Here is a 48,100-nt window from a genome sequence, read left to right as displayed (position 1 = left end):
AGCCGCCTGCTGCTTCGCAGCTGGAGCCGCCCAACGCGCCGCAATCGCCAGTCGAGGGGCAGTCGGTGCCGCCCAATGCGCCGCCGCCCGGCGGCGCGCAGTCGGTGCCGCCGATGGCTTCGCATCCGCAGCCGACGCAGGCCAACGCTTCGCAGCCGCCCGGTGTGCCGCAGCCGCTTGCCGAGTTGCCGCCGATGCCGCCCGTCGCTCCGCAGTCGCAGCAGTCCGCTCCGGCCAATCCCCAGCCGCCGTGGGGCCCCCCGGCTTCCAACACCGGCCAGGCTCCCGCAGCCAGCTCGGGCCCGCCGGCACCCAACTCCGGCCAGGCCTTGGCTCCCAACACGAGCCCGGCGCCCGGCTCCGGTCCTGCTCCAGCGCCTAGCTTGGGCCCGGCCTCGGCACCCCACACCGGCCCGACTCCGGCCCTCGGCTCAGGTTCGGCACCCGGCTCCGACCTGGCTCCGGCGCCCAATGCTGGCCAGGCCCCCGCAGCTAGCTCGGGCCTGGCTCCAGCACCCAATGCCGGCCAGGCCCCCGGGCCCAACGCGGCCCCGGCACCCGGCTCCGCTCCAGCACCGAGCTCCGGCCCGGGTCCGGCATCCAACGCCGCCCCGAATCCGGCGCCCAGCTTTGGCCAGGCCCCAGCGAGCCAAGCCTCAGCGAGCCAGGCCCCGGCACCCCACACCGGCCCGGTCCCAGCACCCGGCCCAGGCCCAGCCGCGAACCCCACCGCCAGGCCACCCAAGCCGGTCTTCCCCGGCCCCGAGTCGAACCCCCAGCCCCTCCCGGCCCGCCACGCCGCCCCAGCGCGTCCGGTCTTCCCCGGCCCCGGAACGATGCCCCCCGTCCCGCCCACCGGCGCCAACGCACGACCGCCCGTCTTCCCCGGCCGGGACACCCCGCTGCCGCAACCCTCGCGCCAAGAACCCGAGACCCCGCCCCGCGGCAACCCCCGCGGGTGGTTCGACGAGTTCACCGATCAGCCGGCCGAGCCCGAGGAAACCCCGGACTTCGGCCCGACCGGGCAGCCGACGGAAATCCCCTACCGCTACAAGCGGTGACTCACGCTGACAGGCGGGCCGTCAGCTGCCAGGCTTGAGCCATGTCCAAAGATCCGAACCCGGACCAGGGGTGGTACTACAACACCCGCACCCACCAGGTCGAGCACCTCGAACGCAGCCGCGGTGTCGACCTGCTCGGCCCGTACCCGGACGAGGCCACCGCCCGGCGGGCCCTCGACATCGCCCGGGAACGGACCCGGCAAGCCGACGCCCAGGACGCCGACGACTAGACCGGCAGCCGCGGGCCCAGCACGAACTCCGGGTCGACCTGGGCCGCCAGGTCGGCGCCGGCCCACGCCGTTGCGTTGCGCAGGTGGAACTCCACGGCTTGACGCTGGTAGCGCGTCCAGTCGCGCTGCTCCGCGTCGACCGCCGCGTGCATCGCGCTCAGCGTCGCCAGGTTGCGCGGCTCGAGCTCGGCGATCGGCCGGGCCGTGCCGCGCTCCGCGGCGCGGACGTGGCGCGAGGCCGACATCCAGCCCAGCAGCGCCTCGCCGACCTGCTCCTGCAGGAACTCGACGTCTTCGGTGTCGGTGACCTTGTTGCCCACCACCACGAGCCGCACGCCGAAGTCGCGGGCGTAGTCCGCGTACTGGCGGTACACGCCGACGCTGCGCACCGTCGGCTCGCACACCAGGAACGTCACGTCGAACCGCGTGAACAGCCCCGAAGCGAACGCGTCGGCGCCCGCGGTCATGTCCATCACGACGTACTCGCCGTCGACGTCGACCATGTGGTTCAGCAGCAGCTCCGCCGCGCCGACCTTCGAGTGGTAACACTTGACGCCGAGGTCGTCCTCGTCGAACTGGCCGGTGACGCCGAGCCGCACCCCGCCCAGCTGCCGGAAACAGGCGGAAAAGACCGGGTTGTCCTCGAACGGCCGCACCAGCCGTGAGCCGCGCCCGGGCGGGGTTGTCTTGATCATCGACGCGGCGTCGGCGATCCGCGGGTTGTCGCCGCGCAGGTAGTCCTTGATCAGGGCCATGTTGTCGCCGAGCGTCGGCCAGGCCAGTGCTTCCTCTTCGGTTGCGCCGAGCGCCACCGCGAGGTGCTGGTTGATGTCGGCGTCGATCGCCAGCACCGGCCGGCCGGCGTCGGCGAGGTACGCGACGAACAGCGATGACAACGTGGTCTTGCCGCTGCCGCCCTTGCCGACGAACGCGATCTTCACGGTCGAACCCTTTCTGGAAATGAAGACGGTTTTCATTATTGTGGAAGTCAACGTACACCCGACCGGCCCACGCCCGATCGGGCGATCATCGGGCTCGCCGGGGTTAGGGTTGGGGGGTGCCTCCCCTCGTGATCAGGACACACTCGGCGGGCGGGGACTTCGGCCCCCTGCGTGCCGAGTTTCTGCTGCCGGAGTCCTTCGGGCCCGAGGTGCTGGCCGAGGCGGAGGCGGCGGTGCTCGACCCGCTCGCGAGCGCCGGCCCCCGCGAGGACGCGACCGACCTGCCCTTCGTCACCATCGACCCGCCCGGCTCCAAGGACCTCGACCAGGCGATGGTCGTCGAGCGGACCGCGCAGGGCTTCCGGGTGCACTACGCGATCGCCGACCTGGCCGCCTTCGTGCCGCCCGGTGGCGCGCTGGACCAGGAGGCACGTCGGCGCGGGCAGACGCTCTACCTGCCGGACGGGAACGTCCCGCTGCACCCGCCGGTGCTGTCCGAAGGCGCGGCGAGCCTGCTGCCCGGCGAGATCCGGCCCGCGGTGCTCTGGACCATCGAGACCGACGAGGCGGGGGAGCCGACGGTGACCCGCGTGCGGCGCGCGCTGGTCCGGTCCACCGAGCAGTTCGACTACGAGACGGTGCAGGCCGCGCTCGACGCCGGAAACCCGCACCCGTCGGTGGCCGCGCTGCCCGAGCTGGGGCGGCGACGGCGCGAGCTGGCCGTCCGGCGTGGCGCCGTCGAGCTGCAGCTGCCGGAACAGGAGATCAGCGGCGACCCGGACGGCGGCTGGGTGCTCGCCCGACGCCCGCGCACCGCCGTCGACGCCTGGAACGCCGAGATTTCGCTGCTCACCGGGATGGCCGCGGCGCAGATCATGATCGACGCGAAGGTGGGCGTCCTGCGCACGCTGCCCGACCCGGAGCCCGAGGCCGTCGACTGGCTGCGCCGCTCCGCCGAAGCGGTCGGCATCGCCTGGCCGGCGGCCGACACCGTCTCGGAGTTCCTGTCCCGGCTGGATCCCCGGCAGCCGGCGTCGATGGCGATCTACGCCGACACGACGCGGCTGCTGCGCGGCGCGGGCTACACCGCGTTCGACGGCGAGCTGCCCGCGTTGACGACGCACGCGGGCATCGGCGGCGCGTACGCCCACGTCACGGCGCCGATCCGGCGGCTGGTCGACCGGTTCGCCACCGAGATCTGCCTCGCCGTTTCGGCCGGGCGTGAGGTCCCGGAGTGGGTGCGGGCGGCGCTGGCGGACGTCCCGGAGCGGATGAGCGCGTCCGACACCCTGGCCGCGAAGGTCGAACGGGCGTGCATCGACCAGGTCGAGGCGTGGGTGCTGGCCGAGCACGTCGGCGGCGAGTTCAGCGCGGTGGTGCTGCGCGCGGACGAGAACAAGGCGGAGATCCTGGTCGAGGACCCGACGGTGATGGCGAAGTGCGCGGGGGAGAAGCTGACCGCGGGGGAGCGGATCGGGGTCCGGCTGACCGCGGTCGACGTCGAGAAGCGGAAGGTGTCGTTCGAACGCGCATGACTCTCGTCGACGATCTCGGGGAGCCGGTGCCGGTGACCGGCCCGGCTTCCCGCGTGGTCTCTTTGGTGCCCTCACTGACCGAAGCGGTCGAGGTCAGCGCACCCGGACGGCTCGCCGGCGCCACCGACTACTGCACCCATCCATCCACTTTGGACGTCCCGCGGGTGGGTGGCTCGAAGTACCCGAAGATCGACGAGGTGCTGGATCTGGCACCCGATCTGGTGCTGGCCAATTCGGAGGAGAACCGCCCGGAGGACGTGGAACGCCTGCGCGCCAACGGGATCCCGGTCTGGGTGATGGCCGCGGCGGCTTCGGTGCCGGCCGCGTTGGGTTCGCTGCGCCGGATCCTCACGCAGGCGTACGAGCTCGAGGAGCCGGGCTGGCTGGTCGAGGCCGAGGAGCTCTGGCGCGAGGTGCGGCCGGTGCGGTTCCACGCGGTGGTGCCGGTGTGGCGCAAACCGTGGATCGTCCTGGGCCGCGAGACCTTCGGCGGCGACGTCCTGCGCCGGGTGGGTGTGGCAAACGTCTACGCGGCGTCGGAGGAGCGGTATCCGCGGCCGGATGTCGGGGAGCTGCGAGCGCACTTCGCGGCGGACGCGGACTTGCTGGTGTTGCCGGACGAGCCGTACCTGTTCACGGAGGAGGACGGCCCGGACCACTTCCCGGACGCGCGGTACGTCCTGGTCTCGGGCCGCCACCTCACCTGGTACGGGCCTTCGCTGGTCGAGGCCCACGCCGCCCTGACGGAAACGCTGTCAGAGCTGTAGGTCGCGCACCCAGCCCTCGAGCGCGGCCCAGTGCTCGTCGGTGAGGCCGGTGTGCGCGTCGACGGGGATCAGCTCGGTCGGCAGGCCCGCGCGGCGGTCGAGGAACGCTTGCCGGGCGTTGGGGAAGAGGTCGAAGTCGTCGTCGAACCAGGCCAGCGGGCGCCCGGCCGCGAACCGGGCCACCGGGCCGAACTTCCACGCGGTGGGCCGGGCCTCGAGCTGCCCGGCGAACTCGACGACCGGTAGTGGCGGCAGCCCGATCGCCGGGCCCACCTGGGCGTTCGCCCGGTGTTCCCAGCTGGTCGCCCAAGCCAGCTCCGCGTCGGCGGAACCGGCCAGAGCGAGCAGCCTGGGGCCGTGGGCCGGATTCAGCCAGATCCGCTGCCGGCGGCGGCTCCAGCGGGAGATCCGCAGCTGGTGCTCGACGTAGCCGGCGGGCTTCGCGTGGCGTGGTGCCGCCCATGGGCTCAGCGGGCCGTCCACGTCGAGCAAGATCAGCGGTCTCACACTTGTTACAGCGTCAAACCCGTCAGGACCGTTACCCGCTCCTCCGTGAAGTCCGCCATCGCCGACGCCGGGCCTTCGCGGCCGACGCCCGAGTCCTTCACGCCGCCGTACGGCATCTGGTCGGCGCGGAAGCTCGGGACGTCACCCACCAGCACCCCGCCGACCTGCAACGACGCCGAAACCGAAAACGCCGTCGGGAGGTCGCGGGTGAACACGCCCGCCTGCAGGCCGAAGCGGGACGCGTTGATCCGTGCCACCCCTTCGTCCACCGACGCGACGCGGATCAGCGAGACCACGGGGCCGAAGACCTCGTCGGCCATCACCGACGCGTCCTCCGGGACGTCCGCCAGCACCGTGGGCTCGAAGGTCGCGCCCGAACGGCCGCCGCCGGTCAGCAACCGGCCGCCGGCGGAAACCGCGTCGGACACCCAGGAAGAAACCCGGGAAGCCGCGTCCTCGTTGATCATCGGGCCGACGTCGACACCCTCCGCGCGCGGGTCGCCCGTGCGCAGATGACTCACCTGCGAAAGGACCTTCTCGGCCAAAGCGTCGAACACGTCAGTGTGCGCGTAGACCCGCTGCACCGAGATGCACGACTGCCCGGCCTGGTACATCGCGAACGTCGCGATCCGCTGCGCCGCGAAATCGAGGTCCGTCCAATCCGGACAGACGAGGACCGCGCCGTTGCCGCCCAGTTCCAGGGCGACGTGCTTGCGGGGCACGCGGTCGCGGATGGCCCAGCCGACCGGCACCGAGCCGGTGAACGACACCACCGGCAGCCGCGGATCCTCGACCAGCCGCGACGACGTCTCGTTGTCCACCGGCAGGATCGACCACGAGCCCGCCGGAAGATCGGTGGAAGCCAGGATCTCACCGAGCAGCAACGCCGTCAGCGGCGTCGCGGGTGCGGGCTTGAGCACGATCGGCGCGCCGACCGCGATCGCCGGGGCCACCTTGTGCGCCACCAGGTTCAGCGGGAAGTTGAACGGCGTGATGCCCAGCACCGGCCCGCGCGGCACCCGCCGGATCAGCGCCAACCGGCCGGTGCCGCCCGGGTCGGTGTCGAGGCGCTGCAGCTCACCGGAGAAGCGGCGCGCCTCCTCGGCGGCCCAGCGGAACGTCGACACCGCGCGGCCGACCTCGCCGCGTGCCCACTTCAGCGGCTTGCCCGACTCCGCCGTGATCAGCTGAGCGATCTCCTCGGACCGCTCACCCAAGGCCCGGGACACGTGGTCCAACGCCCCCGCGCGCACGTGCGCGGGCAGCGTCGCGAACTCGTCGCGGACGTCGTGCGCGGCCTGCGCCGCGGCCTCGACGTCCGAAGTGGACGGTACGAAGTGCGACCCGGCGAGCGAGCCGTCGAAGGAGTGGCGGACGTCGGCGGTGGCGCCGCCGGTCACCGGTTTTCCGGCGACCCAGAAGGGGAAAGTCACGAGCGAGCCTCCGTGCGGACAGCGTGCTCGAGGACCGAGAGGCCCTCGTCGAGCAGGTCGGTGGACAGGGACAGCGGCGGCAGCAGCCGGACGACGTTGCCGTACGTGCCGCAGGTCAGCACCACCACGCCGGCCCGGTGACAGGCCGCCGCGACGCGCTTGGTGAGGTCGGCGTCCGGTTCGGTGGTCCCGGGCTTCACGAACTCCGCGGCCAGCATCGCGCCGCGGCCGCGGACGTCGCCGATCACGCCGGTCTCGTCAGCCAGCGCACGCAGCCGCGGCAGGACAACGCCTTCGATGCGCTTCGCCGACGAAGCGAGGTCCTCGGCACGCATGGTTTCGATCGAACCGAGCGCGGCGGCACAGGCGATCGGGTTGCCGCCGTACGTGCCGCCGAGGCCGCCCGGGCCGACGGCGTCCAGGAGCTCGGCGCGGCCGGTGACGGCGGACAGCGGCAGGCCGCCCGCGATGCCCTTGGCCGTCGCGATCAGGTCCGGCACGACGTCCTCGTCGCTCGATGCGAACCAGGAACCGGTGCGGCAGAAGCCGGTCTGCACCTCGTCGGCGACGAACACCACGCCGTTTTCGCGGCACCACGCCGAAATCGCGGGCAGGAAACCGCGGGCGGGCTCGATGAAGCCGCCCTCACCCTGGATCGGCTCCAAAACAACGGCGGCCACCTGGTCGCCGCCGATCTGCTTCTCGATCCGGTCGATCGCCAGCGCGGCCGCCTCGGGACCGGACAGGCCGTCGCGGAACGGGTACGAGCCCGGCACGCGGTAGACCTCGGGCGCGAACGGGCCGAAACCGTGCTTGTAGGGCACCGACTTCGCGGTCATTCCCATCGTCAGGTTGGTGCGGCCGTGGTAGGCGTGGTCGAAGACGACGACAGCCTGGCGCCCGGTTGCGACACGCGCGATCTTGACGGCGTTCTCGACGGCTTCGGCGCCGGAGTTGAACAGCACCGACTTCTTCGCGTGGTCACCTGGTGTCAGCTCGGCCAACGCCTCGCAGACCTCGACGTACCCCTCGTACGGCGTGACCATGAAACAGGTGTGCGTGAACAGCTCGGCCTGCCTGCGGACGCGGTCCACCACCGCCGGCGCGGAGTGCCCGACGTTGGTCACCGCGATGCCGGAGCCGAAGTCGATCAGGACGTTGCCGTCGGCGTCGGTGAGCAGGCCCCCACTGGCCGAGGTGACGTAGACGGGCAGCACCGAGCTGACCCCGGCGGCAACCGCGTTGACACGGCGTTCCTGCAGCTCGCGCGAGACGGGGCCGGGGATTTCGGTGCGCAGCCTGCGCTGCCGGGGCGCCGGGGCCTGCGGCTCGGCGGTGGTGCTTGCGGTCACGGCGTGCTCCTGCCGACGCTGGTGGGTGGACGTCCTCAGGATGAGTCCGCGCGCGGTGATCGTCAGCTGGCCGTTCCGTACAAGAAAGCGCGTAGAATTGGCCGTTATGGCACTCACGCTGCGGGCCCTGGCCGCCGACCGTCCGCTCGGGCTGCGGGTGCTGACCCGCGACGACCACCTGGACCGGCCCATCGGCTGGGTGCACCCGACGGAGCTGACCGACCCGCAGGCCTTCCTGGAGGGCGGCGAGCTGCTGCTCACGACCGGCCTGGCGCTGGACGAGGAGACGTCACCCGCGTACGTGCGCCGGCTGGTCGAGGCCGGGGCGGCCGGGCTCGGCTTCGGTGTCGGGCTGAGCCACGACGAGGTTCCGCGAGCGCTGGTCCAAACCGCGGACGAGGTCGGCCTGCCGGTGCTGGAGGTGCCGCGCAAGACGCCGTTCATCGCGATCACCCGCGCGGTCTCGCGGGCGGTGGCGGCCGACGAGTACGCCACGACGGTCCGGATCGGCAAGGCTCAGCAGGAACTGACGCGCACGGCGGTCGGCAAGGGTGGGCCGGCGGGAGTGCTGCGGAAGCTGGCGAAGCTCGTCGACGGCTGGGTGCTGCTCTTCGACCGCACCACCGTCACCGAAGCCGCTCCGGCGAGCGCGCGGGCGTACGGCGCTTCGCTGCGAGAAGAGCTGGAGCGCCTTCGCACGGGAACGCGCGTGGTGCCGCTGGGGGAGGACGAGGTCGTTTTGCAGACCCTCGACACCGGTGTACGGCGTGTGCTCGCGGTCGGGACCGCGACGCCGCTCGACACCGCGGCGCGGCACATCGTCAACACCGCGGTGTCGGTGCTTTCCCTTGCGCTGGAACAGGATCGCGCGCAGGCGGCGGCGCGGCAGGCGCTGCGGTCGGGGTTGCTGGAGCTCCTGGCGGGTGGGCAGGACGAGCTGGCGTTGCGGGTGCTGGGCACGGCGGGCGGCGAGGTCCCGGAGGCGCCGTGGTCGGTGCTGGTGTTCACCGGAGCGCCCGCGGTGCGGCGCAAGCTGCTCGACGCGCTGGAGGGCGAGCCGGTGGTCGCGGCGCGGTGGGGCTCGCTGGTGGCCGCCTTCGGCTCCGGCGCGGCGATCGACCCGGTGGCCGCGGCGGCCTTGCGGATCGGCGGCCTGCACGGCGGCGTTGCGGGTCCGGTGGCGCCGGCCGAGTTCGCGGCCGGGCTGGAGCAGGCGGAGCTGGCCGCTCGGGCGGCGGAGGCCGAGGACAAGATCCTGGTGTCGGCGGCCGAGCACACCGGCCGCGGCCTGCTGTCGCTCATCGACCCGGTGGTGGCCCGGATCTACGCCGAAAACGCGCTGGCCCCGCTGCGAGAGCACGACGAGACGGGCCGCGGCGACCTGGTCGGCTCACTGCGCTGCTGGCTGGAACACCACGGCCACTGGGACGTCGCGGCCGCGCGCCTCGGCGTCCACCGGCACACACTGCGGAACCGCATTCGCAAGGCCGAGGAGCTGCTGGGCCGGGACCTCGACGCACCCGGCGTCCGCGCGGAACTCTGGCTCGCGCTCCAGGCTTAGCGGAATGACGTCCTCAATGGGTGCGAACGAGGATGAACCCCTCATCGGCGAAAACCACTTCTTTTCTACGTATCTCTATTGCAAGTAAGTAGGAGTAGATTTGCTGTATTGAATGTCTCGGAGCTTCGTCGCGATGCAATGCTCCGATGCAGCACATATGAGCGATCTCTCGTCCGTTGATTTTTGTTTTGGTGTCGACATCTGATCTGAAGAATCCTACGTTGATGGCGCCAATAAGCAGTGATCTCAATAACGGCCATTGGACGGAGTCGTTTATGTCGTTGCGATTCTTGACAGGGATCCGGTGACTCGCCGCGTGGTTCGTGACCAAGTTGTCGATTATCCGTGCAAGTGTTTCTCGGGTTTTCGGAGTCGGCTCGGAGAGTACCTGCGCTGCGGTCTCTTCGAATCCTTCGAGGAGTAGTCCGGCTCTCAGTTCGTCTTCGACGTTGATTGAGTCGGAGATTTCAAAGGCGCTTCGCAGTAGAGCGGTATTGCGTTTGCTTGTGAGTTCGTACTCGACTTCATACAGCTCAGGGTATCTGACAATGCGATCCGCGACGTCGGTCGTGTCAAATTCAATCTGATTGCGAATCATCTCTTTTGTGATGAGGCTTACGTCGAAATCGAGATTGGTTGGCGTTGATTCGGTCTGCCCCTTTTCATTGGTGCTGTAAAGAGTGTTGAGTGCAGAATTGTCGCCCGGTGATCCCAGGGCGAGGTCGAAGCGATGGCGGTCTAGTTGCCGGGCGGTCGGTATGTAGTACCGCCAGCTGTCGTCGAGTGCGTTGGTTGCCCATTTGGCGAACTCGGTGCAATCATTGGATGTCATTCCGGATATCGGTAAGTTGGCGAATCCGAGAGGAAAGACTCTCTCTGTCCAGTGGTCTGGCGGTTGAGTGTCTGTGCTGTCTAGGTATGCCTGATACTGCAAGCAAGTGACTGGACGTGTCGACAGCAGGGTCCCGTCGTCGATTGATATTGCGTCCCGAAAGGTTGCTTCGATGCTAGCTAGTGCAAGGGCTCGGCGAGCTCCGGGGTCGCTGCGCATCTCTTGGGAATCGAGGAGTGCGAAGACGCGCTCCCGAACTTCGGGACGTACTTCACGGGCTTCACTTAAGCAGTCCATGGCCAGAAGAATGCCGTTCGAATCCAACTTTGATAGCTTTGCGATACTATCCAGTATTGGGGTTGCGTCGGCTTGTGCGGAGTAGAGTCGGATAACTTCGCTCCACCAAGGGTCTGTTAGTGAGTTGCACATATTCGCGAGGAGGTCGCCGCCTCCGGAATTTGCGGGATTCTCTTTGACCTGCACTGCGGCTAGGTATTCCTGGAAAGTTTGGTGGCAGAACGAATAAACGCCTGATTCACGTTCAATAACCAGTCCACTCGCATCCTCGATTTGTTGTAGAAATCGACTCACGGACGGGTCTGCTGAGACTCTGGATACGACATCGCCGATGATATCTTCTGCTGTCGCAAGCGATATGTCTCGTGTGTGTTCGTTCATCATCTGATAAGCAAGCTCTTGCAAGACGATCTGACGCTTTGGACCGTCGAGGCCCGAATCTACCCCGCGCGCCTTGTGACGTTTTCCCAGGAAGACTTCGCAGACCTCTCGGTACAGTTCGACGCGAGACCCTGGCAGGGCTCCGCGGTACTCGTGGACGTTTGCCACCATGGTGAGTAGCAGTGGGTTTGTCGTCAGTTCCCTGAGGGCAGGTTTGCGCTTGAGCCTGGCAAGGAGGTCATCTGCTCCCTGTCTTGCTATTTCTCGCACGACGTCATCCTCGTGGCCGTGACGCCGAATGCAGGTTGCGAGGTACCAGCGCTTGAGAAATTGCTCCAATTGCAGTCCGGTGAATGGTTCGACCTGTAAGACGATCGCAAAAGGAAGCGGGTTCTCCTTGTAGCCAAAGGGACGACTGCTTACGAGAATAACAATTTTCGGATATCTTATTCGCTGATGCTCGACCCAATCGATTACGGCCCGTCGGGCTATGGCACTTCCTAGTTCGTCAAGTCCATCGAGTATTAAGCAGACTTCACCTTGGTGGAGTGCATTTTCTAGCCAGTTGGGCGGTTCGGATATGGGGATGGTGGAGAATGTAGTGCGGATAAGTCTCGGTAGATCGGGCTTGTTTCCGCTGAACTCCTTCTTCAGGTCGCGGAGTTCTAGTACAATCGGGTACTTCGGCAGTCGATCCTTCGATCTTTTGCGTGAGGCCAGGCTCTGTGCCACATGTTTGAGTAGAGTTGTCTTTCCGCTGCCAGGTGGTCCAACGATGGCAAGAGGAACCTTCTCTTCGTTCGCCCGACGAACCCAGGTCCATATGTCTGACGCCTGAGTTGTGCTCTCGGCTGGATGTTGAACAGGGTTTATTCGCATGGAGTGAGCGGTGCTCGAATTGAGTTTGAGGTCGACAAAAACCTGCTTCAGGGTAAAGGAGTAGTCGCCGACTGTGCTGAGGCCGCGGGTGTCCATGAATGAATGCGTGGAAGAAACGTGTTCGCGAAGTCCTCTCGCGAACTTCGATGTACGCCGCTGAATGAAGTCATCGATCTGTTCGGCAACTCGGGTGACCCATCGCTTCTGTAGATTTTGATATACTGCTCCAAAGAATCCCAGTATGAGGAGCAAGAGTTCGTATAGAATAACGAAGATGATTGTCGTGAGACGGTTGGCGCCCGATCCGAGAAACAGAGTCATGATCGGCGGTGCGACTGCGGCGAGTCCGATGAACACCGCCCTGGCTCGCTTGGGAGCCTCGTTGTTTGTCACGCTTGCACCCTCTGATTCATGCCGTCGAGCCGCTGTCTCTTCGTCGGCGTCGCTGTGATCGGTTTCGTTCTCGTGGGTACCCATGTTGCTGAAGAGCTTGAAACTTTATCAAGAAGTGGCCGACTCGAGATTGATGGTCGTGAAGTTGTGTTGACCTGGTTGAGTAGTCCTGAAGCCTGGCTCGCGCTCCAGACCTAGAGGGCCAGCACGATCGGCGAGTCCCCGCAGCGGCGCAGGGCCGGGCCCGGTGCCGCGCCCGACGACCACCAAGCCGGGACGTCGACCTCGCGCACCAGCGACCCCGTCGGCTGCCGGACGCTGTTGGACACGATCACCCGCCCCTGCGCGTTCAGCAACGCCGCCCCGCGGCCCAGGGATCGCAGCCGCGGCCGCACCGCGCGCTCGAACTCGCGCACGTACACGTCCGCGCCCACGACTCCCGCGAAGGCGCCGCTCAACAGAACCGGGATCGTGAACGTCAGCGTGTACTCGTCGGTGCACAGGTAATCCACGTACGGGCCGTTGATGTGCCGCCGCCCGGTGTCGCGCGGGACCGTGAACCACGACTGGCGCGTGTAGTCCAGGAAGTTCTCGCTGGCCGGATCGAGGCTGATGAACAGCTGGGACGGGTCCGCGGACGAGCCCGTCCACCACTCGAAGCCGAACTCCGAATCCGTCAGCACCCGCGGCGCGCTGACAAAGCCGGCGCCGACGATCAGGCCGCCGAGTGCTTCGGTCACCTGCGGCCGGATCCGGTGCAACGCCGCGGCGGCCGGGACGTCGGCCAGCACCGATTCGGCCGCCGCCAGCAGGGGCTTCAGCCGCTCGAAGACCCCTTCCACCAACGCCGAAACCTGCTCGACGACCTCGTCGCCGGCCAGCGTGCGGGTGTCGTTCACGGTGCTCACCTCGATGCGCGGAGTGCTGCGGAGTTTACGGGGTGAGCAGGCCGAGGTGCACGTCCGCGAGCCGGTCCAGCGCGCCCAGGAGGTGTTCCTCGGTGAGCTTGCGGGCCAGGTCGCCGTCGGCGGACGCGATCGCCGCGGTGATCGCCGCGTGCTCCTCGTGCGGGTGGGCGGCACCGGCGAGCGGCAGCCACAGCAGCCCGCCGAGCTCGGCCTGGAGGTGGACTTCTTCGTGCGTGAGCCGCGGTGACTGCGCGGCCGCCGCGATCTCCAGGTGGAACTGCCGCTCGGCCCGCGTGAAGTCGATGCCCTGTGCCGTGCGGAGGTCGTCGGTGGCCAGCCGCAGCCGGGCGACGTCCTCGGGGGAGCTGCGTTCGGCGGCGAGCTTGGCGGCGGCCCCGGCGATCGCCAGGTAGTGGTCGCCGACGTCGCGAAGATCGGACAAGGACACTTCGCGCAGCCTCGAGCGCCAGGCGTCCGAAGGCGGGTTGGCCGGCGCGCGGACGAAGCTCCCGCCGCTGCGGCCGCGGCGCGTCTCGACCAGGCCCTGCTGCCGCAACGCCACCAGCGCTTCCCGGACCGTCACGGTCGAGACGCCGAACTGCGTCGCCAGGTCGGCTTCGCTCGGCAGCTGCTCCGCGTCGGCGAGCAGGCCGAGGGTGATGGCGTCGACCAGCCGCGCCGCCACCGCTTCCGCCCGGCCGACCTGGCCGAGCGGCGCGAACATGGCGGACCGCGCGCTGTGCGACATGCCCTTGCGCATCGTGTCCCTTCGGCCGGCCGGCTCCCCGTTCGCACCAATCTTGCCTGATCCTCTTGTCCTATTACATATGGACTTATATGTTTTAGCCTCCGACCGTAGCTAGGAGTCACCGTGCAGGAGCTGAAGCACTACGTCGGCGGCGCGTACGTCGAGTCCAAGTCGGGCCGGACGGCCGAGATCGTCGACCCGGTCACCGGGCGCCCCTACTGCACCGCCCCGATCGCCGGGCCCGAAGACGTCGACAACGCGCTGCAGGTCGCCGCGACCGCGTTCGAGACCTGGCGCGCGACGACCCCGGCCCAGCGCCAGCTCGCGTTGCTGAAGATCGCCGACGCCCTCGAAGCCCGCGCCGACGAGGTCGTCCGCACCGAATCCGCGAACACCGGCAAGCCGATCGCGCTGACGATGGCCGAAGAAATGCCGATGGTCCTGGATCAGGTCCGCTTCTTCGCCGGGGCCGCGCGCGTGCTCGAAGGCCGGGCCGCGGGTGAGTACATGGAAGGCCACACGTCGTTCGTCCGCCGCGAGCCGGTCGGGGTCTGCGCGCAGGTCACACCGTGGAACTACCCGCTGCTGATGGCCATCTGGAAGATCGCGCCCGCGCTCGCCGCGGGCAACACGATCGTGCTCAAGCCGTCCGACACGACCCCGGCGTCGTCACTGCTGCTCGCCGAGATCGCCGGGGAGTTCCTGCCGCCGGGCGTCTTCAACGTCGTCTGCGGCGACCGCGACACCGGCCGCGCCCTGGTCGAGCACGACATCCCGGCGATGGTGTCGATCACCGGCTCGGTCCGGGCCGGGATCGAGGTGGCCAAGTCCGCGGCCAACGACGTCAAGCGTGTGCACCTGGAGCTGGGCGGAAAGGCGCCGGTCATCGTCTTCGGTGACGCCGACCTCGAAGCCGCCGCCGAGGCCATCGCCGTCGCGGGCTACTTCAACGCCGGCCAGGACTGCACGGCCGCCACCCGGGTGCTGGTCGCCGACGAGGTGCACGACGAGTTCGTCGGCGCGCTCACCCGCCAGGCCGAGGGCACCAAGACCGGCAAGCCGGACGACGAAGACGTCGCGTACGGCCCGCTCAACAACGCGGCCCAGCTGGAAAAGGTGTCCGGCTTCATCGACCGCCTGCCGGAGCACGCGACCGTCCACTGTGGAGGCCATCGCGTCGGCGACGAGGGCTACTTCTACGAGGCCACCGTCGTCTCCGGCCTCAACCAGGACGACGAGATGAGCCAGAACGAGATCTTCGGCCCGGTCATCACCGTGCAGCGCTTCGAGGACGAGGCCGAGGCCCTGAAGTCCGCGAACGGCGTCCAGTACGCCCTCGCGTCCTCGGTCTGGACCCGCGACCACCAGCGCGCGATGCGCCTCGCCGCGAAGCTCGACTTCGGGTGCGTCTGGATCAACACCCACATCCCGCTGGTCGCCGAGATGCCGCACGGCGGGTTCAAGAAGTCCGGTTACGGCAAGGACCTTTCGCTGTACGGGCTGGAGGACTACACCCGCGTCAAGCACGTCATGAGCGCACTGTGAGGCTGGCGATGCCCAACCAAGCACCCACCGAGACGCGGGAGGACCCCGCGCCGTCGAGCGAGACCGCGGGGCCGGCGATCCGGCTTTCCGGGTTGCGCAAGCACTTCGGCGACGTCCACGCGGTCGACGGTGTTGATCTCGACATCCCGCCCGGCGAGTTCTTCTCGATGCTCGGCCCGTCCGGCTCCGGCAAGACGACGGTGCTGCGGTTGATCGCCGGCTTCGAACTGCCCACCGAAGGCACGATCGAGCTGGAAAGCCGGGACGTCACCCAGCTGGCGCCCTTCGAGCGCGACGTCAACACGGTGTTCCAGGACTACGCGCTGTTCCCGCACATGACCGTGCAGCAGAACGTCGAGTACGGCCTTCGTGTCAAGCGCGTCCCGAAGCAGCAACGCCGGGAGCGCGCGGCCGAGGCGCTCGAGACCGTCCGGCTGGCGGACTACGGCTCCCGCAAGCCCGCGCAGCTCTCCGGCGGCCAACGCCAGCGCGTCGCGCTCGCCCGGGCGCTGGTCAACCGGCCCAAGGTGCTGCTGCTCGACGAACCGCTCGGCGCGCTCGACCTCAAGCTGCGGCAGGCGATGCAGCTGGAGCTCAAGCAGATCCAGCGTGACGTCGGCATCACGTTCGTCTTCGTCACGCACGACCAGGACGAAGCCCTCACCATGAGCGATCGCATCGCCGTGTTCAACGACGGCAGGATCGAGCAGGTCGGGCCACCCGAAGAGGTTTACGAACGCCCCGCCAGCGCGTTTGTCGCCGGGTTCGTCGGCACGTCCAACCTGCTGGGCGGGCGCGGCGCCGAGTCCGTGATCGGCCGGCCGGGGCTGTTCAGCATCCGGCCAGAGAAGATCCGCATCGACGGCGAGCTGTCCGAACCCGCCGCCGCGGGGGAGACCAGCGCGACCGGCACGGTCACCGACGTCGTCTACGCGGGCGCGACGGTGCGCTACTCCGTCGCCCTCGACGCCGGTGGCCAGTTGTCGGTCGTCCGGCAGAACACCGACGGCGCCCTGGCGGACGGCCGCGTCCGGCTCAGCTGGCGCCGAGAACACAGTTTCCCGGTCGGTACTCCGGAAGGAACGCCATGAAGAACAGGAAGACGCGGCTTGCCGGGATTCTCGGCGTCAGCCTGCTGGTCGCTGCATGTGGCACGTCGGGTTCGAACTCCGCCGCGCCGCCCGGCGCGCAGGGGTTCACCCCGCCGAAGCTCGAGGCGCTCAAGGCGCTCGGCCAGCCGGAAGGGCAGCTGAACGTGCTGGCCTGGCCCGGTTACGCGGAGAACGGCTCCAACGACCCGAAGGTCAACTGGGTCACGCCGTTCGAGCAGCAGACCGGCTGCAAGGTGAACGTCAAGCCGTTCGGCACGTCCGACGAGGCCGTCACGCTGATGAAGACCGGCGGGTACGACGTCGTGTCCGCCTCGGGTGACGCGTCGCTGCGGCTGGTGGCCTCGGGTGACGTCGAGCCGGTGAACACCACGCTGGTGCCGAACTACGCCGACGTCCAGCCGTTCCTCAAGGACAAGTCCTGGAACAGCGTCGGCGGTGTCTCCTACGGCGTCCCGCACGGCTGGGGTGCGAACCTGCTGACCTGGCGCACCGACAAGGTGACACCAGCGCCGACGTCGTGGTCGGTGATGTTCGACGCGAACTCGCCGTACAAGGGCAAGGTGATCGCCTACGACTCGCCGATCTACATCGCCGACGCCGCGCTGTACCTGATGGCGCACCAGCCGGACCTGGGCATCAAGAACCCGTACGCGCTGGACGACAAGCAGTTCACCGCCGCGGTCGACCTGCTCAAGCAGCAGCGGCCGCTGGTGTCGGAGTACTGGTCGGACTACCTCAAGGAGTCGCAGGCGCTGAAGAACGGCGACGCCGTGGTCGGCACCGCCTGGCAGGTCACGGTCAACCTGACCAAGGGTGAGGGTGCGCCGCTGGAGTCCACGGTGCCGAGCGAAGGCGCGACCGGGTGGTCGGACACCTGGATGGTCGCGGCGAAGTCGCCGCACAAGACGTGTGCCTACAAGTGGCTCGACTACATCGTCAGCCCGAAGGCGAACGCCCAGGTCGCCGAGTACTTCGGTGAGGCGCCGGCGAACACGAAGGCGTGCGCGGAGATGACGGACAAGACCTTGTGCGACACCTACCACGCCAGTGACGCGGCGTACGCGTCGAAGATCGCGTACTGGACCACGCCGATCCCGCAGTGCCTCGACGGCCGCACGGACGTCAAGTGCAAGGACTACGGCGAGTGGACGAAGGCCTGGACCGAGATCAAGGGCTGACATGACTGCGCTTTCGGCCTTCTTCTACCGGAAACCGCGGCTGCGCCTGGGGTTCCTGCTCTCGGCGCCGCTGCTCTGGCTCGGCCTGGCCTACCTGGGCGCGCTGGCCGCGTTGTTCGTGACGGCGTTCTGGCACACGGACGCGTTCACCGGCCAGGTGGTCGTCGAGTGGTCGCTGGACAACTTCAAGACGTTGTTCAGCGACGCGGTCTACCGCACGATCACCTTCCGCACGCTCGGGATCGCGGCGCTGGTCACGGTGATCGACGCCGTCATCGCGTTCCCGATGGCGTTCGCGATGGCCAAGCTGGCGTCCCCGCGGGCGCAGCGGATCCTGGTGATCGCGGTGATGACGCCGCTGTGGGCGAGCTACCTGGTGAAGGCGTACGCGTGGCGGTCGATGCTGTCCGGCAACGGTGCCCTGAGCTGGCTTTCGCCCGGTTACGGCGTCACGGCGACGATCATCACGCTGTCGTACCTCTGGCTGCCGTACATGATTCTGCCGATCTACGCGGGCCTCGACCGGCTGCCGGATTCCCTTGTGGACGCTTCGGGTGACCTCGGTGCGAGGTCGTTCCGGACGTTCCGCTCGGTGATCCTGCCGCTGACGTTCCCGGCGATCGTGGCGGGTTCGATCTTCACGTTCTCGCTGTCCCTGGGCGACTACATCGCGGTGAAGATCGTCGGCGGCACGTCCCAGATGCTCGGCAACGTCGTCTACGACAACATCGGCGCGGCCAACAACCTCCCGTTCGCGGCGACGGTGGCCACCGTGCCGGTCGTGATCATGCTGGTCTACCTGGCCGCGGTGCGCCGAACCGGTGCGCTGGACAACCTCTAGGAGCTTTCATGCGGACCTCCCGGGTGGTGCTGTGGACCGCGCTGGGTCTCGGCCTGGCGGTGATCTACTTCCCGCTGGTGGTGGTGCTGCTCAACTCCGTCAACGCGGACACGACGTTCGGCTTCCCGCCGTCCCGGTTCACCCTCGAGTGGTGGAGCCGCGCGGCTTCCAACGAGGGTGCGTTGAACGCGCTGTGGACGAGCGTCGAGGCCGGGCTGGCGGCGACGGCCATCGCGCTGGTGCTCGGCACGATGGCCGCGTTCGCCTTGCAGCGCTACCGGTTCTTCGGCCGCAACCCGGTGTCGCTGCTGATCATCCTGCCGATCGCGCTGCCGGGGATCGTCACGGGCATCGCGCTCAACAACGCGTTCCGGACGATCCTCGGCATCAACCTGGGCCTGCTGACGGCGATCATCGCGCACGCGACGTTCTGCATCGTGGTGGTGTTCAACAACGTCGTCGCGCGGTTGAGGCGGATGGGCGGCAACCTCGAGGAAGCGTCGATGGACCTGGGCGCGACGGGGTTCACGACGTTCCGGCTGGTGACGTTCCCGATGTTGCGGTCGGCCCTGCTGGCCGGCGGGCTGCTGGCGTTCGCGCTGTCGTTCGACGAGATCATCGTGACGACGTTCACCCTGGGCACCGGCATGGAAACGCTGCCGATCTGGATCTACAACAACCTGTTCCGGCCCAACCAGGCGCCGATCGTGAACGTGGTGGCGGCGGTGCTGATCGTGGCGTCGACGGTGCCGGTGTACCTGGCCCAGAAGCTGTCCGGCGACACGGCGTCGGGCGGTCGCCTCTAGTGCACTGACCGGATCGTGCCCCCGTCGACGCGGATCGTCGCGCCGCTGACGTAATCCGCCGCCGGGCTCACCAGATACCCGACCGCCGCCGCGATCTCTTCCGGACGCCCGAGCCGGCCCACGTCGTTCGGGACCAGGTCCTGGGCCGCCCGGCGCTCGATCTCCGGCCACTCCGTGCCCCAGCCGTGCTCCGGCGCGATCGACGTCAGCAGGTCGCGCACCGAGTCCACCAGGATCGCGCCCGGGGCCACCACGTTCGACGTCACACCCGTGCCGGCCAGCTCGCGGGCCAGGGACACCGCCAGGTTGTGCCGGGCGGCGAGGGTCGCCGTGTAGTGCGGCTGCATCGCCATCGGCTGGATCGCCAGCCCGCCGCCGAGCTGGATCACCCGGCCCCAGCCCCGCGTGCGCATCCCCGGCACGAACCGGTGGATCATCCGGACCGCCGAGACGACGTTCGCCTCGTACGTCGACGCCCAGACCTCCGGCGTCGTGTCGGTCCACCCCCGGTGGTCGTACGAACCGGCGTTGTTGACCAGGATGTCGACATCACCCGCCGCGGCGGCCACCGCGTCCGCTCCCGCGTCGGTCGACAAATCGCCGATCGCCACGGTCGCCGCGCCGATCGACTCCGCCACCTGCCGCGCGCGCCCGGCGTCCCGTCCGTGGACGACCACCGCCGCGCCTTCCGCGGCCAGCAACCGCGCGATCGCGGCGCCGAGGCCCGCGCTGGACCCGGTGACGAGGGCCCGCTTACCAGTCAGTTCGAGATCCATGAAGCACCTTCCGGCATGTCTACACTCGTATACTTACGCTTGAAGTCTACACTCGTATACATGAGAGCCCGCAACGCCGCCGCCACCCGCGAAGCGATCCTGAACTCCGCGCTCGAAGCGTTCACACGAGCCGGGTACGACGGTGTCGGCGTCCGGGAGATCGCCCAGGCCGCCGGGGTCACGGCGATGCTCGTCAACCGCTACTTCGGCTCGAAGGAAGGACTCTTCGCCGAAGTCGTCGACGCCGCGATGACCGATCGCACGGTGCTCACCAGCGACCCGGAGACGCTCGCCGCCGACATCGCGGCCGCCCTGGTGCAGCGCACCGCGCCCGGCGCCGAGCGGCTCGACCCGTTCCTGCTGATGCTGCGTTCGGCGCCCAACCCGCGCGCGGCGGAGATCCTGCGTGCCGGCATCGAGCGGCACGTCGAGAAGCACCTGACCGACGTCCTCCCGGCCGGGCGGGGCACCGAAGGCCCGGCGCTGGCGCTCGCGGTGATCGCCGGCTTCTGGGTGATGCGCACGCTCATCGGCAGCACCGAGCTGAACCGCGCCGACGAAGCCGTCGTGCGGAAGAAGCTGGAGAAGGTGTTCGCGGTGCTACTCGCGGAATGAGTCGGTCGCCGCGCGCAGGGCGGCGAGCACCCCCGGGTCGGTCACCGCGTGCCCGGCGCCCTCGAGGAGCTTCAGCTCCGAACCCGGCCACGCCTGGTGCAGCTCGTACGCGGTCACCGGCGGGCACACCGTGTCGTAGCGGCCCTGCACGATGACACCCGGGATGCCGTCGAGCTTGCCCGCGTCGCGGATCAGCTGGCCCTCGTCGAGCCAGGCGCCGTGGCGGAAGTAGTGCACGGCGAGCCGGGCGAAGGTCAGCGCGAACGCCGGTTCGGCGTACTGGCGGAGGAAGGACTCCTGCGGCTGCACGGAAACCGTCGCGCCTTCCCAGGTGCTCCACGCGATCGCGGCGCGGTGCCGGACTTCCTCGGCCGGGTCGTCGAGCAGCGCGGCGTACGCCGCCAGCGGGTCGTCGCGCAGCGAAGCCGGGATGGGGGCGAGGAAGGCTTCCCATTCGCGCGGGAACAGGTTCGCGGCGCCGCCGCGGTAGATCCAGTCGAGCTCACTGCGCCGCACGGTGAACACGCCCCGCAGGATGATTTCGCTGACGCGGGACGGGTGCGTCTCGGCGTAGGCGAGCGCCAGCGTCGCACCCCACGAGCCGCCGAAGAGCTGCCAGCGTTCGATGCCGAGGCGTTCGCGCAGGGCCTCCATGTCGGCCACCAGGTGCCACAGCGTGTTGGCGCTCAGGTCGTCGGCTCCCGGCGTCGACCGGCCGGATCCGCGCTGGTCGAACAGCACGATCCGGTAGGCGGCGGGGTCGAAGTGCCGCCGCGCCATCGGCGCGATCCCGCTGCCGGGCCCGCCGTGCAGGACCACCACCGGTTTGCCTTCCGGGTTGCCGGCCTCCTGGCACCGGATCCGGTGCCCGTCGCCGACATCGAGGAAACCCTCGGCGCGCGGGGAGATCGGCGGGTAGAGCTCGTCCATGCCCGTCACTGTGCCGGAGGGTCCTGGTCGCCGTCCCGCCAACCCGCCGCCGGACGACGGGACGGCGACCAAGTAGGTGGGGGCCCGCCCCCGCCGCCGGGCTGAGCGGGCCCCCAGTCCGTGGGTCAGCCTGGGCTGACATCCGGGCGAGGGGGAGCGGCGCCGTCGGTGTGGTCACAACGGCCGGTGGTCCGCACACGCATTTCCGTCCTCCTCGTCGAGGTTCGAAGCTTCGTCGTGGCGGCGACGGGCTAAACGCTAAGCCAAGGTCCGAACGTCAGTCAAGGACATGATTGAAGTTCATATACGTGAACACTCCTGAGAGGACGCTGAGCGCGGCTGTGCCCCTTGCCGGCGGTTAACGAACGGGCGGGTACGTTCCGGTGTCGGGGTTTCGAAAAGTGGTACGGAAAGGCTCGGAATGTCCGCGGTGACCTATCTCGAGGCGATTGTCGTCGGCGCCTTGCAGGGGGTGTCGGAATTGTTTCCGGTGTCCAGTCTCGGCCACAGCATCCTGCTGCCCGCCTGGCTCGGCGGGCAGTGGCAGCGGGACCTGAGCATCGGCAAGGATTCGCCGTACCTCGCGGTGCTCGTCGCGATGCACGTCGCCACCGCGCTCGCGCTCGTGCTGTTCTTCCGGAAGGACTGGGTGCGGATCATCGGCGGGCTGTGGACGTCGCTGCGCCACCGCGAGGTCCGCACGCCCGACCAGCGCCTCGCGTGGCTGCTCGTGCTCGCCACGATCCCGGTCGGGCTGGCCGGCCTTCTGCTCGAAGGCCTGCTGCGCGACTTCCTCGGCAAGCCGGTGCCGTCGGCGATCTTCCTCGCGCTCAACGGCGGAGTCCTTTACGCCGCCGAAAAGTTCTCCCGCAAGAAGCCCCCGGAAGAAGCGGACACTGTGGACTTTTCCGCCGAGGAGACCCTGGTCATGCGGGCGGTCTCGGTCGACGAGCGGACCGACGTCCGGCTGGCGAAGCTGCGGGTCGGCGAGGCGGTCCTGATCGGCGCCGCGCAGATCTTCGCGCTGCTGCCGGGCATCAGCCGCTCGGGCATCACGATGGTCGCCGGGCTGCGCCGCGGACTCGGCCACGAAGACGCCGCGCGCTTCGCGTTCCTCCTCGCCACGCCGGTGATCCTCGCCGCCGGCGTGCTGAAGATGCCGACGCTGTTCGCTCCGGAGAACCACGCTTCACTCGGGCCGGCGCTCGTCGGCAGTGTTGTCGCCGGGGTCGCTTCGTACATTTCTGTCCGGTTCCTCACTGGATACTTCGAAAAGCGCACGCTGACCCCGTTCGCCGTTTACTGCGTGGTCGCCGGAATCGGCAGCCTGATTTTCTTCGCGGTCTGACGATGCCGCTGACGTTCGACGTCCCGGCGGTGCTCACCGTCGTCGTCCTGGGTGTGCTCTACGTCCGCGCGGCGCATGGCCGCGGCTGGCCACCGGGCCGCACGGCGGCGTTCCTCGCCGGCCTCGCGACGATCGTCGTCGTCACCTGCTCGCCGCTGGCGGTCTACGACACGACGTTCTTCTGGGTCCGCGCGGTCCAGACCACGACGCTCCTGATGGTCACACCGCTGCTGCTGGCGCTGGGCGCCCCGATCCGGCTCCTCCTCGACACGGTCCCGGCGCCGTGGCTGCGCGAGCACGGCCGCGGCAAGGTGGCGCGGGCGCTGACCTTCCCGCCGGTCGTCACGCTCACCCTGGTCGTGCCGGTGCTCGTGCTCTACCTGACCCCGCTCTACGCCCTCACGCTGCGGTCCCCGGTCGCCGACGGCCTGGTCCGGCTCGCGCTCGTGCTCGCCGGGTTCACCTACTTCTGGACGCGCCTGGGGCTCGACCCGACCCCGCGGCGGGACCCGCACCTGGTGTCGGTGTGGATCGCGTTCACCGAGGTGATCTTCGACGGCGCGCTCGGCCTGGTGCTGTGGCTCGGCCCGCTGCTGGCCCCGGACCACTACGCGGCCGCACACCCGGGCCGGGGACCGGACCCCCGCACCGACCAGATCATCGGCGCGGGTGTGCTCTGGATCGGCGGCGACGTCGCCGGGCTGCCGTTCGTCGTCGCGTTGTTCGTGCGCTGGGCCCGCGACGACGAGCGGCGCGCGAAGCAGATCGACGTCCAGCTGGACGAAGAAGCCGCTTCGGGCGCCGCGTCGACGTCGGGCCTCTGGTGGGAGAACGACCCGGCACTCGCCGAGCGGTTCAAGGAGCGGGGTTAGTCGTGGAAAGCGTGCTCCGGCGCCGGGAACTCACCACGCCGGACGTCCTCCGCGAACGCCGTCGCCGCGTCCTGCAGCACCGTCGCGACGTCGGCGTAGCGCTTGACGAACCGGGGCGCCTTGCCGCGGCGCAGCCCGGCCATGTCCTGCCAGACGAGCACCTGGGCGTCGCAGTCCGGGCCGGCGCCGATGCCGACCGTCGGGATCTTCAGCTCCGCCGTGACGCGCTTCGCGGCTTCGGCGGGCACCATCTCCATCACCACCGCGAACGCCCCGGCCTCCTGCAGTGCCAGCGCGTCGGCGAGCAGCACGTCCGCCGCTTCGCCGCGCCCCTGCACCCGGTAACCACCGAGGTTGTGCTCACTCTGCGGGGTGAACCCGATGTGGCCCATCACCGGCACGCCGGCCGACGTCAGCGCCTCGACGTGCGCGGCGAACCGCCGCCCGCCTTCGAGCTTCACGGCGTGCGCGCGGCCCTCCTTCATGAACCGCACCGACGTCTCCAGCGCCTGCTGCGGCGAGAGCTGGTAGGAGCCGAACGGCAGGTCCGCGACCACGAGCGCACGTTTGACCGATCGGGTGACGGCCCGGACCAGCGGCAGCAGCTCGTCGACCGTCACCGGCAACGAGGTGTCGTAGCCGAAGACGTTGTTGGCCGCGGAGTCGCCGACGAGCAGCACGGGGATCCCGGCCTCGTCGAACAGCGCGGCGGTGTACATGTCGTACGCGGTGAGCATGGGCCACGGCTCGCCGCGTTCCTTGAGCTCACGCAGGTGGTGCACGCGGACCTTCCGGCCCGGACCCGGTGCCGCGGGCGCGGGGGCGGCGGATCCGGTGCCGTAGGGGGCTGCCTCTTCGGCGGGCCCGTTCGCAGTGGCAGACATCGTCGTCGACCGTCCTTCCCTCGAGGCCTCGGTGAGGTCCCCGGGTCGTGGAGCAGGGGCGTCTCAAAGCGTGACACGCCCCCGGAGCCGCCCCAACCGCGTGCGACAAGCTTCACACCCTCGGGGACGACACACCGTCAGCCTTGAGGTTGATGTTCGAGGACAACCAACCTGTGTTCACTGACGTCAAGAGAGGGCATGACCACCGACCGGCCGCGAAAGGCGACAAGAGCGACGATGGGAAACCTCGCGAGCACGCGTCCGCGCGTTCCCGCCTGGAAGGCGAAGGCGGGCGGCATCGTCGCGACCGTGGTCCAGCTGGCCGCGGTGTTCTCGGTGGTCCTGCTGTTCGCCGGCGGCGCGCACGGGCACCTGCTCAACGGCATCGACATGGCGTTCTCCAGCCTCAGCGTGCCGACCAGCGCGAGCCTGGTGATGGTGCTGCTGCTGGTCGTGCTGGGCGGCGCGCTGCGCCGGCGCAAGAAGGCGGCGCTGTACACGCTGGTGCTGTTCCAGGTCGGCGGGCTGCTGCTCACCCTGGCCCTGCAGGCGACGCTGCTGTGGTCACCCGAGCTGCTCTCGCTCGGGTCGAGGCAGGTCCGGCACATCCCGGTCCAGCTGTGGGCCCTCACCGTGGCCGACGTGCTGTCGGTCGGCCTGATCGTGTTCCTGCTCGCGCTGCGCCCGGCCTTCCCGGCCCGGCTCGCGCCGAGCGCCTGGCGGGACGGCCTGACCATGCTGTTCGGCGGGTTCGCCGTGGTCATCCTGGTCGGCTGGGGGCTGGCCGAGGCGTTCCCCGGCCAGCTCGGCGACACCTGGGAGCGGTTCGCCTGGGTGGTCAACCACGCCACCGGTGAGAACCTGCAGCTGCGCCGGATCGGCGTCGGCGAGGGGCCGGGCTGGCTGGACGTGCTCATCGACCTCAGCGCGACCACCGTCGCCACCGGAGCGCTGTACATGCTCTTCCGTGGCGTACGCAGCCGTCGCCTGCGTACGGACGACGAAGAGCTTCGAGTGCGTCAGCTGCTCGCCGAACACGGTGAGGACGACTCCCTCGGTTACTTCGCCACCCGGCGCGACAAGAGCGTCGTCTTCTCGCCGAACGGCCGCGCGGCCGTGACGTACCGCGTGCTCGGTGGCACCAGCGTCGCGAGTTCCGACCCGGTCGGCGACCCCGAGGCGTGGCCGGACGCGGTCCGCGCGTGGCTCGACGAAACCCGCACCTACGGCTGGACGCCGGGGGTGCTCGGCGCCAGCGAGCGCGGTGCGAAGGCGTACACCGACGCGGGACTGCGGGCCCTGGAGATCGGCGACGAAGCCGTGCTCGACGTCCGCGAGTTCAGCCTCGCCGGGCCCGAGCGGCGTTCGGTGCGCCAAGCCGTCAAACGCATCGAGCGGGCCGGTTACACCTCGCAGGTCCGCCGGCACGGCGAAATCCCCGACGGCGAGATGGCCGAGCTCCTCGCCCGGGCCCAGGCCTGGCGCGGCGCCGAGACCGAACGCGGCTTCTCGATGGCGCTGGGCCGGCTCGGCGACCCGAGTGACGGCCGCAGCGTGATGGTCGAGGCCTACGACGCCCACGGCGAGCTGCGCGGGCTGCTGTCGTTCGTCCCGTGGGGACGCCGGGGGCTCTCGCTGGACCTCATGCGCCGCGACCGCGACGCCGAGAACGGCCTCAACGAGTACATGGTCGCCGAGGTCGTCGCGGCCGCCCAGCACCTCGGCGCGCAGCGGATCTCGCTCAACTTCGCGATGTTCCGCGCGGTGTTCTCCGAGGGTGAGCGAATCGGCGCGGGCCCGGTGCTGCGGGCCTGGCGCGGGATCCTGAGCGTCGCTTCGCGGTTCTTCCAGCTGGAGTCGCTGTACCGGTCCAACGCCAAGTACGGCCCGGAGTGGGAGCCGCGGTTCCTCTGTTACTCCTCGGCCCGGCGGCTCCCGCGGGTCGGCATCGTCGCGGGCGCGCTCGAAGGGTTCGTTCCGACCGGACGGTCGCGGTCGCTGCGGCTGGAGACGGTCGGCGACGAGTTCGTCGCGCGGGTCAAGGCGATCGAGGAGACGTCGGCGCTTCCCTCGCCGAAGGCGGTGCGGCGGCCCGAACAGGTCCGCGTCCGCATGGCCAAGCTTGACAAGCTGCGCGAAGCCGGGATCGACCCGTACCCGGTCGGGTTCCGCCGCGACGACCACATCGGCGACGTCGTCGCGAAGTTCGGCGCGCTGACCCCGGACACCGTCACCGGACACCGGGTCCGGATCGCCGGGCGCGTGCTGGCGATGCGCATCCTCGGCGGGCTGTGCTTCGCCCGCGTCAAGGACTTCAGCGGCGAGATCCAGCTGATGCTGGAGGCCGGCGAGCTGGACCTCACCGGCTGGCGGACCGGCGTCGACCTCGGTGACCACGTCGGGGTCAGCGGCCAGGTCGTCACGTCGAAGCGGGGTGAGCTCTCGGTGCTCGTCGACGAGTGGACGGTCACCGCGAAGTGCCTGCACCCGTTGCCGGACAAGCGGAAGGGCCTCACCGACCCGGAGACGCGGGTGCGGCAGCGCTACCTCGACCTCGCCGTCAACCCGGACTCGACGGCCATGCTGCGGCTGCGGTCCACGGTGGTCCGCGCGGTGCGCGACCGGCTGCACCACGCCGACTACCTCGAGGTCGAGACGCCGATGCTGCAGACGGTCCACGGCGGCGCGAACGCCCGGCCGTTCGTCACCCACATCAACGCCTACGACATGCGGATGTACCTGCGGATCGCGCCGGAGCTCTACCTGAAGCGGCTGTGTGTCGCCGGGGTCGAGCGGGTCTTCGAGCTCAACCGGAACTTCCGCAACGAAGGTGTCGACGCGACGCACAACCCCGAGTTCACGATGCTCGAGGCGTACCAGGCGTACGCCGACTACGACTCGATGCGCGTCCTGACCCGCGAGCTCATCCAGCACGCGGCCGAAGCGGCGTACGGCGCCCAGATCGTGCGCCGGCCCGACGCGGCCGGGAAACTCGTCGAGCACGACATCTCCGGCGACTGGCCGGTGATCCCGGTCCACGAAGCCGTTTCGGCGGCGCTGGGGGAGCGGATCGACTCGGGCACCTCGGTGGCGGAGCTGCGACGCCTGTGCGTCGCCGCGGGCGTGCCGGTGGGGGAGGATCCGAGCCACGGCGACCTCGTGCTCAAGGCACACGAGCACCTCGTCGAGGGCTCGACCGTGCTGCCGACGTTCTACACGGACTACCCGACGGACGTCTCGCCGCTGACTCGCCAGCACCGCACCGACCCACTGCTGGCCGAACGCTGGGACCTGATCGCGTTCGGCTCCGAGGTCGGCACCGCCTACACCGAGCTGACCGACCCGATCGAGCAGCGACGGCGGCTGGAGGCGCAGTCGCTCCGCGCGGCCAGCGGCGACGTCGAAGCGATGGAACTGGACGAAGATTTTCTGCTGGCCCTGGAGCACGGCATGCCGCCGACCGGGGGACTCGGCCTGGGCGTTGACCGGCTGCTCATGATGCTGACCGGGGCGTCGATCCGCCAGACGGTCCTGTTCCCCTTCGTCCGTCCGCAGGCATAACGACTCGGTCGACCCGGTCAGCGTCACACCGCCGACACCCATCGGGTCGCTTACTGTGTGCCTCGTGCGCACGGCTCGAATCGCCTCGGCCCTCCTGATGGGGGTGGCCGTCTTCGCGTATTCGGGGTGGCTGCTGGAGTTCTTCCTCCCGACGGGCGTCTCGCCGGTGCACGACCCGGTCGAGGCGCTGCTGAGCGGCCCGCCGGTGTTCCGCGTCCTGCTCGCCGTGTCGGGGGTCGCGTTCCTGCTCGCCGGGCCGCCGCTGCACCGGCTCGGCCCGGTTCAGTGGACGGCGCGGCTCAGCTCGATCTCGGTGAGCGCGTTCGGCCTGGTCGCACTGCTGCAGGCCGCTTACCCGGAGCAGAGCGGCGCGCTCTCGTCGCTGGCGACGGTCGTGCTCACTGTCGGGGTGATCAGCCTGATCCTCTGGTGGCCGCCGGGTTGGCGCGCGCTCGCCGTTGCCGGGCTCGTGGTCGTCCTGGTCACCTGGGCCACCCTGGTGCTCGCGCGGCAGCTGGACGCTGCCGAAGGTGTGGTCAGCCGGGTCGAGCAGGTGGTGCGCGCCGTCCTCTACGGCCTCGGCGGGGCGTACGCGTTCATCAAGCCTGCGCCACGACATGCGCCTCGAGGCGGCTGAGCAGCTCCAGCAGCGTCTTCCGCTCGGCCGGGTCGAGCACGCTGAACGTCTCGTCGGCGTGCCCGTGCTGGATCTTCTCGATCTCGGCGAGCCGGGCGCGGCCGGTTTCGGTGACGGCCAGCAGGCTCGCGCGCCGGTCGGTCGGGTCGGGTTCACGCCGCAGTAGCTCGTCCCGCTCCAGCGCGTCGACGGCCGAGGTGATCGCCCGGCCGGTCACCCCGAGGCGGCGCTTGACCTCGCCCATCCGCGGCCGGTCACCCAGCAGGTCGACCATGAGCAGCAGCTGGACCTGGGCCGTCGGCCAGCCCCGCTTGGCGTAGGGCGCGCCCGCGTACCGGCGCAGGACGTGCGTGATGCGCCGCAGGGCGTCGGCCAGCTCCGCACCGGTCGGGATGTTCTCGGTTGACACCTCCGCGACTCTACCCGCAAAGTATATAGACGAAATTGATACTAACTACTTTGCATCTAACTTTGGGGGAGTCTTGTCCTTGTGGGGGAACCGCACGTTCGTCCTGCACACCGCATCCGTCACCATCTCGGCCACGGGTACCGCGGCCGCCCAGGTCGCGGTCGTCTTCGCCGTCCTCGGCCTGGGCGGCTCCGCGGGTGACGTCGGGCTCGTCGGCGTCGCCGGGCTCGTGCCCGCGCTGGCGTTCTTCCTGGTCGGCGGGGTGGTCGCCGACCGGTGGCCGCGCAACCGGGTGCTCGTCGGAGCGACCGTGCTGTCCGCGCTGAACCAGGGCGTCCTCGGCTACCTGGTGCTGACCGGCCAGGCGCGGCTCGTGCACATCGTCGTGGCGGCGGCGTTGTCCGGGCTCGCGACGGCGTTCGTGATGCCGGCCGCGCAGGGCCTGCTGATGCGCGGGGTCGGCCGGGACCAGGGCTCGCGCGCCTTCGCCGTGTTCCGGCTGAGCCTGAACCTGGCCCAGATCGGCGGCTCGTCCCTCGGCGGGGTGCTGGTCGCCTCCGCCGGGCCCGGCTGGGCGCTCCTGGCGGACTCGCTGACGTATGTCGTCGCCATCGGACTGCGGCTCCCGATGCGGATCGAAGGAACGATGAGCGTGCGAGGCGGCGTCGTCCGTTCGCTGCGCGAAGGGTGGACCGAGTTCCGGTCGCACCGCTGGCTCGGGCCGCTGGTCGTCCAGTTCGCCGCGGTCAACGCGCTCGCCGTGGGCGCCTACGAGCTGGTCCTCGGCCCGATCGTGGCCGGGAACGCGGCCGCGTGGGGCGCGATCATGGCGGCCGACGCCACCGGGATGGTGCTCGGCGGCCTGCTGCTCGTGGCCTGGACCCCGCCCCGGCTCTCGGGGGTGTTCGGCGGCGCGCTCACGGCGGCGCCGCTGGTGGCGATGGCGGCGGGCGCCCCGACCGCGGTGGTGTGTGCCGCGGCCGCGTTCGCCGGCGCCGGGGTCGAGCTGTTCGGCGTCAGCCTGATGACGCTGCTGCAGAAGCACGTCCGGCACGACCGGCTGTCCCGGGTTTCGGCCTACCAGTCCTTGGCGGGCTTCGGGCTGACGCCGGCCGGCACGGCGCTCGCCGGGCCGTTCGCCGCGGTGGCGGGGACCCGCGGCGCCCTCGGCGCGCTCTCGGTCGCGCTGCTGGCGATCGCGGCCGTTTGCGCCCGGATCGTCGGTGGGAGGTGGGACGATCCGGGCACCAACGACGAAGGAGTGGATCGACATGGCGGGAAACGTGCCCCCGGTGGCCGACGAGCGTGACGGGCTGCTGCGCTTCCTCGAGCAGCAGCGGTACGTGCTCAAGTTGGCGGCACACGGGCTGACCGACGAACAGGCGAGACAGGCGCCGACGAAGAGCGCGCTGACGGTGGGCGGGCTGGTCAAGCACGTCGCGACCACCGAGGACGGCTGGCTCGACATCATCCTGCAGCTGCCGCAGAAGCCGTTCGGCGAGGGCATGGCGGACTACGAGTCGGGCTACCGGCTGGGCCCGGACGAGACGCTTGCGGGGGTGCTGGCGCGCTACGACGAGGTGGCGGCCCGCACGGCGGAGGTGATCGGCCGGATCGACGACCTCGGCCGCCCGGTCCCGGTGCCGAAGGGCGTGCCGTGGTACCCGCAGGACGTCGAGGCGTGGTCGGTCCGCTGGGTGCTGCTGCACCTGATCGAGGAGACGGCCCGCCACGCGGGCCACGCGGACATCATCCGCGAGCACGTCGACGGCGGCACGGCCATCCCCCTGATGGCGGCGGCCGAAGGCTGGCCCGAGACCCCCTGGGTCAAGCCCTGGACCCCGGAGACCCAACCCGCCTGACCCCTTCCCGCCCCCGACACGCAAGCCGACCGCCTGGGTACGCGAGCCGACCCTCCAGGTACGCGAGTCGTCCGTCCAGGTACGCGAGTCGTCCGGCTGGGTACGCGTGTCGTCCGTTCGCAACCCCGGCTCCGGCCCGGCGGAGACGTCCGCCGGGCCGTGGCGGCCCGCCGATCACGCGTGCCGGCCGTCAGCGCACGGCCGCCGGGTCAGAACAGCGTCGGCTCGTCGGCCAGCGCGCCCTCGATCACCAGCATCCGGCGCTTCGTCACGACGCCGCCGCGGGCCGAGAAGCCGCCGTCCTTGCCGCCCGCCGCCATGACGCGGTGGCACGGCACCACGATCGGGAACGGGTTGTTCCCCATGGCCTGCCCGATCGCCTGCGCCGACCCGGGCATGCCCATGCGGTGCGCGATGTCGCCGTAGGTCAGGGTCTTGCCCGGCTGAATCGTCCGCGCGATCTCGTACGCGCGGCGGTTGAACTCCGGCACCCCCGAAAAGTCCAGCGGCACCGAAGCCAGGTCGTCACGCGCGCCGTCCAGCAGCGCCACGATCCCGTCGACCGCCGCCTGCACCGGCGCGGGCGGCGGACCCTCGACGGCGTCCGGGAACCGCTGGGACAGCCGCGCCCGCATGCCGGCCGTGCCGCCGTCGGGCAGCGACGTCCCGATCACCAGATCGTCCCGCCACGCCAGCCCGCACGGCCCGATCGCCGTGCCGAACACCGTGAACCCCGTTGTCATGCGATCAGCCTACGACCGAAGAGGGGTACCGCGGACGCGAATGATCGCTAGGTTCGCTTTGGGTGGTTTGCCGAGTTCGAGGAGGCTTTCGGTGCGACGCACGATGCTGGTGGCGGCAGCGATGATCGGCCTCGCCGCCACTCCCGCGACGGCAACAGCCGACCCGCTCGTCATGCCGCACGTCGTGGTCGCCGACAACACGTGGTGGGCCGAATGGACCGTCCACAAAGCGGGTGGCACGGTCGTCGCGAGTTACCCGCAGATCGGCGTCGTCGTCGCGTACACGGCGAAGGACGACTTCGCCGCGAAGGTCCGAAGGACACCAGGCATCAACGCCGTCGGCGCGACGCGCACCGCGAAGATCCCGAAGGAGTTCTTCGCACCACGCAAGGACGTCCGCTACACCGGGCCGAACTCGCCGAACTCGGGCCAGGTCCCGCCGGAGGGCACCGCGTGGGACGTCCCGGCGCTGCACCTGCCCGAAGCGCACGAGGTCACCGACGGCAGCAGGCGCACCGTCGTCGGTGTGCTCGACGTCGGTGTCGACGACACCCACCCGGACCTGAAACCCGCCTTCGACGCGAGGAACTCGGTGTCCTGCCTCTCCGGCTGGGCCGACCGCAGCCCCGGCGCCTGGCGGCCGACGCTCGACGGCCACGGCACGCACGTCGCGGGCACGATCGCCGCGGCCCGCAACGGATCCGGCGTTGTCGGCGTTGCGCCCGGCACGAGGATCGCCGCCGTGAAGCTCGCCGAGCTCGACGACACGGAGACGGCCGAGAGCATGGTCTGCGGCTTCGTCTGGGCCGCCGAACACGGCTTCGCGATCACCAACAACAGCTACCGCTCGATCCCGTGGCGCTACAACTGCGACGACCAGCCGGACCAGGCCGCGGCCAAGCTCGCGGTCGGCCGCGCGGTCGCCTACGCGCAGCGTCGCAACGTCCTCGTGGTCGCCTCGGCCGGCAACGCCGGGATCAACCTCGACACGCGCTCGGTCGACCGTGAGAGCCCGGCCGACAGCACCCCGGTGGAACGCACGATCGACCCGACGTGCATCCGCCTGCCGCACGAGCTGCCCGGGGTTGTCGGCACCGGCGCCCTCGACGAAAACGCGCTGAAGGCGAGCTTCTCCAACTACTCCGCGTCCCGGATCAGCGTCGCGGCGCCCGGCGCGCGCGTCTGGTCGACCTGGCCGAACGGCGAATACCGCTCGGCGAGCGGGACGTCGATGGCCGCACCGCACGCGAGCGGCGTCGCCGCGCTGATCGCGAGTGAGCACCCGCGCTGGAGCGCCGAACGGATCAAGCGCGCCCTCTACGACACGGCGACGCCGCTCCCGTGCCCGGACGCCACCTGCCGGCCGACGAACCAAGGCACGACCTACTACGGCCACGGAATGGTCGATGCGGCGAGCGCCGTCGGCGCGGGATGATGACGCGGTGCTCGATCACCTCGTCTACGCCGGGCCGGACCTCGCCGAGGCCGTCGCCCGCGTCACCGAACTCACCGGGGTCACGCCCGCGCCCGGCGGCAGCCACGTCGGCGTCGGCACCGCCAACCACCTCGCCGACCTCGGCGCCGGGATGTACCTGGAGGTGATCGGCCCGGACCCGGCGCAGCCCGACCCCGCGCAACCCCGTCCCTTCGGCATCGACGACCTGACCGAGCCCGCGCTGGTCGCGTGGGCGGTCCGCACCACGGACCTCGACACCACGATCACGAACGCCCGCGCCCACGGCTTCGACCCGGGTGACGCGCGGGAGATGTCCCGCGAGACGCAAGACGGCGAACTCCTGCGCTGGCGCCTGACCCCGCCGAGCACCCCGGGCACGCTCCACCCGTTCCTCATCGACTGGGGCACGACGCCGCACCCGACCACCCGCGGCCTGCCGTCCCTGCCGCTGCTGATGGTGACGGGCACCCACCCGGACCCGGACTCGGTCCTCGCGGTGACGGACGCGCTCGGCCTGGAACTCCTGGTCCGCCGCGCGGACAAGGCGGGCCTGACCGCCGCGCTCCGAACGCCCGAAGGCCGTCAGGTCGCGCTCAGCTAGGCCTTGCCCTCGCGCCACAGGTTGGTCATCGGCAGCCGCCGGTCCCGCCCGAAGGCCTTGAACGTGATCTTCGTGCCCGGCGGGTACTGGCGCCGCTTGTACTCGGCCTTGTCGACCATCCGCACCACGCGGTCGATCGTCTCGGGCTCGAACCCCGCGGAAACCAGGTCGGCGTACCCGCGGTCACCCTCGACGTAGTCGTCGAGGATGTCGTCGAGCAGCGCGTAGTCCGGCAGCGAGTCGGTGTCCACCTGACCCGGCCGCAGCTCGGCCGACGGCGGCTTCGAGATCGAGTTCTCCGGAATCGGCGGCGTCTCACCGCGCTTGACGGCCTCGGCGTTGCGCCACCGAGCCAGCTGCCACACGTGCGTCTTGAAGACGTCCTTGATCGGGGCGAACGCACCGACCGCGTCACCGTAGATCGTCGAGTACCCGACGGCCAGCTCGGTCTTGTTGCCCGTGGCCAGCACCAGGTGACCGTCCAAGTTGGACAGTGCCATGAGGAGCATGCCCCGCGTCCGCGCCTGGATGTTCTCCTCGGCCAGACCGGTCAGCGAAAGCTGCTCGACGTACACCCGGACCATGTCCTCGACCGGCTCGACGCGGTAATGCGCCCCGATCCGGCGCGCGAGGTCGGCCGCGTCGTCCTTCGAGTGGCCCGACGAGTACTTCGACGGCATCGAGACGCCGTAGACGTTGTCGCCGCCCAAAGCGTCGGCCGCCAGCGAAGCGCAGACCGCCGAGTCGATGCCGCCGGAGAACCCGAACGTCACCGACGAGAAGCCGTTCTTGTGCACGTAGTCCCGCAGCCCGACGACCAGCGCCGACCACACCTCGGCCTCGTCCGACAGCGGCTCGCTGATGACCGGCTCGGCGGTCGGCTCGTACGCCGGCACCGGCTCTTCGCTCAGCACACGACGCCGGACGTGCAGGCCTTCGAGCTCGCCGTCGCCGGCGTGCCCGCCCGCGGTGAGGTCCATGTCCAGCACGAGCAGGTGCTCGACGAACTGCGGCGCGCGTGCCAGCACCGTGCCGTCCGCGCCTACGACGAGCGAGTCGCCGTCGAAGACGAGGTCGTCCTGGCCGCCGATCTGGTTGGTGTAGACCAGCGGCGCGCCCGCTTCGGCCGCGCGGCGCGCGATGAGCGGCAGCCGCTGCTCGTCCTTCGACCGCTCGTACGGCGACGCGTTCGGCGCCACCACGAGGTCGACGCCGGCGCGGCCCAGCGCCGAGATCGGGCCGCCGTCCTGCCAGATGTCCTCGCAGATGACCATGCCGATGTCGAGCCCGTGGAACCGGACGACGTCGAGCTCGGTGCCCGGCTTGAACCAGCGGTGCTCGTCGAACACGCCGTAGTTCGGGAGGTGGTGCTTGTACTGCCGCGCGACGACCTCGCCGCGGTAGAGCGCCGCTGCCGCGTCGCGCGGGCCGACCTCGTCGAGGTCGAGGTAACCGATGTAGGTCAGCACTTCACCACAGCCGGCCTCGTCGAGGCGGCGCGCCAGCGACTCGACACCCTGCCGGGAAGCGGCGGCGAAGGTCTTGCGCAGCGAAAGGTCCTCGACGGGGTAGCCGGTCAGGGACATCTCGGGGAAGACGACGACGTGGGCACCGGCTTCGGCGGCCCGGCGGGTCCAGGCGACGTGCAGGTCGGCGTTGCCGTCGAGGTCACCGACGGTGGGGTTGACCTGGGCGAGCGCGATGCGCAGTTGCGGCATGCCGCCATTCTGGCCCACGGCCACCCGCTCAGCCGAGCGAATGTGGGCGAAATGCCACGCCGGGTGCGGGCCACGCCGCTCGACCTGAACTCCGGCAGCGTCGCCGCGCGGAAGCTCGGTGCGAGCAACGCGCAGCTCACCGCGGGCGACCCGGAACAGACGTTCGAAAACCGGATGCGGATCGAGCTCAGCGGCACGATCGGCAGCCGGAAGGTGTCCGGCGAGCTTTCGGTCAAGCGCGAGACCGACGGGAACTACTGCGTCTCCGGGGTCATCGCGCCGTCCTGAAACACGAACCGGGGGCCTCCGCGAACGGAGACCCCCGGTGCGAAGCCGAGAACTACTTGCGCTTGATCATGCTCCGGACCTTCTTGATGGTCTGCTCGAAGTCGGAGTCGAACGGGTTGTCGTGCACCAGGTAGGTCCACGTCGTGTTCGCCCGCCGGACGCCGGCCTCGCCGAGGTCGATGCCCTCGTCGGTCAGCTCGGCCTCTTCGAGGGTCTTCGCCGCCCGCGAGTTGGCCTCGTTGATGATCTTGTGGAACTCCGGGATCGCCGCGCGGTGGAACTCGTCGAGCGGGGTCTCCCGCGCCAGCGCACGCAGGTGGATGCTCTCGCGGACGTCCGTCAGGTACGCCAGGTGGTCGGACCAGAGCTGGTCGACGTGGAACAGCAGCACCTCGCGGCACATCTGCTCCAGCTTGTCCTGGTCGTCGAGCTTCTCCTTCAGCTCACCGAACTTCTCCGGGTGGGCCTTCTCGAGCTGCTCCGCCGCGTACCCGGTGCGAAGCACCTTGTCGCGGTGGGTCAGCAGGTCACGCCGCTGCCGCTCGATCAGCCGCGTGTAGCGCCAGGTGTTGCGGTGGATCTCCAGGTCGACACCTTCGGCGACACGCTGGGCGTGGTTGAGCTGCCGCAACGCCGCGTTGTCGACGATCTCGCCGGTCTCTTCGTCGTCGGTGATGCCTTCGGGCACGTCCGGCGCGTTCGACAGCACGAGCTCGTCGTTCAGGCTCGCGAAGAAGATCGCGCTGCCCGGGTCGCCCTGCCGGCCGGAGCGGCCGCGCAGCTGCCCGTCGAGCCGGCTCGACGGGTACCGCGCGGTGCCGATGACGTGCAGCCCGCCCAGCTCGACGACCTCTTCGCGGGTCGCGCCGTCGGTGCCGCCCAGCCGGATGTCGGTACCGCGGCCGGCCATCTGCGTGGACACGGTGACCGCGCCCTTCTTGCCGGCCTCGGCGATGATCGCGGCCTCCTGGGCGTCGTTGCGCGCGTTGAGCACAACACACTCGAGGTCGACCTTCGCCAGCTTCTCGGCCAGCTCTTCGGACTCGGCGACGTCCTGGGTGCCGACGAGGATCGGCCGCCCGGTCTCGTGCACCGTGCGGATCTCCTCCTCGATCGCCCGCAGCTTCTGCGACGGCGACGCGAAGACCCGGTCTTCGAGGTCCTCGCGGACGTTCGGCGTGTTCGGCGGGATGACCGCGACCTCGAGCTCGTAGAACTCGCGCAGCTGCTCGGCGACGGCCACCGCGGTGCCGGTCATGCCGGCGACCTCGGGGTAGCGCGCCAGCAGCGCCTGGACGGTGATCGAGTCCAGGATCTCGCCGCGGTCGGTCGCGGTGACCTGCTCCTTCGCCTCGACGGCGGCCTGGAGGCCGTCCGGCCAGCGCTGCAGCTCGGCGACCCGGCCACGGGCGGCGTTGATGAGCTGGACCTTGCCGTCGCGGACCAGGTAGTCGACGTCGCGGGTGAGCAGCGCGTGCGCGTGCAGCGCGACGTTCACCGCGGGGAGCCGGTCCGAAGCCGTCTCGCCGTAGAGGTCGTCGACCTCCAGGCCGAGCGACTTCGCGACGACGGACGCGCCGGCGTCGGTCAGCCAGGCGTTGCGGCCCTCGCTGTCGGTTTCGTAGTGCAGGTTGAGGCGCAGCCGCCGGACGACCTTCGCGACCTCTTCGTCGGCGTCGGTGTGGTCGATCGAGCCGGCCATCACCAGCGGGACGCGGGCCTCGTCGACCAGCACGGAGTCCGCCTCGTCGACGATCGCGACCTCGGGGGCCGGCTGGACCAGGTCGTCGACGTTCGTGACCAGGCGGTCGCGCAGCACGTCGAAGCCGATTTCGGCGACGGCGCCGTAGGTGACGTCCTTCGCGTAGGCGACCTTGCGCTCTTCGCGCGAGTGCGCCGGCTCGACCCAGCCGACCGACACGCCGAGCAGGGCGTAGACCGGGCCCATCCATTCCGCGTCGCGCCGGGCCAGGTAGTCGTTGACCGTGACGACGTGGGTGCGCTTGCCGCGCAGCGCGTAACCCGCCGCCGCCAGCGCGCCCGCGAGCGTCTTACCCTCACCGGTCTCCATCTGCACGACGTGCTTGGTCAGCAGGCCCATCGTGCCCAGCACCTGCACGTCGAACGCGCGCTCGCCGAGGGCCCGCCGCGCCGCCTCGCGGCCCAGCGCGCACACCTCGATCAGCTGGTTGTCGCCGAACGCGGTGTCCTTCAGCGTCTCGCGGAGCTTGCCCGCCCGCTCGGTCAGCTCCTCGTCGGAGAGCTTCTCGAGCTCGGGTTCGAGCTTCTCGACCGCGGGCAGCAGTGCTTCGTAGCGGGTCAGCTCGACGCTGCCCGGCCGCTGGATGATCCGGCGGAGCTTCTTGCCCACCCGGCTGATCAGTGCTGCCACCCCTGGTCTCCCGTTCTCTCTCGCTCGACCGGCCTTCCACCACCCAACGCGATGGTGGTGCGTTCGAGTTCCGCGGCCGGATGGGACGATCCAACCGTGTTCCCTCATCCCAGCGCCAGGTCCCGTAGTCGCAGGATCACCGCAATTGCGACATCCGTGCTGCTGGCGGCCTCGCTGACCGCCTGTACGTCCTCCGGCGGCTCCGCGCCGCCCGCGCCGACGACCGAATCGCACCAGCCGTCCGGGCCGGTGCCCGCCGGGCTGGAACGGTTCTACGGCCAGAGCCTGACCTGGGCCGACTGCGCACCTTACGCGACGTCGGAGGACGCGAGGTCGGCGTTCCAGGCGAAGGACGTCCAGTGCGCCCGGCTGACCGTGCCGCTGGACTACGCCAAACCGGCCGGCGACACCGTCACGCTGGGGCTGCTCCGGCACAAGGCCACCGACGCGGGCGCCCGGATCGGGTCACTGGTCGTCAACCCCGGCGGGCCGGGCGCGTCGGGCATGGTCGCGGCCGCCGGGCTGATCAAGCCGGCCGCGAGCACCGGGCTCGACAAGCGGTTCGACCTGGTCGGGTTCGACCCGCGGGGGATCGGCGCGAGCCAGCCGGCCATCCACTGCCTGTCCGACCAGGAGCGGGACGCCGACCGCGCCGACGACAGCGAGACCGACGGCTCGCCCGAAGGTGTGCTCAAGCAGGAAGCCCAGGAAAAGGACTTCGCCGCGAAGTGCGCCCAGCGCACCGACGACGGCACCGGGATGCTCGCCAACGTCGGCACCCGCGAGGTCGCCAAGGACCTCGACGTCCTGCGGTCGGTCCTCGGTGACGAGAAGCTGACCTACCTCGGCTACTCCTACGGCACCCGGATCGGGTCGACGTACGCCGAGGCCTTCCCGAAGAACGTCCGCGCGATGATCCTCGACGGCGCGGTCGACCCGGAGCAGGACGCCGTCGAGTCGCTGGTCGCCCAGGGCCAGGGCTTCGGGACGGCGTTCACGCAGTTCGCGAAGTGGTGTGCCGGTCAGCAGGACTGCGCGCTCGGCGGAGACGCGAACACCGCGGTCAAGGCGTTCCAGGACCTCGTCCGGCCGTTGATCGACTTCCCGGTCCCGGTCGGCGACGGCCGCAAGCTCTCCTACGAGGACGCGACCACCGGCGTCATCCAGGCGCTCTACCAGCAGAGTCTCTGGGAGCCGCTGAACTCGGGCCTCAACGAGCTGAAGCAGCAGCGCGGCGCGACGCTGGAGAAGCTCGCCGACATCTACAACGAGCGCGACTCCGACGGCAGGTACGGCACCACGCAGGACGCCTTCACCGCGATCCGCTGCGTCGACGACCCGCGCGTCACCGATCCGGCCGTCATCCTCAAGGCGCAGGAGGAGTACGTGAAGGTCGCGCCGTTCCTCGACGACGGCCGCCCGGCCAGCGCGGCTCGCGACGCGTGCGCGTTCTGGCCGGTCCCGAACACTTCGGAGCCGCACGTGCCGAACGTCGAAGGCCTGGCGAAGACGCTGGTCATCTCGACGACCAACGACCCGGCGACGCCGTACCAGGCCGGGGTCAACCTCGCGAAGGGCCTGAAGGGCGCGCTGCTCACCTTCGAAGGCACGCAGCACACGGTGTTCCTGCAGGGAGTGAAGTGCGTGGACCAGGCGGGCGCGGACTACCTCGTCGACGGCACGGTGCCGCCGGAGGGGACGCGGTGCTCCGGGCAGTAGGCCTCGCCGCCCTGGCCGTGCTGCTGGCGGCGTGCACGAGTGCCCCGGCGCCCGTGCCGTCGCCGGCTCCACCGCCGCCTGACCTGCGGAAGTTCACCACGCAGACGCTTGCGTGGAGCCCGTGCGGCGAGGCCTTGGACTGCGCGCACTTGACCGTGCCGCTGGACTACGCGGCGCCGGACGGGAAGACCGTCACCGTCGGGCTGCTGCGGCACAAGGCGGCGAAGCAGCGGATCGGCTCGCTGGTGGTCAACCCCGGCGGGCCGGGTGGCCGGGGCACGGCCACGGCCGCGTCGCTGGCGAAGACGCCCGCCGCCGCGCCCCTGCTCGACCGGTTCGACGTGGTCGGCTTCGACCCGCGAGGTGTCGGCACCAGTGAACCGCGGATCACCTGCCGCACCGCCGCCGAGCAGGACGCGGACCGCGCGTCCGACGTCGAAAGCGACATGTCGCCCGCGGGAGTTCAAAAGCAGCTCGCCGAGACGACCGCGTACGGCGCGAAGTGCGCCGAAGCGACGAAGTACGGCAAAGAGTTCCTCGCGAACGTCGGAACGCGAGACGTCGTACGCGACCTCGACGTCCTTCGCGCCGCGCTCGGCGACGAGAAGCTGACCTACCTCGGTTATTCGTACGGGACGCAGATCGGTGCGGCCTACGCCGAGGCGTACCCGCGCAACGTCCGCGCGATGGTGCTCGACGGCGCGATCGACCCGGCGCAGGGCTTGGTGGAATCGCTGGTCAAGCAGGCCGCGGGCTTCCAGGACGCGCTGAACGAGTTCACCGAGTGGTGCGCGTGCCCGCTCGCCGGGAGCACCGAAGCGTTCCAGCGGCTGGTGCGTCCGCTGATCACGAAGCCCCTCCCGGCCGGGAACCGGAAGCTGTCGTTCGAAGACGCGATCACGGGCACGTTCGCGGGGCTCTACGCACGCGGCGACTGGCCCGCCTTGAAAGCCGCGCTCGCGCAGGTGGGCCAGGGCAACGGCCGGACCCTGCTGGCCTTCGCCGACGACTACTACCAACGCGACCGCGACGGCCGGTACAGCGGCGCGATCGACGCGTACTTCGCCGTCCGCTGCGTCGACCACAACCGGCTGACCGACCGCGCCGAGATCACCCGCGCGCACGAGTCGATGCTGGCCGGCGCGCCGTTCCTGGCCGGCGGCACACCCGACACGAGCGAGCTGGACATCTGCTCGACCTGGCCGGTCCCGCCGACGTCGGCCGAGCACGTCCCGCGCGTCGAAGCGTTGCCGAAAACGCTGGTCATCTCGACGACGCACGACCCGGCGACACCTCATCAGCAGGGCGTCGACCTCGCGAAGCAGCTGAAGAGCGCGTTGCTGACCTACGAGGGTGTCCAGCACACGGTCTTCCTCGACGGCAACGCGTGCGTCGATCGCGCGGGCATCACTTACCTGATCGACGGCACCGCCGCCGACACCCGCTGCTAGCCGAGGTCGACCGGCTCGCCCTGGTTGGTCAGCGACAGTTCGAACATCACCGGGCTGAGGTGGTCGCCGGCCGGCGGCACCTGCACCCAGAGCCGGGCGAACCGCCGCGGCCCGTCCGCCGAGACCCACACCTTGACGATGATGTCGTCGTGGATCTGGGGCAGCACGCCGTGCGCGACGGCCGCCGGCACCCGCCCCCCGACCCGCAGGGCCGCGGCGCCGTCGACGTTCTCCTTGCCCTCGGTCTTCGCGTCCGTCACGCCGTCGAGCAGCCGTTTCAGCCCGGCGGACGGGCCGAGGAACCGGCCGACGTCGTACATCGAGGGGATCCGGCCGCGGGCGACGTCGGGGTCCGTGGTGAGTTCGCCGTCCTTGACGGTGAAGCGGAACTTCGTGTGGTCGTCGCCGAACTGGACGTCGGCCGTGCCGGTCGCGGCCCCGCCGTCGCCGAGGGTCGCGTCACCCTCGATGAGCCGGAGCGGGAAGCCCGGCAGCACACCGTTGACGCCGGCCGCGAAGTGCACGCTGCGCACCGAGGCGAACGACGTCGCCGCGTCGCGGACCAGGTCGGCACCCGCGGGGAACGGCCCGCGCGTGTCCGGCGAACCGGTGCACCCGGCCGTCAGGAGGACCACGAGCAGCAGGGTGAGGCGGGACATCCCCAAAGCCTAGCCGTGGCCGGATCCTTGCGGATGATGTCCTTCAGGCCACTTTCGGCGGGTCGCGCGCGCGGTGAAACTGCTGGGGTGACTGTTGAGACCCGCCCTGCCCCGAAGCTGCACCGCGCCTGGCTGATCGCCGGTGCCGCCTTCGTCGCGTTGCTCGCCTCCGCCGGCTTCCGCTCGGCCCCCGGCGTCCTCATCGACCCGCTCCACCAGGAGTTCGGCTGGTCGACGGCCACAATCAGCTCCGCCGTCTCGGTCAACCTCGTGCTCTACGGCCTCTTCGCGCCCTTCGCGGCGGCGTTGATGGAGCGGTTCGGCATCCGCCGGGTCTCGGCGACCGCGTTGTTCGTCATCGCCCTCGGCGCGGCCGGCACGGTGTTCATGACCGCGAGCTGGCAGCTGGTGCTCTGCTGGGGAGTGCTGATCGGCGCGGGCACCGGCTCGATGGCGATGAGCTTCGCCGCGACCGTGGCGGCCCGGTGGTTCGTCCGCAGCCGCGGGGTGGTCACCGGTGTGCTGACCGCGGCCGGCGCCACCGGCCAGCTGATCTTCCTGCCGCTCATCGCGAACCTGGCCGAGGGTTCCGGCTGGCGGACGGCGTCGCTGGTGATCGCGATCGCCGCGCTCGCCGTCGTCCCGGTGGTTCTGCTGGTGATCCGCGACCACCCCGCCGACGTCGGCACCACGGCTTACGGCGCACCCGCCGACGCGGAGGTCACGCGCCCGGCGTCGAAGACCGGCTCGGCCCGGCGCGCCCTCAGCGTCCTGGGGACGGCGGCCCGCACGCGGACGTTCTGGCTGCTCGCGGTCGGCTTCGCGATCTGCGGCGCAACGACGAACGGCCTGGTCGGCACCCACTTCGTCCCGGCCGCGCACGACCACGGCATGCCGCAGACGACGGCCGCGGGCCTGCTCGCCCTGGTCGGCGTCTTCGACGTGGTCGGCACGATCTTCTCCGGCTGGCTCACCGACCGCGTCGACCCGCGGATCCTGCTCGGCGTCTACTACGCCCTGCGCGGCCTTTCGCTGGCGCTGCTGCCGCAGCTGTTCACGAACTCCGTGCAGCCGAGCATGTGGGCGTTCATCCTGTTCTACGGCCTCGACTGGGTGGCCACGGTCCCGCCGACGGTCGCGCTCTGCGTCCGCGCGTTCGGCGACGCCGGCCCGATCGTGTTCGGCTGGGTCTTCGCCTGCCACCAGCTGGGTGCCGCGTTCGCCGCGTCGGCCGCGGGGCTGGTCCGTGACCAGCTCGGAAACTACAACCTGGCCTGGTATTCGGCCGCGGTTCTGGCGGTTCTGGCGTCCGTGGCCTCGCTGGCCATCAAGCGGGCGAAGAAGCCCGTTCCGGTGCTCGCGAGCTGACTTCGTCACCCTCGGCGCGTCGTGAAACATCCCGTTAACACGCTGTCGTTAGGGTGCGGCCATGGATCGCCAGCAGGAATTCGTGCTTCGCACGCTCGAGGAGCGCGACATCCGTTTCGTCCGTCTCTGGTTCACCGATGTGCTGGGGTTCCTCAAGTCCGTCGCGGTCGCCCCGGCCGAGCTCGAAGGCGCTTTCACCGAGGGAATCGGCTTCGACGGCTCGGCCATCGAAGGGTTCGCGCGCGTCTACGAATCCGACATGGTCGCCAAACCGGACCCCGCCACCTTCCAGGTCCTGCCTTGGGAAACCCCCGACGGCAGCCCGTACTCGGCCCGCATGTTCTGCGACATCGCGATGCCGGACGGCTCGCCGTCGTGGGCCGACCCGCGGCACGTCCTGCGCCGCCAGCTCTCGAAGGCGGCCGAAGCGGGTTTCACCTGCTACGTGCACCCGGAGATCGAGTTCTTCCTCCTCGCGAACCTGCCGGAGGACGGCAGCGAGCCGGAGCCCGCGGACAACGGCGGCTACTTCGACCAGGCCAGCCACGCCACGGCGACGCACTTCCGGCGCCACGCCATCGAGACCCTCGAGGCAATGGGCATCTCGGTCGAGTTCAGCCACCACGAAGGTGCGCCGGGCCAGCAGGAGATCGACCTCCGCTACGCCGACGCGCTGACCATGGCCGACAACGTGATGACGTTCCGCTACGTCGTCAAGGAGGTCGCGCTGACCCAGGGGGTGCGCGCGACGTTCATGCCGAAGCCGTTCACCGATCAGCCCGGCTCCGGGATGCACACCCACATCAGCCTGTTCGAGGGTGATCGCAACGCCTTCTACGACGCCGAGGACCCGCACGAGCTGTCGGAGACCGGCAAGGCGTTCGTCGCCGGCCTGCTGCACCACGCCAAGGAGATCTCCGCGGTCACGAACCAGTGGGTGAACTCCTACAAGCGCCTGATCAGCGGCAGCGAGGCGCCGACGACGGTTTCGTGGGGCCGGGCGAACCGCTCGGCGCTGGTCCGGGTGCCGATGTATTCACCCGGAAAGGCGTCATCCCGACGGGTGGAGATCCGTACGCTGGACTCGGCGTGCAACCCGTATCTCGCGTACTCGGTCATCCTCGCCGCCGGGCTCAAGGGGATCGAGAAGGGGTACGAGCTGCCGCCGCCCGCCGAGGACAACATCTGGCAGCTGAGTGACTCGGAGCGCCGCGCCGCCGGTTACTCGCAGTTGCCCCAGAACCTGGGAGAGGCCCTGGCCGAGATGGAGAAGTCCGAGCTCCTGCCGGAAGCCCTCGGTGAGCACGTCTACGACTTCTTCCTGCGGAACAAACGCGTGGAGTGGGACAACTACCGCAGCGCGGTCACCCCGTACGAACTCCGCACCCTGCTGCCGGTGCTCTGATGGGGCGGCGGCCGGTGTTCCTCGCGATCCTGGCCGCCGCACTCGTGCTCGTCCCCGCGGCGCCCGCCACGGCGTCTCCTTCGTCGAAGTTCGACCTCGACGCCGCCGACATCCCGGCGCTGCAGGCGCGGATGGCGTCCGGCCGGCTCACCGCGGTGGGCCTGACCGGCACCTATCTCGAGCGGATCCACCGGATCGACGGCAAGGTGAACGCCGTCCTGGCGCTGAACCCTTCGGCGTTGGCCCAGGCTCGGGAGAGTGACGCCCGGCGGCGCGCGCACCACCTGCGTGGCCCGCTCGACGGCATCCCGGTGCTGGTCAAGGACAACGTCGACACGCGTGACCAGTGGACGACGGCGGGGTCGCGGGCCCTGCGCAGCTATCCCGCGAAGGACGCGACGCTCATAACGCGGCTTCGCAACGCCGGGGCCGTCATCCTCGGCAAGGCCAACCTGTCCGAGTGGGCGAACTTCCGCGCCGCGAAGCCGACTTCCGGCTGGTCGGGCGTGGGCGGCCAGACGAACAACCCGTACGTGCTGGACCGCAACCCGTGCGGGTCGTCCGCCGGGTCCGCGGCCGGCGTCGCCGCGTCACTGGCCCAGGTCGCCATCGGCTCCGAAACCGACGGCTCGATCGTCTGCCCCGCGGGGATGACCGCCACGGTCGGGCACAAACCCAGCCTCGGCCTGGTCAGCCGCACCGGCGTGGTGCCGATCTCGGCCGAGCAGGACACCGCGGGCCCGATCGCCCGCAACGTCGTCGACGTCGCCTTGACCTTGTCGGCGCTGCAGGGGCGCGACCCTTCGGATCCGGCCACGTCGCAGTACCCGAAGTCCCAGCCGACGGACTACGCGAAGCTGCTTCGGCCGGGCGTGCTGCGCGGGGCGCGGATCGGGCTGTGGCGGCTGCCGGTGCTCGGCCCGGCCACGGACGCGATCATGACGTCCGCGCGGAACTCCCTGGTCAAGGCCGGTGCGACGGTCGTCGAGGTGACTCCGCCGTACCAGGCCCGGCTCGGTGAGCTGGAGTTCCCGGCCCTGCTCACGGAGTTCCACCGCGACATCGACGCCTACCTGGCGACGCGCCCTCGAGGCCCGCGGAACCTGTCCGAGCTGATCGCCTACAACCGCGCGGACCCGCTGGAGCAGACGTGCTTCGCCGGCCAGGAGCTGTTCGAGCAGGCGCTGGCCGCGCCGCCGCCGACCGACCCGGGCTACCTCGCCGGCCGCGCCGAGCTGTCGGACCTCGCTCGCCGGTCCCTCGACGAGACCCTGGCGAAGGACCACCTCGACGCGATCGTTTCGCCGACCAACCCGCCCGCGTGGAAGACCGACTGCGCGGTGGGGGACAACGACGTGATCCCGTCGTCGACCCCGGCCGCGGTCGCGGGCTACCCGGACGTGACCGTGCCGGCGGGGTTTGCCGGACCCCTCCCGGTGGGCATCTCGTTCATGGGCGCCCGGTGGTCGGACGCCCGGATGCTCGCGCTCGCGGCGGACTTCTCCCGAGTGGCTCCGGCCCGGGTCCCGCCGCGGTACTTGCCGACCCTGCCGTCGTAAGGGCGTTGAATACGCTCTGACCTGCGGCAATGGCGTTAAGTGACCCCCCTGTTCGGGACCGGTTTCGGGGCATGTAATCTTCTCTTCGTCGCCAGGAACACCGGGTCACACCGGGGCCGCAAGCCCCGGAGGCCAGGACGGGACGAGCGGGTTGACACCGCGGATCGGACCGGGTAATGTTCAGCGTCGGCCCACGAGCGGCCGCCGAATCCCTACGACTAACACCGTAGGCTTAGGCATGCTCGACCAAAAGCTTGTGAATATCGCTTGGAACAACTGCCGAGGATATAGCCGCTGATAAGGCGGTGAGTCCAGAGTGTGTTGCTTGAGAACTCAACAGTGTGCTAGTGAACTAAGCCAGTAGAGCTTATTTTATGAACCTCGTATGAGGTTCCTTTGAGAGCAGTAACTTGCCTCGATTAAACTATTCATTGTTGGAGAGTTTGATCCTGGCTCAGGACGAACGCTGGCGGCGTGCTTAACACATGCAAGTCGAACGCTGAACCACTTTCGGGTGGGGATGAGTGGCGAACGGGTGAGTAACACGTGGGTAATCTGCCCTGCACTCTGGGATAAGCCTTGGAAACGAGGTCTAATACCGGATATCACAACGCTTCGCATGAAGTGTTGTTGAAAGTTCTGGCGGTGCAGGATGAACCCGCGGCCTATCAGCTTGTTGGTGGGGTAATGGCCTACCAAGGCGACGACGGGTAGCCGGCCTGAGAGGGTGACCGGCCACACTGGGACTGAGACACGGCCCAGACTCCTACGGGAGGCAGCAGTGGGGAATATTGCACAATGGGCGAAAGCCTGATGCAGCGACGCCGCGTGAGGGATGACGGCCTTCGGGTTGTAAACCTCTTTCGCCAGGGACGAAGCGCAAGTGACGGTACCTGGATAAGAAGCACCGGCTAACTACGTGCCAGCAGCCGCGGTAATACGTAGGGTGCGAGCGTTGTCCGGATTTATTGGGCGTAAAGAGCTCGTAGGCGGTTTGTCGCGTCGGCCGTGAAATCTCCACGCTTAACGTGGAGCGTGCGGTCGATACGGGCAGACTTGAGTTCGGTAGGGGAGACTGGAATTCCTGGTGTAGCGGTGAAATGCGCAGATATCAGGAGGAACACCGGTGGCGAAGGCGGGTCTCTGGGCCGATACTGACGCTGAGGAGCGAAAGCGTGGGGAGCGAACAGGATTAGATACCCTGGTAGTCCACGCTGTAAACGTTGGGCGCTAGGTGTGGGCGACATCCACGTTGTCCGTGCCGTAGCTAACGCATTAAGCGCCCCGCCTGGGGAGTACGGCCGCAAGGCTAAAACTCAAAGGAATTGACGGGGGCCCGCACAAGCGGCGGAGCATGTGGATTAATTCGATGCAACGCGAAGAACCTTACCTGGGCTTGACATGCGCCAGACATCCCCAGAGATGGGGCTTCCCTTGTGGTTGGTGTACAGGTGGTGCATGGCTGTCGTCAGCTCGTGTCGTGAGATGTTGGGTTAAGTCCCGCAACGAGCGCAACCCTTATCCTACGTTGCCAGCGCGT

At 69.7% G+C, this 48,100-nt stretch carries 40 protein-coding genes, 1 rRNA gene and 1 pseudogene; 26 read left to right on the top strand and 16 right to left on the bottom strand.

All coding sequences use genetic code 11. From position 1 onward, the window contains the following. A pseudogene (locus tag ACIA5G_RS35855) lies at positions 1–274 on the bottom strand (hypothetical protein); the annotation flags it as partial. Positions 275–836: 562 nt separating this feature from the next. Here ACIA5G_RS35855 and ACIA5G_RS35850 point away from each other — a divergent pair. Both ACIA5G_RS35850 and ACIA5G_RS35845 read left to right on the top strand, forming a co-directional pair. Beyond that, the gene (locus ACIA5G_RS35850; RefSeq protein ID WP_395931453.1) at positions 837–1,061 is read left to right on the top strand and encodes a hypothetical protein; all 225 of its coding nucleotides are present in this window, start codon (positions 837–839) and stop codon (positions 1,059–1,061) included. Between the two features lie 41 nt (positions 1,062–1,102). Next, positions 1,103–1,291, top strand: a complete 189-nt coding sequence (locus ACIA5G_RS35845; protein ID WP_395931451.1) for a hypothetical protein — start codon at positions 1,103–1,105, stop codon at positions 1,289–1,291. Here ACIA5G_RS35845 and ACIA5G_RS35840 read toward each other — a convergent pair. Continuing rightward, positions 1,288–2,232, bottom strand: coding sequence for an AAA family ATPase (locus ACIA5G_RS35840; RefSeq protein ID WP_395931449.1), 945 nt, complete (start codon positions 2,230–2,232; stop codon positions 1,288–1,290). The genes ACIA5G_RS35845 and ACIA5G_RS35840 overlap by 4 nt on opposite strands. 128 nt (positions 2,233–2,360) lie before the next feature. On the opposite strand from ACIA5G_RS35840, the gene ACIA5G_RS35835 reads away from it, so the two are divergent. Then, on the top strand, positions 2,361–3,767 hold the full coding sequence (locus ACIA5G_RS35835; protein ID WP_395932254.1) for an RNB domain-containing ribonuclease: 1,407 nt from the start codon (positions 2,361–2,363) through the stop codon (positions 3,765–3,767). Beyond that, the gene (locus ACIA5G_RS35830) at positions 3,764–4,534 is read left to right on the top strand and encodes a helical backbone metal receptor (protein ID WP_395931447.1); all 771 of its coding nucleotides are present in this window, start codon (positions 3,764–3,766) and stop codon (positions 4,532–4,534) included. The genes ACIA5G_RS35835 and ACIA5G_RS35830 overlap by 4 nt, the downstream gene beginning before the upstream one ends. Here the strand turns inward: ACIA5G_RS35830 and ACIA5G_RS35825 are convergent. Genes ACIA5G_RS35825 through gabT form a run of 3 tightly spaced genes read right to left on the bottom strand, consistent with a single transcriptional unit; the run spans position 4,523 to position 7,826 of the window. Continuing rightward, the gene (locus tag ACIA5G_RS35825; RefSeq protein ID WP_395931445.1) at positions 4,523–5,041 is read right to left on the bottom strand and encodes an HAD domain-containing protein; all 519 of its coding nucleotides are present in this window, start codon (positions 5,039–5,041) and stop codon (positions 4,523–4,525) included. The genes ACIA5G_RS35830 and ACIA5G_RS35825 overlap by 12 nt on opposite strands. Positions 5,042–5,046: 5 nt before the next feature. Then, positions 5,047–6,474, bottom strand: a complete 1,428-nt coding sequence (locus tag ACIA5G_RS35820; protein WP_395931443.1) for an aldehyde dehydrogenase family protein — start codon at positions 6,472–6,474, stop codon at positions 5,047–5,049. Next, entirely contained in the window at positions 6,471–7,826 is a 1,356-nt protein-coding gene (gene gabT / locus ACIA5G_RS35815) for a 4-aminobutyrate--2-oxoglutarate transaminase (RefSeq protein WP_395931441.1), read from the bottom strand. Before gabT ends, ACIA5G_RS35820 begins: the two co-directional genes overlap by 4 nt. A gap of 106 nt (positions 7,827–7,932) precedes the next feature. Between gabT and ACIA5G_RS35810 the strand changes: the two genes are divergently transcribed. Next, positions 7,933–9,387 carry a PucR family transcriptional regulator gene (locus ACIA5G_RS35810; RefSeq protein WP_395931439.1) on the top strand — a complete coding sequence of 485 codons (1,455 nt, stop codon included), beginning with the start codon at positions 7,933–7,935 and terminating at the stop codon, positions 9,385–9,387. 13 nt (positions 9,388–9,400) lie between these two features. On the opposite strand, the gene ACIA5G_RS35805 is transcribed toward ACIA5G_RS35810, so the two are convergent. The 3 genes from ACIA5G_RS35805 to ACIA5G_RS35795 form a co-directional block, all read right to left on the bottom strand. After that, positions 9,401–12,253, bottom strand: coding sequence for an NACHT domain-containing protein (locus ACIA5G_RS35805; protein ID WP_395931437.1), 2,853 nt, complete (start codon positions 12,251–12,253; stop codon positions 9,401–9,403). Positions 12,254–12,363: 110 nt separating this feature from the next. Continuing rightward, positions 12,364–13,068, bottom strand: a complete 705-nt coding sequence (locus ACIA5G_RS35800) for a cache domain-containing protein (RefSeq protein ID WP_395931435.1) — start codon at positions 13,066–13,068, stop codon at positions 12,364–12,366. Between the two features lie 34 nt (positions 13,069–13,102). Beyond that, complete coding sequence (locus tag ACIA5G_RS35795) at positions 13,103–13,837, bottom strand: FadR/GntR family transcriptional regulator (protein WP_395931433.1); 735 nt, start codon at positions 13,835–13,837, stop codon at positions 13,103–13,105. A gap of 111 nt (positions 13,838–13,948) precedes the next feature. Between ACIA5G_RS35795 and ACIA5G_RS35790 the strand changes: the two genes are divergently transcribed. Genes ACIA5G_RS35790 through ACIA5G_RS35770 form a run of 5 tightly spaced genes read left to right on the top strand, consistent with a single transcriptional unit; the run spans position 13,949 to position 19,307 of the window. Beyond that, on the top strand, positions 13,949–15,370 hold the full coding sequence (locus ACIA5G_RS35790) for a gamma-aminobutyraldehyde dehydrogenase (RefSeq protein WP_395931431.1): 1,422 nt from the start codon (positions 13,949–13,951) through the stop codon (positions 15,368–15,370). Positions 15,371–15,378: 8 nt separating this feature from the next. After that, a complete protein-coding gene (locus tag ACIA5G_RS35785; RefSeq protein WP_395931429.1) occupies positions 15,379–16,461 on the top strand; it encodes an ABC transporter ATP-binding protein in 1,083 nt (360 codons plus the stop codon). Continuing rightward, positions 16,458–17,660 carry an ABC transporter substrate-binding protein gene (locus tag ACIA5G_RS35780; protein WP_395931427.1) on the top strand — a complete coding sequence of 401 codons (1,203 nt, stop codon included), beginning with the start codon at positions 16,458–16,460 and terminating at the stop codon, positions 17,658–17,660. Before ACIA5G_RS35785 ends, ACIA5G_RS35780 begins: the two co-directional genes overlap by 4 nt. Before the next feature lies 1 nt (position 17,661). Beyond that, positions 17,662–18,501, top strand: a complete 840-nt coding sequence (locus tag ACIA5G_RS35775) for an ABC transporter permease (protein WP_395931425.1) — start codon at positions 17,662–17,664, stop codon at positions 18,499–18,501. An 8-nt stretch (positions 18,502–18,509) separates the two neighbouring features. Continuing rightward, positions 18,510–19,307 (top strand): ABC transporter permease, encoded by a 798-nt coding sequence (locus tag ACIA5G_RS35770; RefSeq protein WP_395931423.1) that lies wholly within the window; start codon positions 18,510–18,512, stop codon positions 19,305–19,307. Here the strand turns inward: ACIA5G_RS35770 and ACIA5G_RS35765 are convergent. Continuing rightward, the gene (locus ACIA5G_RS35765; protein ID WP_395931421.1) at positions 19,304–20,083 is read right to left on the bottom strand and encodes an SDR family NAD(P)-dependent oxidoreductase; all 780 of its coding nucleotides are present in this window, start codon (positions 20,081–20,083) and stop codon (positions 19,304–19,306) included. The two genes, ACIA5G_RS35770 and ACIA5G_RS35765, sit on opposite strands and share 4 nt — an antisense overlap. 60 nt (positions 20,084–20,143) lie before the next feature. On the opposite strand from ACIA5G_RS35765, the gene ACIA5G_RS35760 reads away from it, so the two are divergent. Beyond that, positions 20,144–20,698 (top strand): TetR/AcrR family transcriptional regulator, encoded by a 555-nt coding sequence (locus ACIA5G_RS35760; protein WP_395931419.1) that lies wholly within the window; start codon positions 20,144–20,146, stop codon positions 20,696–20,698. Here the strand turns inward: ACIA5G_RS35760 and pip are convergent. After that, entirely contained in the window at positions 20,684–21,628 is a 945-nt protein-coding gene (gene pip, locus ACIA5G_RS35755; protein WP_395931417.1) for a prolyl aminopeptidase, read from the bottom strand. The genes ACIA5G_RS35760 and pip overlap by 15 nt on opposite strands. A gap of 421 nt (positions 21,629–22,049) precedes the next feature. Here pip and ACIA5G_RS35750 point away from each other — a divergent pair, with 421 nt between their 5' ends. Then, complete coding sequence (locus ACIA5G_RS35750; RefSeq protein ID WP_395931415.1) at positions 22,050–22,976, top strand: undecaprenyl-diphosphate phosphatase; 927 nt, start codon at positions 22,050–22,052, stop codon at positions 22,974–22,976. A 2-nt stretch (positions 22,977–22,978) separates the two neighbouring features. Further along, entirely contained in the window at positions 22,979–23,848 is an 870-nt protein-coding gene (locus ACIA5G_RS35745; protein WP_395931413.1) for a cytochrome c oxidase assembly protein, read from the top strand. Here the strand turns inward: ACIA5G_RS35745 and panB are convergent. Beyond that, positions 23,845–24,732 (bottom strand): 3-methyl-2-oxobutanoate hydroxymethyltransferase, encoded by an 888-nt coding sequence (gene panB / locus ACIA5G_RS35740; protein ID WP_395931411.1) that lies wholly within the window; start codon positions 24,730–24,732, stop codon positions 23,845–23,847. The genes ACIA5G_RS35745 and panB overlap by 4 nt on opposite strands. Before the next feature lie 237 nt (positions 24,733–24,969). Here panB and lysX point away from each other — a divergent pair, with 237 nt between their 5' ends. Then, a complete protein-coding gene (gene lysX, locus ACIA5G_RS35735; RefSeq protein WP_395931409.1) occupies positions 24,970–28,293 on the top strand; it encodes a bifunctional lysylphosphatidylglycerol synthetase/lysine--tRNA ligase LysX in 3,324 nt (1,107 codons plus the stop codon). Between the two features lie 64 nt (positions 28,294–28,357). After that, a complete protein-coding gene (locus ACIA5G_RS35730; protein ID WP_395931407.1) occupies positions 28,358–28,930 on the top strand; it encodes a hypothetical protein in 573 nt (190 codons plus the stop codon). On the opposite strand, the gene ACIA5G_RS35725 is transcribed toward ACIA5G_RS35730, so the two are convergent. After that, complete coding sequence (locus ACIA5G_RS35725; RefSeq protein WP_395931405.1) at positions 28,893–29,339, bottom strand: MarR family winged helix-turn-helix transcriptional regulator; 447 nt, start codon at positions 29,337–29,339, stop codon at positions 28,893–28,895. The two genes, ACIA5G_RS35730 and ACIA5G_RS35725, sit on opposite strands and share 38 nt — an antisense overlap. 73 nt (positions 29,340–29,412) lie before the next feature. Between ACIA5G_RS35725 and ACIA5G_RS35720 the strand changes: the two genes are divergently transcribed. Both ACIA5G_RS35720 and ACIA5G_RS35715 read left to right on the top strand, forming a co-directional pair. Continuing rightward, the gene (locus ACIA5G_RS35720) at positions 29,413–30,648 is read left to right on the top strand and encodes an MFS transporter (RefSeq protein WP_395931403.1); all 1,236 of its coding nucleotides are present in this window, start codon (positions 29,413–29,415) and stop codon (positions 30,646–30,648) included. Continuing rightward, the gene (locus ACIA5G_RS35715; RefSeq protein WP_395931401.1) at positions 30,611–31,201 is read left to right on the top strand and encodes a DinB family protein; all 591 of its coding nucleotides are present in this window, start codon (positions 30,611–30,613) and stop codon (positions 31,199–31,201) included. Before ACIA5G_RS35720 ends, ACIA5G_RS35715 begins: the two co-directional genes overlap by 38 nt. 209 nt (positions 31,202–31,410) lie before the next feature. Here the strand turns inward: ACIA5G_RS35715 and ACIA5G_RS35710 are convergent, their stop codons facing one another. After that, positions 31,411–31,944: a methylated-DNA--[protein]-cysteine S-methyltransferase gene (locus ACIA5G_RS35710; RefSeq protein WP_395931399.1), complete on the bottom strand. Its 534-nt coding sequence runs from the start codon at positions 31,942–31,944 to the stop codon at positions 31,411–31,413. A 91-nt stretch (positions 31,945–32,035) separates the two neighbouring features. Between ACIA5G_RS35710 and ACIA5G_RS35705 the strand changes: the two genes are divergently transcribed. Together ACIA5G_RS35705 and ACIA5G_RS35700 are read left to right on the top strand one after the other, a co-directional pair. Next, positions 32,036–33,379, top strand: coding sequence for a S8 family peptidase (locus ACIA5G_RS35705; protein WP_395931397.1), 1,344 nt, complete (start codon positions 32,036–32,038; stop codon positions 33,377–33,379). Positions 33,380–33,386: 7 nt separating this feature from the next. Next, entirely contained in the window at positions 33,387–34,001 is a 615-nt protein-coding gene (locus ACIA5G_RS35700) for a VOC family protein (RefSeq protein WP_395931395.1), read from the top strand. Here ACIA5G_RS35700 and ACIA5G_RS35695 read toward each other — a convergent pair. Beyond that, entirely contained in the window at positions 33,998–35,719 is a 1,722-nt protein-coding gene (locus ACIA5G_RS35695) for an NAD+ synthase (protein WP_395931393.1), read from the bottom strand. The two genes, ACIA5G_RS35700 and ACIA5G_RS35695, sit on opposite strands and share 4 nt — an antisense overlap. A gap of 51 nt (positions 35,720–35,770) precedes the next feature. Between ACIA5G_RS35695 and ACIA5G_RS35690 the strand changes: the two genes are divergently transcribed. After that, the gene (locus ACIA5G_RS35690) at positions 35,771–36,007 is read left to right on the top strand and encodes a hypothetical protein (RefSeq protein ID WP_395931391.1); all 237 of its coding nucleotides are present in this window, start codon (positions 35,771–35,773) and stop codon (positions 36,005–36,007) included. A 52-nt stretch (positions 36,008–36,059) separates the two neighbouring features. Here the strand turns inward: ACIA5G_RS35690 and secA2 are convergent, their stop codons facing one another. Then, positions 36,060–38,399 carry an accessory Sec system translocase SecA2 gene (secA2, locus tag ACIA5G_RS35685; RefSeq protein WP_395931389.1) on the bottom strand — a complete coding sequence of 780 codons (2,340 nt, stop codon included), beginning with the start codon at positions 38,397–38,399 and terminating at the stop codon, positions 36,060–36,062. A 156-nt stretch (positions 38,400–38,555) separates the two neighbouring features. Here secA2 and ACIA5G_RS35680 point away from each other — a divergent pair, with 156 nt between their 5' ends. Together ACIA5G_RS35680 and ACIA5G_RS35675 are read left to right on the top strand one after the other, a co-directional pair. Continuing rightward, positions 38,556–40,118: an alpha/beta hydrolase gene (locus tag ACIA5G_RS35680; RefSeq protein WP_395931387.1), complete on the top strand. Its 1,563-nt coding sequence runs from the start codon at positions 38,556–38,558 to the stop codon at positions 40,116–40,118. After that, positions 40,103–41,569 carry an alpha/beta hydrolase gene (locus ACIA5G_RS35675; protein WP_395931385.1) on the top strand — a complete coding sequence of 489 codons (1,467 nt, stop codon included), beginning with the start codon at positions 40,103–40,105 and terminating at the stop codon, positions 41,567–41,569. The genes ACIA5G_RS35680 and ACIA5G_RS35675 overlap by 16 nt, the downstream gene beginning before the upstream one ends. Here the strand turns inward: ACIA5G_RS35675 and ACIA5G_RS35670 are convergent. Then, a complete protein-coding gene (locus ACIA5G_RS35670; protein WP_395931383.1) occupies positions 41,566–42,228 on the bottom strand; it encodes an LppX_LprAFG lipoprotein in 663 nt (220 codons plus the stop codon). The two genes, ACIA5G_RS35675 and ACIA5G_RS35670, sit on opposite strands and share 4 nt — an antisense overlap. 87 nt (positions 42,229–42,315) lie before the next feature. Between ACIA5G_RS35670 and ACIA5G_RS35665 the strand changes: the two genes are divergently transcribed. The 4 genes from ACIA5G_RS35665 to ACIA5G_RS35650 all read left to right on the top strand — a co-directional run. After that, positions 42,316–43,596 carry an MFS transporter gene (locus ACIA5G_RS35665; protein ID WP_395931381.1) on the top strand — a complete coding sequence of 427 codons (1,281 nt, stop codon included), beginning with the start codon at positions 42,316–42,318 and terminating at the stop codon, positions 43,594–43,596. 61 nt (positions 43,597–43,657) lie between these two features. Beyond that, entirely contained in the window at positions 43,658–45,001 is a 1,344-nt protein-coding gene (gene glnA / locus ACIA5G_RS35660; protein ID WP_395931379.1) for a type I glutamate--ammonia ligase, read from the top strand. Then, positions 45,001–46,560, top strand: a complete 1,560-nt coding sequence (locus ACIA5G_RS35655) for an amidase (protein WP_395931377.1) — start codon at positions 45,001–45,003, stop codon at positions 46,558–46,560. The genes glnA and ACIA5G_RS35655 overlap by 1 nt, the downstream gene beginning before the upstream one ends. Positions 46,561–46,991: 431 nt before the next feature. Beyond that, positions 46,992–48,100 (top strand): 16S ribosomal RNA (locus ACIA5G_RS35650); the annotation flags it as partial.

The organism is Amycolatopsis sp. NPDC051758 (assembly GCF_044453095.1).
GTDB lineage: Bacteria > Actinomycetota > Actinomycetes > Mycobacteriales > Pseudonocardiaceae > Amycolatopsis.
The sequence above is the reverse complement of the archived record's forward strand: the minus strand, read 5'-3'. Positions and strand labels throughout refer to the sequence as shown.

What these genes read in the sequence shown, in the direction of transcription:
- ACIA5G_RS35850 (WP_395931453.1), top strand. Translation starts at nt 837, where the DNA reads ATGCCCCCCGTCCCGCCCACCGGCGCCAACGCACGACCGCCCGTCTTC.
- ACIA5G_RS35845 (WP_395931451.1), top strand. Translation starts at nt 1,103, where the DNA reads ATGTCCAAAGATCCGAACCCGGACCAGGGGTGGTACTACAACACCCGC.
- ACIA5G_RS35830 (WP_395931447.1), top strand. Translation starts at nt 3,764, where the DNA reads ATGACTCTCGTCGACGATCTCGGGGAGCCGGTGCCGGTGACCGGCCCG.
- ACIA5G_RS35810 (WP_395931439.1), top strand. Translation starts at nt 7,933, where the DNA reads ATGGCACTCACGCTGCGGGCCCTGGCCGCCGACCGTCCGCTCGGGCTG.
- ACIA5G_RS35805 (WP_395931437.1), bottom strand. Translation starts at nt 12,253, where the DNA reads ATGGGTACCCACGAGAACGAAACCGATCACAGCGACGCCGACGAAGAG.
- ACIA5G_RS35795 (WP_395931433.1), bottom strand. Translation starts at nt 13,837, where the DNA reads ATGCGCAAGGGCATGTCGCACAGCGCGCGGTCCGCCATGTTCGCGCCG.
- ACIA5G_RS35785 (WP_395931429.1), top strand. Translation starts at nt 15,379, where the DNA reads ATGCCCAACCAAGCACCCACCGAGACGCGGGAGGACCCCGCGCCGTCG.
- ACIA5G_RS35780 (WP_395931427.1), top strand. Translation starts at nt 16,458, where the DNA reads ATGAAGAACAGGAAGACGCGGCTTGCCGGGATTCTCGGCGTCAGCCTG.
- ACIA5G_RS35775 (WP_395931425.1), top strand. Translation starts at nt 17,662, where the DNA reads ATGACTGCGCTTTCGGCCTTCTTCTACCGGAAACCGCGGCTGCGCCTG.
- ACIA5G_RS35770 (WP_395931423.1), top strand. Translation starts at nt 18,510, where the DNA reads ATGCGGACCTCCCGGGTGGTGCTGTGGACCGCGCTGGGTCTCGGCCTG.
- ACIA5G_RS35765 (WP_395931421.1), bottom strand. Translation starts at nt 20,083, where the DNA reads ATGGATCTCGAACTGACTGGTAAGCGGGCCCTCGTCACCGGGTCCAGC.
- ACIA5G_RS35760 (WP_395931419.1), top strand. Translation starts at nt 20,144, where the DNA reads ATGAGAGCCCGCAACGCCGCCGCCACCCGCGAAGCGATCCTGAACTCC.
- pip (WP_395931417.1), bottom strand. Translation starts at nt 21,628, where the DNA reads ATGGACGAGCTCTACCCGCCGATCTCCCCGCGCGCCGAGGGTTTCCTC.
- ACIA5G_RS35750 (WP_395931415.1), top strand. Translation starts at nt 22,050, where the DNA reads ATGTCCGCGGTGACCTATCTCGAGGCGATTGTCGTCGGCGCCTTGCAG.
- ACIA5G_RS35745 (WP_395931413.1), top strand. Translation starts at nt 22,979, where the DNA reads ATGCCGCTGACGTTCGACGTCCCGGCGGTGCTCACCGTCGTCGTCCTG.
- panB (WP_395931411.1), bottom strand. Translation starts at nt 24,732, where the DNA reads ATGTCTGCCACTGCGAACGGGCCCGCCGAAGAGGCAGCCCCCTACGGC.
- lysX (WP_395931409.1), top strand. Translation starts at nt 24,970, where the DNA reads ATGGGAAACCTCGCGAGCACGCGTCCGCGCGTTCCCGCCTGGAAGGCG.
- ACIA5G_RS35715 (WP_395931401.1), top strand. Translation starts at nt 30,611, where the DNA reads ATGGCGGGAAACGTGCCCCCGGTGGCCGACGAGCGTGACGGGCTGCTG.
- ACIA5G_RS35710 (WP_395931399.1), bottom strand. Translation starts at nt 31,944, where the DNA reads ATGACAACGGGGTTCACGGTGTTCGGCACGGCGATCGGGCCGTGCGGG.
- ACIA5G_RS35695 (WP_395931393.1), bottom strand. Translation starts at nt 35,719, where the DNA reads ATGCCGCAACTGCGCATCGCGCTCGCCCAGGTCAACCCCACCGTCGGT.
- ACIA5G_RS35690 (WP_395931391.1), top strand. Translation starts at nt 35,771, where the DNA reads ATGCCACGCCGGGTGCGGGCCACGCCGCTCGACCTGAACTCCGGCAGC.
- ACIA5G_RS35670 (WP_395931383.1), bottom strand. Translation starts at nt 42,228, where the DNA reads ATGTCCCGCCTCACCCTGCTGCTCGTGGTCCTCCTGACGGCCGGGTGC.
- glnA (WP_395931379.1), top strand. Translation starts at nt 43,658, where the DNA reads ATGGATCGCCAGCAGGAATTCGTGCTTCGCACGCTCGAGGAGCGCGAC.
- ACIA5G_RS35655 (WP_395931377.1), top strand. Translation starts at nt 45,001, where the DNA reads ATGGGGCGGCGGCCGGTGTTCCTCGCGATCCTGGCCGCCGCACTCGTG.